Below are 57,671 nucleotides of genomic sequence, written 5' to 3' on the forward strand. Positions count from 1 at the left end.
CAGCAGCGTGAACGCGCCGCCGATCAGGATCATCGCGTACGTGAAGGGCATGAGCTTCAGGTAGTCGACGCGGCCGGGGTCGGCCCGGCCGATCCGGGCGTAGAGCCAGGAGCGGGCCCGCTCGAACCAGGCGATGGCGATGTGGCCGCCGTCCAGCGGCAGCAGCGGCAGCAGGTTGAACACGCCGATGAAGAAGTTCAGCGAGACGAAGAGCATGAAGAACAGCAGCCACGCGTTGTTCTCCACCGCCTCGCCGCCGAGCCGGCTCGCGCCGACCACGCTGATCGGGGTGTCCATGTCCCGCTCGCCGCCGGTGATCGCCGTCCACAGGGCCGGGACCTTCTGCGGGATGCGCTTCATCGCCTCGAAGGTGTTGACCGCCATCTCGCCGGTGAAGTCGGCGGTCGCGCCGAACGCGCCGACCGGCCCGTACGTCACCCGGGTCGGGGTGCTGGGGACGAGCCCGACACCGAGCGCGGCGACCGCGCCGACCTGGCCCTTCGGGTCGTCCAGCGGCGGGCGCTGGGTCTGCGCGAGCACCGCGCTGGTCGAGCCCGGCTGGCCGTCGCGCACGTACGCGATCTGCGCCGTGTCGCCCGGCTTGAGGCCGCGCAGGGTGGTGAGCAACTGGCCGTAGTCCGCGATCGGCGCGCCGTTGATCGCGGTGATCCGGTCGCCGTCGCGCAGCTGCGCCTGCGCGGCGGGGCTGGCCGGGTCGGCGGTGGTGCACTCGCGGAGGGTGTTCTCCGGGACCACGCACTTCGACAGCTGGATGACCGCCGGCTCCTTGCGGATCTCGGCCTCGGTGCTGGGGAAGTCCGGGTTGGGCAGGCCGGCGGTGACCGCGATCACCCAGAGGGTGACCAGGGCGAGCGCGAAGTGGGTGATCGAGCCGGCGGACATCACGATCGTCCGCTTCCACACCGGGTAGCGCCACATCGCGCGCGGCTCGTCGGCCGGGTCGACGTCGTCGTCCTGCGGCGTCATGCCGACGATCTTGCAGAAGCCGCCGAGCGGGATGCCCTTGACGCCGTACTCGGTCTCGCCCCGCTTGAACGACCAGAGCGTGGGACCGAAGCCGACGAAGTAGCGGGTGACCTTCATGCCGAACGCCTTGGCGGTGAGCATGTGCCCCGCCTCGTGCAGGCTGACCGAGATGAGGATCGCGAGGGCGAAGAGCACCACCCCGAGCAGGTACGCCATCAAGCTCCTTCCACCGAACCCGCGATGATGATCTCCTGCGCGTGCGCGCGCGCCCACGACTCCGCCGCGAGCACGTCCTCGACGGTACCTGGTTCGTCGAAGTCGGGAGCGTCCTCCAACACCCGCCGGAGGGTGTCGACGATGCCGAGGAAGGGCAGCCGGCCGGCCACGAACGCGGCCACGCACTCCTCGTTCGCCGCGTTGTAGATCGCCGGCCGGCAGCGCCCGGCCTCGCCGGCGGCCTTGGCCAGCGCCACCGCCGGGAACGCCTCGTCGTCCAGCGGGGCGAACTCCCAGGTGTGCGCCGTCGTCCAGTCGACGGCGGCGGCGGCTTCCGGCACCCGGTCGGGCCAGCCGAGGCCCAGCGCGATCGGCAGCCGCATGTCGGGCGGGCTGGCCTGGGCGAGCGTGGAGCCGTCGGTGAACTCGACCATCGAGTGGATCACCGACTGCGGGTGCACCATCACGGCGATGTCGGCGTACGGCACGTCGAACAGTTCGTGCGCCTCGATCACCTCCAGCGCCTTGTTGACCATCGTGGCGGAGTTGATCGTCACGACCGGCCCCATGTTCCAGGTCGGGTGCGCCAGCGCCTGCTCCGGCGTGACCCGCGTCAGCTCGTCGCGTCGCCGGCCCCGGAACGGGCCGCCGCTGGCGGTGACGACCAGCCGCCGCACCTCGCCCCGGGTGCCGCCGCGCAGGCACTGGGCCAGCGCCGAGTGCTCCGAGTCGACGGGCACGATCTGCTCCGGCCGCGTCACCGCGGTCTTCACCAGCGGGCCGCCGGCCACGAGCGACTCCTTGTTGGCCAGCGCGAGGGTACGTCCGGCGCGCAGCGCGGCCAGGGTCGGCGCGAGCCCGAGCGAGCCGACCACGCCGTTGAGCACGACGTCGCAGGGCCACTGCGCTAGCTCGGTCATGGCGTCCGGGCCCGCGACGATCTTCGGCAGCCTGAAGTCGCCGGTGGCCCAGCCGCGCCGGCTCGCCTCGGCGTAGAAGGCGAGCTGGAGGTCCTGCGCGGCGCTGGCCCGGGCCACCCCGACCGCGTCGACGCCGAGTTCGAGCGCCTGGGCGGCGAGCAGCTCGACGTTGCCGCCGCCGGCGCCGAGCGCGACCACCCGGAACCGGTCCGGGTTGCGACGCACGATGTCGATGGCCTGTGTCCCGATCGAACCGGTGGAGCCGAGCAGGACGAGTTCCCGGGGCGAAGTCACCCGGACATTCTTCCCCAACGCCGCCGGGCGCCCACGGGGAGCCTCAGCCCTCCGCGTCGGCCTGCTCCCCCGGCGCGTCCGCGCCCTCCTCCGGCGCCTCCTCGTCGAGAAGGTCGGCCGGGTCGACGGCGAACGGGAAGCCGGGCTCACCCCCTCGGTGGACATTCTGCTCAGGTCAGCCTAGCCGCCGCAGTCCCGGCCGTCCGGGATCGCACACCCGGTGCACGCCGGTCAGCACGAAGGTCTCCACCGAAACGCCGTCGTACCAGTCGGTGCGGCGGCCCACGTGGGTCATGCCGAGCCGGCGGGCCACCGCCATCGACGCCTCGTTGCCGGGCGCCACGACGGCGTGGACCTCCCGGGCGCCGGCGGCGAGTTCCCGCGCCACCACGGCCCGGGCCGCCTCGGTGGCGTACCCGTGGCCCCACGAGTCGGGGTGCAGGTGCCAGCCCACCTCGATGTCCTCGGTCGGCACGCCCTCGTCGCGCCCCGGCAGCGGCTTGAGCAGCACGGTGCCGGCCACCACGCCCGTCTCGCGGACCTCGATCGCCCAGGTGCCGTACCGGCCGCCGTGCCCCGCGTGCCGCTCCCGCCACATCTGCAACCGGTCGGCGGCCCGTGCGGGGTCGGTCAGGGGCAGCCCCGGCGCGCTCAGCCACCGGGTGACCTCGAGCCGGGAGTAGATGTCGAAGATCCGGGCCAGGTCGGCCGGGTCGGCGGTCCACTCCCGCAGCACCAGGCGCTCCGTGGTGAGAACGGTCATGACGGCGATCCTATTGAACCTCGACCAACCGATGTCGATCTATGTAGCTCTCTTACGATCATCGATGCTTGTTGGTTGAATACCTCCACCCCGCCCTGCCGTCCCCCTCGATCTCGGAGGCACCTCGTGACAATCGCCACCGCCACACGCGCCCTGGTCGCCGGGCTGACCGCCACGGCCATGGTGCTGCTCGGCCCGGCCGGGCCCGCGTCCGCGGCCACCACCACCGTGGACAACACGACCGCCGGCCGCTTCGCCGCCAGCGCCAACTGGGGCACGTCGTCCTGGGCCGGCCAGAGGTACGGCGCCGACTACCGCTTCGCCACGCCCTACACCGGGGGCAGCGACGCCGCCTGGTTCAGCGCGTCGGTCGCGGCCACCGGCGCGCACCTGGTCGAGGTGTGGTACCCGGCGGACGCCGGATACAACAGCGCCACCCCGTTCATCGTGGCGACCGCCGCCGGCAACCAGACGGTGGTCGTGGACCAGCGCGCCAACGGCGGCCGCTGGGTCGCCCTCGGCACCTTCACGCTGGCGGCCGGCGACCGCCCCGTCGTCGGGGTCAGCCGCTGGACCACCGCCGCGGGCTACGTCGTCGCGGACGCCGTCCGGATCACCTCCACCACCGCCGGCAACCCCGGCTTCGCCCTGCCGCTGCCCCAGAGCGCGCTGCCGCGCAGCGAGTACGACGACCCGCACCACGACTATCCCGCCATCGACCTCCCGGTCGGCACCGGCACCAGGGCGTACGCCGTGCGGGCCGGCACCGTGACGATCATCAACGACAGCTCCTGCGGCCAGGGCGTCAACCTCACCGGCACCGACGGGGCCGTCTACACCTACTGCCACTTCTCGGCGTGGTCGGTCGCGAACGGCGCGTCCGTGGCGCCCGGGCAGCAGCTCGGCCTCACCGGCAACACCGGCAACTCCACCGGGCCGCACCTGCACTTCGGCATCCGCACCGGCAGCACCCGGCGCTGCCCGCAGAACTTCCTGCTGGCGCTCTACGACGGGGTGACCCCGCCGGCGGCGACGAGCCTGCCCACCACTGGCTGCTACTACGCCACCCTCCGCGGCGGCGAGACCGCGCCGCTGGGCTGACCACCGCCGCACGCGCACGTCGGAGCCGCCGGACGCGACCCGTCCGGCGGCTCCCGGCGTACGGGCGCGGCGGATTCCCGGGCGGGTCGGGCGTCGAACCGGTCTCGGTCGGCGATGCGGTGCGTGACGCGGGGCGGTACGGGGAATGGAGCCGCGATGGGCGGCGGATGGCAGCGGACGAAGCAGATCACCAATGCGGCGTTCCGTCCGCTGCGCGGCCGGGACCTGTCGCTGCACGCCGCCGCCATCACCTTCTACGGGGCGATCGCCGTGGTGCCGGTGGCCCTGCTGGCCATCTGGCTGACCTCACTGCTGGCGGGGGCCGACCGGGTCCGCCGGCTCACGTCGTACGCCGTGCGGACGCTGCCGGACGAGATCGGCGCGCCGCACGCGGTGGCCGCGCTGGTCGAGGCCGGGGTGGGGTTGACGCCGGTGCTGGCGTTGGCGTCGCTGCTGCCGGCGTCGCTCTACGGCGAGGGGCTTCGTCGGGCCTTCGTCTCCGTGGCGGCCCCGCGCCGAGACGAGTCGCTGGTGGGGTGGCGGGGCCGCCTGCTGCTGCTCCCGCTGCTCGCCCCGGCCCCGGCCCTGCTGCTGTCGGTCCTGCTCGCGCTGCCCACGACGACGGGGCTGGTGCGGCAGGGCGGGTGGAGCGGCGCGCTGGGCGTGGTGCTGTCGTTCCTGGCGGTCTGGCTGGTGCTCACCCCGGTGCTGCTGTGGGTGTTCCGCGTGGTCGGCCCGGCGTCGCCGGACTGGCTCTCCGCGCTGGGCGTCGGGTCGTTCACGGCGGCGAACCTCTCCGGCTTCCTGCACGGCTTCGTGCTGTTCGCCTCGCTCCCGATCGACCTGGGCGTGCCGTTCGGCGGCTTCGACGAGATCGGCGCGGGCGTGGCGGTCCTGCTCTGGCTCTACGTGTTCCACGTGATCGTGCTCGCCGGCTACTCCGCCACCCTCGCCCTCTCCCGCTGGCGCACGGCCCGCGCCCGGTCGCGGGAGCCCCGTCGGCGGTAGGGCCGACGGGGCACCCACGGAAGCCCCTATCCGATGGACGTGGGGTGACGCCCGGCCGGCTCGGGCTCGGCGCCCTCCCGGATGCCGTACCGGCGGTAGAACCGGCCGAGCGGGCCCGGGGCCCACCAGTTCCACCGGCCCAGCAGCCGCATGGTGGCCGGCACCAGCAGCGCCCGCACCAGCGTGGCGTCGACCACGATCGCCACGATCATCCCGATGCCGATGAGCTTGATGTACGCCATCCCGCCCGTGGCGAAGCCGGCCACCACGACGATCAGCAGCAGCGCGGCGGCGGTGATGATCCGACCGGTGTGCTGGAGCCCCGCAGCCACCGAGGCGGTGTTGTCCCCCGTCCGGTCCCACTCCTCGCGCACCCGGGAGAGCAGGAACACCTCGTAGTCGGTCGCCAGCCCGAAGAGCACGGCGAGCATGAGGATCGGGTTGCTGGGTTCGATGAACCCGGTCGGGGTGAAGCCGAGCAGGTCGGCGAGGTGCCCGTCCTGGAAGATCCAGACCACCACGCCGAACGAGGCGCCGATCGACACCAGGTTCATCAGCACCGCCTTGACCGGCAGCACCACCGAGCCGAAGGCGAGGAAGAGCAGCACCAGGGTCGCGGCGGCCATCAGCAGGGCCATCCAGGGCAGGCGGTCGCCGAGGCTGTCCAGCAGGTCCCGGTCGGCGCCGGGACGGCCCCCGACGAGCACCTCCGCGCCGCCCGGCGCGGGCAGGTCGCGCAGCGCCCCGACCACGTCCTGCGCCACGTCGCCGGTCGGCTCGCCCGGGTAGGTCACCGTCAGCAGCGTCGACGTCCCCCGACTGGCCGCCACCGTCACGCCGGTCACGCCGGGCACGGCGGCCACCCGGTCGGCGAACGGCCGTACCTGCTCCGGGGACGCCCCGGACACCAGCACGTCGATCGGCGCGACCGTGCCGCCGGGGAACTCCGCGGCGATCCGCTCGGAGACGACCCGGGGCGCGGCGTCCCCGGGCAGCACCCGCTCGTCGAAGCCGCCGAAGGTGATCCGCAGGAACGGCGCGGCGAGCAGCAGGAGCAGCAGGGTCACCCCGACCAGGTAGCGCACCGGACGGCGCATCACGCTGCGCGCGATCCGGGCCCAGGCGCCGCCCGTCTCCCCCGCCGCCGGCCGCCCGCCCCGCGCCGCACGCCGCCCCGGCAGCGGTACGCGCAGCGCGTTGATCCGGTGGCCGAGCACCGCCAGCAGGGCCGGCAGCACAGTCAGCGTCGCCAGCATGGCGACCAGGACGGCGGCCATCCCGCCGAGCCCCATCGACCGCAGGAACGCCTGCGGGAAGATGAGCAGGCTGGCCATGGCGAGCGCGATGGTGAGCCCGGAGACCAGCACCGTCCGCCCCGCCGTGGCCATGGTGCGGCGGATGGCGGCCGGCGTGTCGTGCCCGGCGGCCAACTCCTCGCGGAACCGGCTGACCACGAAGAGGGCGTAGTCGACCGCCATGCCCAGGCCGATCAGGGTGATGACGTTGATGGCGAAGATCGACACGTCGGTGACCATGTTGACCAGCCGGACGGCGACGAACGCGCCGAGGATGGCCAGCCCGCCGATCAGCAGCGGGGTGGACGCGGCCACCAGCCCGCCGAAGATCAGCACGAGCAGCACCAGCAGCACCGGCATGGAGAGGATCTCCGCCCGGGTGATGTCCTCGGTGGTCTGCCGGTTCGCCTCGTGCAGGAACGCCACCGTGCCGCCCACCTCGGTCCGCAGGCCGGGCGTGGCGAGGGCCGGCCGCAGGTCGTCGTACGCGGCGGTCCTGCCGTCCTCGTCGGCGGCCCGGAGCTGGACCAGCGCGTACGTGGCCCGGCGGTCGGTGGACAGCAGCGCGGGCGCCCGCGTGTCGTACCAGGTGGTGACGCTGGTGACCTCGGGGCGGGCGCGCAGCCCGGTCACGGTGGCCGTGACCGGGTCGCGGAAGGCCGGCTGCTCGACGGTGGCCCCGTCGCTGCTCCAGAGCACGATCAGGTCGGCGCCCTGCGGCCCCAGTTCGGCGGTGATCCGCTGGGCGGCGCGGCTCGACTCGCTCGCGGGGTCGTCGTAGCCGCCCCCGGTCAGCTGCCCGAAGACCCCGGCCCCCCAGGTCGAGCCGACGGCGACCACCACCAGGGCGGCGGCCAGCACCGCCCAGCGCAGCCGCACCAACGCTTGTCCCCACCAGGCGAACATTCGCCTCCCCCTCCGCCGACGGCTAAGCTGTAACCATCGCTCATTCGAGTGAACGCCGTTAACTATTACAACGGCGTTTGCGTTGGTCAAGGGGGTTGGCCACATGACCGCACCGTCCCGGCGCGAACGCCTGCGCTCGGCGACCGTCACCGAGATCAAGGACGGGGCACGACGGCTTCTGGTGACCGGCGGCATCGAGGCGATCTCGCTGCGGGCCATCGCCCGGGACATGGGCATGACGGCACCCGCCATCTACCGCTACTTCCCGAGCCTGGAAGCGCTGGTCGCGGCCCTCGCCGGCGACCTCTACGACGAGCTGCGGGCGCGGCTGGAGTCGGCCCGGGACGACGCCGGAGCGGAGCCGGTCGACCGGCTGCTGGCCATGAGCCGGGCGTTCCGCGCCTGGTCGGTGACCCACCCCGCCGAGTTCGGGCTGATCTTCGGCGCCCGGGTTCCGGGGCTGGACGCCTTCGTCGACGACTGCGCCGACCCCGAGCACCCCGGCGCCCGCTTCGGGGCGGTCTTCGTGCAGCCGATCATCGACCTCTGGCACCGGTCCCCCTTCCCCACCCCGCCCGCCGAGCTGCTCCGGGAGCGCCTGGGCGGACGCCTGGAACCGCTGCGGCTGAGCCACGGCGACGTGCCCATCGAGGTCGCGTACGCCTTCCTCTCCGGCTGGACCCGGCTCTACGGGCTGGTCGCCATGGAGGTCTTCGGCCAGCTCGCCTGGGCCGTCACCGAGGCCGAGCCGCTGTTCGAGCTGGAGCTGGCGACGTTCGCCGCCGCCCTGCGCGGCGAGCGACCCGGCGGGGCGCCCGCCCGGCCAGGACGGCGAACCGGCGCAGCGCCCAGCTGACCGCCGGCGGCAGAGCCGCCTGTCGCGAGGGCTGACCGACGGGGTCGGCGGGGCGGCCTGGCGCGGCGTCCGCCCGGCCTGCCGCGAAGGGCTGACCGACGGCGTCGACGGGCACTAGGCTCCCCCGGCATGAGCGACGAGCTGCCGACCCGGGCCGACGTGGTGATCGTCGGGTCCGGGCACAACGGCCTGGTGTCCGCGATCCTGCTCGCCCGCGCCGGGCTCGACGTGCTGGTCCTGGAGGCCGCCGAGGTGATCGGCGGGGCCACCCGCACCGAGAACCCGTTTCCGAAGGTGCCCGGGCTCCGCCACTCCACCGGCTCCTACCTGCTCGGGCTGATGCCGCCGGAGCTGCTCGCCACGCTCGACGTGCGCATCCCGGTGCTGCGCCGCGACCCGCACTACTTCCTGCCCACGCCCGGCCCCGAGGGCTCGCCGTACCTGCTCTTCGGCAGCGACACGGCGGCCACCCGGGCGCAGCTCGCGAAGTTCTTCTCTCCCGCCGACGTGGCCGCCGACGACGCCCTCCAGGCCGAGCTGGCCGCGCTGCGCGCCGACCTCGCGCCGGCCTGGCTGGCCGAGCCGCTGCCGGTCGAGGAGACCGCCGAGCGGTACGTCCGGCCGGCACTGCGGCAGGTGCTCGTCGACCTGGTCCGCGGCTCGGTCGCCGACCACCTGGCCCGCTTCGACTTCCGCTCCGAGCTGCTGGTCAGCATGTACGCGGTCACCGACGGCCTGTCCGGGCTCAACGCCGGGCCCGACGACCCGGGCACCGGCCACAACTTCCTCGTGCACAACATGTGCCGCCTCCCCGGCTCCGACGGCACGTGGATGATCGCCGAGGGCGGGATGGGCACGGTGGCGCGCACCTTCGCCGAGGCGGCGCGGTCGGCCGGCGCGACGATCCGCACCGGAGCGCCGGTACACGCGATCACCCTGGCCGGCGGCGCGGCCAGCGGCGTGGTCCTCGCCGACGGGCGGGAGGTGGCCGCCAGGGTGGTCCTCGGCGCGTGCGACCCGTACCGGCTGATGGACCTGCTGCCCGACGGGGCGCTCCCGGCGCCGCTGGCCGAGCGGATGGCGGCGGTCCGCCGGCCCGGCACCACCCTCAAGCTCAACCTGGCGCTGACCGGGCTGCCGCGCTTCGCCTGCCTGCCGGCCGACGCGCCGAGCCCGTTCGGGTCGACCATCCACCTGCTGCCCGGCTCGCAGTCGCTGGTCGGCGGCGGCGAGTCGCCGATGGCGGCGCTGCGCGCCATGTGGGCCGACGTCCAGGCGGGGCGGCTGCCCGAGGAGCCGACCATCGAGTGGTACCTGCACACCACCGTCGACCCGTCACTCTCCGACGGTCGGGGCCACCACTCCTCCGCGCTCTTCGTCCAGTCGGTCCCCTACGAGCCGGCCGGCACCACGTGGGACGCGGCGCTGCCCGGCTACGTCGAGCGGCTGGTCGCGATCTGCGAGCGGTACGCCCCGGGCACCGGCGACCTGATCGCCGACGCCGTGCCGCTGCCGCCGCCCGGCATCGAGGCGCACTTCGGCATCACCGGCGGGCACATCCACCACGTCGACAACACCGTCTCGTTCACCGATCGGATGCCGTACGCCACCGGCATCGACGGCGTCTACGCCGGCAGCGCCGGCTGCCACCCCGCCGGCAGTGTCATCGGCGCCGCCGGCCACAACGCCGCCCGCCGCATCCTCACCGACCTGACCCGCTGACCCTCGCGCCCCCTCGCGCCCTCTCGCGCCCTCTCGCGCCCTCTCGCACCCCCTCGCGCCCGCGATCTTGCACTTTCGGCCCGCCGTTCGCGGCCTTTGCGGCTTTTGCGGGGGCAGGAAGTGCAAGATCGCCGGAGGTGGGGGCGAGCGGGCGGGCGGGTCAGCTGGCGGATTCGCCGGCGGGGGCGGGGGGGTCGGCGTCGACGCGGTGGGCGCGGATCTTGTGGCCGACGCTGGTGAGGCAGCGGCCGCTCGCGAGGTCGAACCGCCACCCGTGCAGCTGACAGGTGAGCTGGTCACCGTCGACGATGCCGAAGCGGGTCAGGTCCGCCTTCAGGTGCGGGCAGCGCCGCTGCACCACCCAGTCGCCCAGGGTGATGTCCTCGGCGTCGCTGGTCCGCTCGTGCTCGTCGTACCAGCCCTCGGCGTACTGGAGCCGCTCCTGCGAAAGGCACTTGAAGAAGGCGTAGACGAACTCGTTGTACTGACCGATCCGGGCGGCGGAGAAGCGGCAGGAGAGGAAGAGCGAGTTGACCCAGTCCACCTCGCCGATGTGCAGCAGGTGCTCGATCAGCGCCCGCTCGGTGCGGAACCGGTAGCGCACCTTCTCGTCGGCGTACGGCCGGACCTGCTTGCCCGGGAAGTCCACCACGATGGACTCGACCGATTCACCGTCGTAGCCCACCAGGTCGAAGCGGACCGGACCGCCGACCCCCTTGGCCAGGTAGATCGACTCCTCCAGCAGCGGCTCGATCCGGCGCTGCATCTCCTTGAGCACGTCGACCTCGGGGTGCCGCCAGGACGCCTTCTCGGCCTCGATGACCGGCCGCTTGCGCTCCCGCATCTCCTCCAGGTGCGCGACCTTGTTCGCGAAGAACTCCTCGACCGGCACCGGGTGGCTGGTCTCGCAGCTCTCGGTGGTGATCTCCGCGACGCTGCCCGGCAGCAGCACGACGCCGTTGGTGCCGCCGACCTTGGCGTACTCGCTCAGGAAGACCGACTGGTCGGGGAAGATGTTGCCCTCGTCGCCGTGGATGTCGTTGAACTGCCACAGCTCGTCGTCGAGGAAGCACGGCGGTCCGGCGATCGGGAAGACGTGGTCGGCCTTCAGGTCGTCGATGTAGCGCCACGTCCGGTCGAACTGCCGGTCCCGCTTCTGCTTGCCGAACGCCGTCTTCGCCGCCTGCGGCAGCTCGTAGACCATCGGGTACCAGATCGCGCCGGAGAACTGGAGCATGTGCGCGTGCACGTGGCCCAGCTCGGCGAAGACGCTCAGGTCGGTGGGGCGGGCGTCGTTCTGGTTGAGCAGCCGCACCCCGTCGTACTCCACCCAGAGCGAGGAGTCGCCGATCGGGCCGTCGGTCGGGCTGGTCAGCGCCTGGATCATGACCTTCAGGCCGCCGTCCAGCTCGACGACCTGCTCGTTCGGCGCCTTCAGGAACCTGGTGAAGCCCAGCTCCCGCAGCTCGTCCTCCATCTCGGAGGTGGGGAACGCTGGCAGCAGCACGGTCGCGGACTTCGACACGAAGCGCTTCAGGTGCGCGGCGTCGAAGTGGTCCCGGTGCAGGTGGGAGACGTAGAGGTAGTCGACGTCGCCGAGGGTCTCCCAGTCGAGCAGGGAATTGTCCGGGAACGGAAACCACGACGCGAAATAGGCCGGGTTGACCCACGGGTCGCACAGGATGCTGCCCGCGGCCGTGTCGATCCGCATGCTGGCGTGTCCCGTACCGGTCACTCGCACCGCAGTTCCCCCTCGAAGACAAACAAAAGGTGTACGTCCGAAACGCTACCGGAGGGAGTCTGGCGACCGCCCCGCGACGCCGGTAGTGCCGCCCGGCCCGGCGCGGTCGGGACCTTGGACCCGCGCCCCGCACCACGTACGCCGTGCCGGCGCCCCGCCGAGCCGTCGGCGCGGGACCGTGCGTTCCGCCTCGTCCGGCCGGACCCACCGCCGAGCCTGGCACGGGGCGTGCCAGACTAACCGGAGATCCGATCGCGAGGGAAGGACCGACAGTGGCAGGAAGCGAGCCGGTAACGTCGCCAGACCAGCACAAGCCGGGGCACCGCAAGTCCGGGCGGATCGGCGCGGTGCTCTCCGCGCTGGCGCTGCTGGCGATGCTCTGCGGCAACCACGAGGGCAGGGTCGAGGACATCTGGCTGGTCGGCCTGGCCGTGCTGCTGCTGGTCATCGTCATCGGCGACGCCGTGCTGCGGCGCAACGGCCTGCGGTCCTGACCGCACCCCGCCAGCCGGCGTCGCGCGCGCCGGAGGTGACACGCGCGAGGGCCCGCCCCCGACCGGGGAGCGGGCCCTCGTCGTACGCGGGTCAGCGGCCGAACAGGATGTCCTGCACGTCCTTGAGCGCGGCGTCGACCTCGGCCTCGAAGTAGCCGCCGGGCACCAGCGGGAAGCGCAGCGAGTCGAGTTCCTTGGGGTTCACCGGCATCGGGTTGCGCCCCTGCATGCCCCCGAGGAGGCTGTCGAAGAACCGGTCGACCTGGTCGGGGTCGTAGCCGCTGCCGAACCGGCGCACCTGGAAGCTGCGGCGGATCTGGTCGACGCGGTAGAGGTCGCTGCCGGGCGGGCCGGCCATGGGCGGGCCGGCAGTGGGCGGCGGGCCGGCCAGCGGCGGGCCACCCACCGGCGGGCCACCCACCGGCGGGCCACCCATGGGCGGGCCGGCCATCGGCGGCGGGCCGCCGAAGCCCTGCTGCGGGGGCGGACCGGCCGGGCCCCGGCCGCGCATGTCGCGCAGCTCCCGCTCGGACATCCGGATCTCGGCCGTCATGTCGGCACGGCCGCGCCGGCCAGCCTCGAAGCCGTCGAAGCGCGGCTCGTCGCCGTAGCCACCGGGGCCGTCACCGTAACCGCCCCGAGGATCGCCGGGACCGTCACCGTAGCCGCCGGGGCCGTCGCCGTAACCGCCCCGAGGGTCGCCGTATCCACCGGGTCCGCCGGGCCCGTCGCCGTAACCGCCGGGGCCACCCGGGCCGTCACCGTAGCCACCCCGAGGATCGCCGGGACCGTCACCGTAGCCGCCAGGGCCACCCGGGCCGTCACCGTAGCCACCCCGAGGATCGCCGGGACCGTCACCGTAGCCGCCAGGGCCACCCGGGCCGTCGCCGTAGGCGCCGGGGCCGGCGGGCAGGCCGCGCGGCGGCGGACCGCCGTGGCCCATCGGAGCGCCCGGACCCATCGGGCCGGGACCGCCCGGACCGCGCGCCGGCTCGTAGCCGCCACGGGGGCCGTCGTAACCACCGGCGAAGGCGCCGGTGGGCTCCTCGTAGCGGCCGTAACGGTCGGCGGGCGGAGGGCCGGCCTGCGCGGGCATCGGCCGGGGCGGCATCGGCTGCGGGACCGGAGACATGCCGCGGTCGTCGCGCGCCGGCGGGCCCATCCGGTCCGGCGGGCCGAGCCGGTCGCCCATCCGGGGATCACCGCCGCGACCACCGGCGCCACCGCGCTCCTCCAGCTCGGCCAGCTGCCGCTCGACCCGGTCGAGGTGCAGGTCGACCTGCCACTCGTCGTAGCCGTTGAAGCGGACCCGGAAGACGACGTCGTGGACCTCCTGGGAGGCGACGGGGGCACCCACCGGCCGGCCGTCGAGCGTCGCCTCGACCCGGTCCAGGAAGGCGTCGACCTCGTCGACCTTGTATCCCCGGCGGAGCGCCTTACGCCGGAAACGCTGACCCTGACTCGCCACTATGTCTCCTGGTCTCGTTCGCCACGCCCGGTCACGCGGTCTCCCCGGTCCGATCGGTGTCCCTGTTGTCGACGGCGGCGGCGAGCTGCCCACACGCTCCGTCGATCTCGCGACCCCGGGTGTCCCGCACCGTCGTCGACACCCCGGCCTCGCGCAACCGCCGGACGAACTCCCGCTCCACCGGCTTCGGGCTGGCGTCCCAGCGGCTGCCCGGAGTCGGATTGAGCGGGATGAGGTTCACGTGGGCCAGCTTCCCGGCCAGCAGCCGTCCGAGCAGATCGGCTCGCCACGGCTGGTCGTTCACGTCCTTGATCATCGCGTACTCGATCGACACGCGCCGCCCCGTCCGTGCCGCGTAGTCCCACGCCGCGTCCAGCACCTCGGACACCTTCCAGCGCTGGTTGACGGGCACCAGTTCGTCGCGCAGCCCATCATCGGGCGCGTGCAACGACAACGCAAGGGTCACCGAGAGGTCTTCGCTGGCCAGTCGGCGGATGGCCGGCACCAGGCCGACCGTGGAGACGGTGATGTGGCGCTGCGACAACCCGAGGCCCTCGGGCGCCGGGGCGACCAGCCGGCGGATCGCGGCGATCACCCGGGAGTAGTTGGCCAGCGGCTCGCCCATGCCCATGAAGACCACGTGCGACAGGCGCGGCGGCGAGCCCGCCACGGCGCCGGAGGCGGCCACGCCGGCCAGGTAGACCGCCTGGTCGACGATCTCGGCGGTGGACAGGTTGCGGGTCAGCCCGGCCTGGCCGGTGGCGCAGAACGGGCAGGCCATGCCGCAGCCGGCCTGGCTGGAGATGCAGACGGTGACCCGGTCCGGGTAGCCCATCAGCACGCTCTCCACCAGCGAGCCGTCGTGCAGCCGCCAGAGCGCCTTGCGGGTCGCGCCGTCGTCGCAGGCCAGCTCGCGGACCGGGGTGAGCAGCCGCGGCAGGAGCTGGTCGGCGAGCCTGTCCCGGGTGGCGGCCGGCAGGTCGGTCATCTCCGCCGGATCCCGCACCAGCCGACCGAAGTAGTGGGTGGAGACCTGCTTGGCGCGGAACGCCGGCTCCCCCAGCTCGGTGACCAGCGCACGGCGGCCGGCGAGGTCGAGGTCGGCGAGGTGACGGGGAGGCATCGCGGGTCGTCGCCCGGGGGCGTCGGGGTCTGCGGGGATCAGGGGCAGGCTCGTCATGGCGGGTCCAGTCTGTCACGCCGGACGGCCGACGCACCTGTCCGGAGGTGCCGAATCGACCCCCACCGCCCGGACGGGCCCACCGACGCCGGGTGATTCACGCCTCACTCCAACACCGGGACGAAGACCGCCAGCAGCAGGTACGCGGTCGGCAGCGCAAAGAGGATCGAGTCGAGCCGGTCCATCAGGCCGCCGTGCCCCGGGAGCAGGTTGCTCATGTCCTTCACGCCGAGATCCCGCTTGATCATCGACTCGGCGAGGTCGCCCAGTACGGCCGCGCCGGAGACCGCCAGCCCGAAGACCGCGCCCCACCACGGGGCCACGTCGAAGAGCAGCCAGAGCAGCAGGGCGCTGCCCAGGGCCGCGGCCGTGACCGAGCCGGCGAAGCCCTCCCAGGACTTCTTCGGGCTCACGGAGGGGGCCATCGGGTGCTTGCCGAAGGAGACGCCGGCGGCGTACCCGCCGGTGTCGGAGAGGACCACCGCGACCAGCGTCGCCAGCACCCGCAGGTGGCCGTCCTCCGGCACCGCAGCCAGCAGCGCGGCGAAGCCGCCGAGGAACGGCACGTACACGGCGATCAGGGTGGCGGCGGTCAGGTCGCGCTGGAAGCCGCGCGGCCCGTCGCCGAGCCGCCAGACCATCGTGCCCAGCACGGTGACCAGCAGGCCGAGGCTGAGCGCGTCGGGGCCGGCGAACCAGGCCAGCCCGACGGTGAGCACCCCGCCGGCGATCAGCGGCACCAGCGGCGGGTGGGCGCCGCTGCGGCGTACCGCCCGGGCCATCTCCCAGCTGCCGACGGCCACGGCGCCGGCCACCACGAGCAGGAACCCGAGCCGGAAGAAGAAGAGCGGAACCACGACCAGGGCGCCGAGGCTCACCCCGACCGCGACGGCGGCGGGCAGGTTGCGCCCGGCCCGGCCCGGCGCGGGCTGCTGGGTCGGGGGCCGGTCGACGCTGGCCCGCCGTCGGCCGCGCTGCCGCCGGCCCGGGGGGCGCGCGGGCTCGGGCTCCGGCTCGACGTCCCGCACCGGTTCCAGCTGGGTCGTCGGATACTCGGAGGCGTCCGGGTGGTGGCCGTTCGTCCCGGCCGGGCGGTCGTACGGGGCGCGGTCCGTCCCGGTCGGCTCCGGGTGGGCGTCGACCTGGGGGCGGGGGCGGGTGTGCGGCTCGGCGTACACGTCAGGCGCGCCGCCGGGCCGGCGGTGCCACGGGCCGGGCTCGATCTCCGGCTCGGGCCAGGGCAGGGCGGGGGCGGGGGCGGGGGCGTCGGGGCGGTCCCAGCCGCGGGGCTCGGCGCTGCCGTAGGGGTCGAGGTGGGACATCACGCACCGATGGGGCCCGGCACGAGATCCACCACATGACGCACAACCACAACCATTCCCCTACCCGCGCGACTGTTCCGTCCGGTTGACCCGCCAGACGGCCGGCCCGATCCCCTCCGTTCACCGCAGGGTGGCCGGGAATCGTGCCGAGCCTACTGCACCCGCCGCTCCCCCACGTCGGACCGTGGTCGCCGGGGTCGCGCCCGCCGGGGCAGGCCGACAGGCGGCGCCCCGTACCCGGCCTCGCCGGTCACGCCCGCCGGGCAGGCCGACAGGCGACGCCCCGCCCCTGGCCTCGCCGGTCACGCCCGCCGGGCGGGCCGACAGGCGACGCCCCGCCCTTGGCCTCGCCGGTCACGCCCGCCGGACGGGCCGGCAGGCGACGCCCCGCCCCCGGCCTCGCCGGTCACGCCCGCCGGGCAGGCCGACAGGCGACGCCCCGCCCCCGGCCTCGCCGGTCACGCCCGCCGGGCAGGCCGACAGGCGACGCCCCGCCCCCGGCCTCGCCGGTCACGCCCGCCGGGCAGGCCGACAGGCGACGCCGGGTACCCGGCCTCGCCGAGGAGCCGGAGCCACCGCGCATGCGGGCCGGAGCGTCGCCGGGCGCCGGGCGCGGACGACGACGGCACCAGGACTGGGCCGGATGCCGGGCGTGAACGACGATGGCACCGGACCTCCGCCCGCGTGCGGGCGGCGCCGGTGCCACGTGTCGTCGTCGCCGGTGCGGCCGACGTACGGCATCAGACCTCGAGGAGCTCGTTCTCCTTGTGCTTGACCAGCTCGTCGACGGCGGCGACGTAGCGCTGGGTCAGGTCGTCGAGCTCCTTCTCCGCGCGCCGGCCGTCGTCCTCGCCGACCTCGCCGTCCTTGACGAGGCGGTCGAGCTCCTCCTTGCCCTTGCGGCGGATGTTGCGGATGGCGACCTTGGCCTCCTCACCCTTGTGCCGGGCGACCTTGATCATGTCGCGGCGGCGCTCCTCGGTCATCTGCGGGAGCAGAATGCGCAGCTGGTTGCCCTCGTTGTTCGGGTTCGCGCCGAGGTCGGAATCGCGGATCGCCTTCTCCATGGCGTTGATCTGCGAGTTGTCGTACGGCTTGATGATCACCATGCGCGGCTCGGGCACGCCGATGGACGCCATCTGGGGCAGCGGGGTGGGGCTGCCGTAGTAGTCGATGATGATCTTGGAGAACATGGCGGCGTTGGCGCGACCGGTGCGGATCGCGCCGAACTCCTCCTTGGCGTGCTCGATGGCACGCTCCATCTTCTCCTCGGCCTCGAGGAGGGTGTCGTCGATCACCGGTCTCCTCGCCTCCTTCTGTGCTCGTCGTGGGCTTGTCGTGTCGGAGGAACCGCTGAGGGCGGGTCAGTTCGACCGCTCAGGCGGTGATCAGGGTGCCGATCTTGTCGCCACCCACGGCCCGGATGATGGTGTCGTCGCCCTGCGCGCCGAAGACCAGCATCGGCAGGCCGTTCTCCATGCACAGGCTGAACGCGGCGGCGTCCGCGACCCGCAGGTTGCGGCGCAGCACCTCGGAGAAGGTGATCGAGTCGAACTTGCTGGCGGTCGGGTCGACCCGCGGGTCCGCGGTGTAGACGCCGTCCACGCCGTTCTTGCTCATCAGCACCACGTCGGCGCGGATCTCCAGCGCGCGCTGGGCGGCCACCGTGTCGGTGGAGAAGTACGGCATGCCCGCGCCCGCGCCGAAGATCACCACGCGGCCCTTCTCCAGGTGCCGGATCGCGCGCAGCGGGATGTAGGGCTCGGCGACCTGGGCCATCGTGATCGCGCTCTGCACGCGCGTCTCGATGCCCTCCTTCTCCAGGAAGTCCTGCAGCGCGAGGCAGTTCATCACGGTGCCGAGCATGCCCATGTAGTCGGCCCGGGCCCGGTCCATGCCGCGCTTCTGCAGCTCGGCGCCCCGGAAGAAGTTGCCGCCGCCGACCACCACCGAGACCTGCACCCCGCGGCGCACCACGGTCGCGATCTGCCGGGCGATGGCCTGCACGACGTCGGGGTCGACGCCGATGGCGCCCCCGCCGAACACCTCGCCGGAGAGCTTCAGCACCACCCGTCGGGCCCGGCCGGGGGGCGGCGCCGTCGGATCGTCCGCCGCCAGACTCCGGTCACTCACAACCTGCGTCATCCGCCCCGCCCTTCCCCATGCGCACGTCCCGTACGCCGCGTACCGCGAAACTGCCGTAGCCGACCCTATGTGACAAGGAGGCCGCGGTGCCTGTCACGTACACCGGCGGCCTCCTCGTCGACGTTCCCTGCCCGCGGGCGCCCAACGCGCCCCGGGGCGGCTCAGGCCTGGCCGACCTCGAACCGCACGAAGCGGGTGACCTCGATGCCGGCCTCGGCCAGCAGCTGCTTCACCGTCTTCTTGTTGTCGGCGACCGACGCCTGCTCGATGAGGACGTAGTCCTTGAAGAAGGCGTTCACCCGGCCCTCGACGATCTTCGGCAGCGCCGCCTCGGGCTTGTTCTCCTCGCGGGCGGTCTGCTCGGCGATGCGCCGCTCGGACTCGACGACGTCGGCCGGCACCTCGTCACGGGTGAGGTACTTCGGCCGCATCGCGGCGATCTGCATCGCGACGGCGCGCGCGTCGGCGTCGCCGGCCTCGTCGGTCCGGCCGGAGTACTGCACCAGCACGCCGACCGCCGGGGGCAGGTCCTGGCTCTTGCGGTGCAGGTAGACGGCGGTGGTGCCGTCGAGCTTGGCGAACCGGTTGAGGACCAGCTTCTCGCCGATCTTGGCGGACTGCTCCTGGACCAGGTCGGCGACCGTCTTGCCGTCGATCTCGGTGGCGAGCAGCTCCTCGGCGGTGCTGACGCCGCTGCGCTCGCCGTGCTCGACCAGCCGCTGGGCGAGCTCGATGAAGGCGTCGGTCTTGGCGACGAAGTCGGTCTCGCAGTTGAGCTCGAGCAGCGCCTGGCCCGAGTGGGCGATCAGACCGTTGGCGGCCGTGCGGCCGGCCCGCTTGCCGACGTCCTTGGCGCCCTTGACGCGCAGGATCTCGACGGCCTTGTCGAAGTCGCCCTCGGCCTCGGTCAGCGCCTTCTTGCAGTCCATCATGCCGGCGCCGGTGAGGTCGCGGAGCTTCTTGACGTCCGCGGCGGTGAAGTTGGACATGGCTCTCTCTTCGGTGTTGAGACTGCGGGTGGGTTGGTCCTGGTGCCGGTTACCCGGATCCGGGCGCGACGTGCCCGGCGTACCTGCCGCTCCCCGCCGTCCGAAAAAACGGACGACGGGGAAGCGGCGGCGCGGTCACTCCGCGGCGGCGGTCGCCGGCTGCTCGGCCGGCTGCCCCTGCTCGTCGGCCTTCTTCGGCTCCTCGAGCAGCTCGCGCTCCCACTCGGCCAGCGGCTCGTCCGAGGCCACACCCGGCTCGGGCTTCTCGTCGGTGCCCCGACGACGGCCGGAGCGGGCGATCAGGCCGTCGGCGACGGCGGCGGCCACGACCTTGGTCAGCAGCTCCGCCGAACGGATCGCGTCGTCGTTGCCCGGGATCGGGAAGTCGACCTCGTCCGGGTCGCAGTTGGTGTCGAGCACCGCGATCACCGGGATGCCCAGCTTGCGGGCCTCGTCGACGGCGATGTGCTCCTTCTTGGTGTCGACCACCCAGATCGCGGCCGGGAGCTTCTGCATGTCGCGCAGGCCACCGAGGGTGCGGGTCAGCTTGACCTTCTCGCGGGAGAGCTGCAGGGTCTCCTTCTTGGTGTACCCGGCGGCCGTGCCGCTCAGGTCACCCAGGGCCTCCAGCTCCTTCATCCGCTGCAGCCGCTTGTACACCGTCTGGAAGTTGGTCAGCATGCCGCCGAGCCAGCGGTGGTTGACGTACGGCTGGCCGACCCGGGTCGCCTGCTCGGCGATGGCCTCCTGAGCCTGCTTCTTGGTGCCGACGAAGAGGATGCTGCCACCCTCGGCGACGGTCCCGCGCACGAACTCGTAGGCCTTCTCGATGTAGTCGAGGGTCTGGCGCAGGTCGATGATGTAGATACCGTTGCGCTCGGTGAAGATGAAACGCTTCATCTTCGGGTTCCAGCGCCGGGTCTGGTGCCCGAAGTGGACACCGCTCTCCAGCAGCTGACGCATGGTCACGACGGCCATGGTGGGTTACTCCTTGCGGTCCCTGGTTGTCCCGCCCGGCCGGCGGCCGGGCGTCCTGGCGCCCGGTCGCCGGCCATGGCGGGCCCGATCATGATCGGGACCAGGGAGGCCGTCGCCCCACGACGACTCGTGGAGAGGGCGCGCGAGGTCGACCGCACGATGCGGTCGCCAGTCGACCAGTGTACGCCCCCTTCCCACCGCCGACGCCTCGGGTGGCGGGAAGGGGTCGGAACGCCCATTTCCGGCACCCGGCGAGCCCGTGCGCCGCCGGACCCGGCGACGTGCCGCGGGCCCGTCCGCCGGAGCCACGGCGGGCGCGAACCCGTGCGCCCGGACCCCGCAGCACGCGGACCCCGTCCGTCGGACCTCGCGGCGCACTCGGGCCCAGCGCGCGGACCGGTGTGGCGGACCCCGCAACGCGCGCGTACCTGTGTGCCGGACCCCGCAACGCGCGCATACCTGTGTGCCGGACCCCGCAGCGCGCGCGGACCTGTGTGCCGGACCCCGCAGCGTGCCGGCCGCCAACCGGCCGCCGTCGGCTGGGGGCCGTCAGCCGACGGCGAGGGCGGCGGCGAGGAAGAGCACCAGGCCCACGGTCAGGTAGGCCGTCGGCGGGCGCAGCCAGCCCCGGCTCCCGTCCGTCAGCGACAACCCGCCGGTGCGCAGCCCGTAGAGGCCGACGGCGAAGATCGGCAGCCCGCAGACCAGGAAGGTGCCCACCACGACGTTGGCGGCCGACAGCGGGTCGCCGGTCACGCCGCTGAGCAGCACCCGCAGCGCGGGGATCTCGAACACCACGACCAGCGCGGCGAGCAGCACGGCCAGCGCCGGCCGGCGCGTCCGGTAGACCCCGTCGCCCGCCGGTGGGCCCGGCAGCGGAGCCACCACCGGCGGGAAGGCCGGCGCCTCCCCCGGCGGGAGGTCGCCGCGAGGCGCGATCGGCGGCATCGGCCCGGTCGGCATCTCCAGCGGGTTCGGCGCCTCGGCCGCACGTCGCGGCTCGACGACCGGCATCTCCAGCGGCTTCGCGGCCTCGACGGCCCGCTGGGGTTCGACGATCGGGTAGCCGGCGAGCGGCGCCGGGCGGGTCGGCTCGACGGGGCCCGCCCCGACCAGCGCGTCGGCGGCCGACGTCGAGACCGCTTCCCGGGACTCCCTCGCCTCCCGCGCCGCGCGCCGCCCCGGCCGGTCGGCGGGCAGCTCGCCCGAGGCCTCCGGGTCCGCATCCGGGCGTCGCAGGCGGCTTGCCCGGTATCCCTCGTTCTCCGACCGGTCGTCCCCGAGCGGCGGCACCGCGCCGAACCGCCCGGAGTCGCTCTCCCCGCCGCCGAACCGCCCGGACGCCGGCTCCACCGCGGCGAAGCGACCGGAGTCCGGCTCGGTGACCGCGAACCGACCAGAATCCGGCTCCGCCACCGCGAACCGGCCGGAGTCCGGCTCGGTGACCGCGAACCGACCCGAATCCGGCTCCGCCACCGCGAACCGGCCGGAGTCCTCCGGGCCGCCGAAGCGGCCGCGGTCGGCGTCGAGCGCGCCGAAGCGCCCGGAGTCGGGCTCCGGCGTCGCGCCGAAGCGCCCGGACTCGCCGCGCCGGGTGCCGGCGGGGTCGCCGTAGCGGTCGTCCTCCGAGGCGCGGCGCTGCTCGGGGGCGGTCACGTCGTCGTCCCGGTACCGGGTGTCGGCCGCACCGCGCCAGTCCCGCTCCCCGTAGCCACGGTCGCGGTCAGCCGGATACCAACCCGACTCCTGATCCTCGGCAAAGCTCCGTCGTCCGTCCACGTCCGGCACCGTATGCGACGATCTCCACGGACGCCATTCGCCCCTCGGACGCCCCGGCCGACCGACGGGCCGGGGCAGCGCGATGGGGCCGCCCGGGGCGCCGGGCGGGGATGGCGGCGCAGGTCAGGGGCAGGTCGGGGCAGGTCCGCGAGCCGGCCCAGCGCCGCGGCCACCTTGCCCGTAACGATCTTAAGTTCGACCAGCCCACTCCGGTCCGCATAGCACAACGCGGGCATGATCGTCCGCTCGTCCACAGTCCGGCCGTCGTCCACAGGCACGACGACGCGGGGCGGCGGAGCCAGGCTCACCCGGGGCACGGTGCCGGCATGACGAAGCGGAACCAGGCGGTCGGCGCGTACGGCGAGCGATGCGCCGTCCGGCACCTGATCGAGGCGGGCCTGCGCCCCGTCGCCCGGAACTGGCGCTGCCCGGCCGGGGAGATCGACATCATCGCCTGGGACGGGCCGGTGCTCGCCTTCTGCGAGGTGAAGACACGAAGCACGGACGGATTCGGCACACCGGCCGAGGCGGTCGTCCCGGCCAAGGCCCGCCGGCTACGCGGGCTCGCCGCCCGATGGCTGGCCGACACCGGCACCAGCGCCGACCAGGTGCGCTTCGACGTCGTCTCGGTACGCCTCACCGGCGCCGGCCCCGCCCGCGTCGATCACCTCAAGGGCGTGTTCTGAGGTGGGCGGGCGGAACGGGCCGGCCTTCCGGTGCGACGGGCGGCGGCCGTACGCCCTGGTCGGCCGGCGGCAGACCGGCAGTGGGCGGGCCGTCCGAGCCGGCGCGGCAGGGTCGCCCACCGCCGACGTCGAACGGCGAGCCGGCGCGGCGGGATCTCCCACCGCCGGCGCCGAACGGCGAGCCCGGACGGCCGGGCCCGTCGGCACAGGCCCTCGGCGGGTGGCGGCGTGAGCTACGCGAAGGTGCTCTGCGTGGGCCTGGTCGGCGTGACCGGGCACCTGGTGGAGGTCGAGGCCGACCTGGCGGCCGGTCTGCCCGCCGTGGTCATCTCGGGGCTGCCGGACACCGCCCTGCACGAGGCCCGGGACCGGGTCCGCGCGGCGGTGGTCAACTCGGGCCAACGATGGCCCAACCGCCGGATCACACTCAACCTGCTGCCGGCCGATCTGCCGAAGTTCGGCTCGGCGTTCGACCTGGCGATCGCGGCGGCCCTGCTGGGCGGCTCGGGTGAGCTGCCGCTGCTGCCGCTGGACCGCGTGGTGGTCCTGGGCGAGCTGGGCCTCGACGGCACGGTCCGGCCGGTGCGCGGCGTGCTGCCGATGGTCGCCGCGGCGGCCAGGGCCGGCGTCGAGCGGGTGATCGTCCCCGCCGCCAACGCCGCCGAGGCGGCGGTCGTCCCGGGGATCCGGGTCCGGGCGGTCGACACGCTGCACCGGCTGGTCAGCTTCGTCCGGGATGGCACCCCGCTGATCGAGCCGGAGGCGGTCTGCGCGGCGCCGGGCGGCGCCGGGCCGGACCTGGCGGAGGTCGCCGGGCAGGGGCTGGGCCGGCGGGCGCTGGAGGTGGCCGCGGCGGGTGGGCACCACCTGGCGCTGCTCGGGCCGCCGGGCGCCGGCAAGACCATGCTCGCCGAGCGCCTTCCGTCGATCCTGCCCGAGCTCGACGACGAGGCCGCGCTGGAGGTGACCGCCCTGCACTCGATCGCCGGGCTGCTCCCGCCGGGCGGTCGGCTGCTTCGCCGACCACCGTTCCAGGCCCCGCACCACACGGCGACCGTGCCGTCGCTGGTCGGCGGCGGCTCCGGGCTGGCCCGTCCCGGCGCCATCTCGCTCGCCCACCGCGGGGTGCTCTTCCTCGACGAGGCACCCGAATTCAGCCGGGGCGCCCTGGAGGCGCTGCGCCAACCGCTGGAGCACGGCCGGGTCCGGCTGGCCCGCAGCCGTGGGGGCGCCGAATATCCCGCCCGCACCCAACTGGTGCTGGCGGCCAATCCGTGCCCGTGCGCCAAGCCGGCCGGGGACGCCTACTGCGAGTGCCCGCCGCAGGCCCGCCGGCGCTACCTGAGCCGCCTCTCCGGCCCCTTGCTGGACCGGATCGACGTGCAGGTGACGCTGCCACCCGTCCGAGCCGCCGAGTTGATGGCGGCGGCCGTGGACAGCGAGTCGTCGGCCACCGTCGCCCGAAGGGTGGCGGCCGCCCGGGAGGCCGCCGCCGCGCGCTGGGCCGTCCTCGGCCGCCGGCTCAATGCCGAGATACCCGGCCCGTACCTGCGTCGACCGCCCTGGCGACTGCCCGGGCCCGACACGGCGGAGCTGCGGGCCCGACTGGACTCCGGGTCGCTCTCCGCCCGGGGCTTCGACCGCGTCGTCCGCCTGGCCTGGACGATCGCGGACCTCGACGGCCGGGACCGGCCCGACCGGGACGACGTCGGGGAGGCCATTCAACTGAGAACGGGGGACGGCACGTGAGCACGAAGGAGACGCTGGCCAGGGTCGCGCTGACCTGGCTCGCCGAGCCGGGCACCCGGTCGGTGCACCGGCTGGTCGACCGCCTCGGTCCGGTGGGGACGCTCGACCTGCTGCTCGACGGCGGCGCGCCGGACGACACGTTGCGGGCCACGGTCGCGGCGCGTACCGCCGCCGGAGACCCACGGGCCGTCGCGGCCGAGGCGCTGGCCCGCGCCGACCGGCTCGGCGCCCGCGTCGTCGTGCCCGGCGACGACGAGTGGCCCACCCGGGTCGAGCAGTTGCGGGAGCTGCGACTGCCCGAGGCCCATCGCCGGGTGGACACCGAGACCGCACCGCCGCTTTGTTTCTGGGTGCGCGGGTCGTGGCCGCTCGCCGAGGCGTTCGACCGCTCGGTCGCGGTCGTCGGTGCCCGGGCCGCCAGCGGCTACGGCACACACGTCGCCACCGAGCTCGGCTACGGCCTCGCCGACCGGGACTGGACCGTCGTCTCCGGCGGCGCGTTCGGCATCGACGCGGCTGCCCATCGGGGCGCGCTCAACGCCGGCGGCGTCACCGTCGCCGTGCTCGCCTGTGGCGTGGACCGCCCCTACCCGATGGGCAACGCGGCGCTGTTCGACCGGATCGCCGACACCGGGTTGCTGGTCAGCGAGTGGATGCCGGGGGCGGACCCGCTCCGGCCCCGGTTCCTCATCCGCAACCGGGTGATCGCGGCGGGGACCCTCGGCACCGTGCTGGTGGAGGCGGCGGCGCGCAGCGGCGCGACCCAGACCACGCACCGGGCCCTCGCCCTGCGCAGGCCCGCCATGGTGGTGCCGGGCCCGGTCACGTCCGCGATGTCGGTGGGCGCGCACGAGCTGCTACGCGAGCACCCGAAGTCCCGGCTGGTCACCGGGGTGGCGCAGGTGCTGGAGGAGGTCGGGCGGATCGGCGAGCTGGCCCCGGTTCCGCGCGGTCCGCAGCGGCCGGCCGACCAGCTCGACGACGACGCGAGGTCGATCGTCGAGGTGCTGCCGCGTCGGGGCGCGGTGGGGGTGGAGGTCCTCGCGGCCCGCGCCGGCGTCGCCGTCCGCACCGTGCTGCGGAAGCTGTCCATGCTGGAGGAGCTGGCCCTGGTGGTGCGCCGCGAGGACGGCTACGCCCTCGCGCCGCCACCGGCCGACGCCGGCCGGGCCGGTCAGGGCCGACGTGCCGACGGCCGGCCGACCCCGGCCGGCGAACGGCCCGGGTGAACCGGCCCGGTGCGGCGGACGCGGGTGGCGGCCCGCCACAGCGGAGTCGGGACGCGCCCCGGGCTGTCGGAGGCGGGGCCCGGATCGCCCGGGAGATACGCAGGGTCAGGTCTGACCCCGGGTGGGGGTCAGGTCTGACCCGGGTGGGGGTCAGGTCTGACCCCGGGTGGCGGCGGGCGAAGCGGGCCGACGCGGGGAGGCACTGCCAGGTCAGTCCCCCTCGAAGCGGATCTCCATCTCGCGGTCCTGCCGGCAGCGCCGCGCCAGGAGGTCCAGCCGGCGTACGTGCGTCGTCTCGGGCGACGTCCGGGCCACCTCGGCGAGGCTCCGCAGCTCGGTGAGGAGCTGCGGAGCCCGGTCGGCGGGGACCACCAGCTCGCCGACCGGGTCCACCTGGTCCAGCAGCGGGGTCCGCCCGCCGCCGCGTACGCGCTGGACGAGGTCCAGCAGCACGTCGTCGGGATCGGGCAGCACCTCGGCCGGCACGAGGCGACGCCGGCCGGAACCCGTCGCTACCACCCGGTAGAGGACGACGTCGACCCCCATGTCCGGTCCCCCTTCGTCGAGCCCGGCCCGTCGGATGCCGCCCACGATCCGGGGCACACACCCGTTGGTACGACAAGTCTGCGCGCACCGGCCGCGGTAATCCATCACCCGGACCGGGGGCGGCGGGACGGTGTCCCGGCGTCCTGCCCGAACAGTCCGTCGGCCGTAGGCTGGTTCTGTGCCAGCCGAGCATCCGCCACCGCCGGGCCCCACGAGGAGGCCGCCCGGACGACCGCGCCGTGCGTCGTCCCGCCGGCCGGTCCCGGGGCGGTCGTCGTGAGCCGGGAGTCGACCGGCAGACGGGCGATGCACGAGGCGCTCCCGGCGGCGATGCGCGAGGCGGTGGACGACTTCGCCGGGCACCTGGCCGGGGTGCGCAACCGGTCCGCGCACACCGTCCGGGCGTACGTCGGCGACGTGGTGGCGCTGCTGGACCACGCGCGTCGGATGGGCTGCGCGGAGCTGGCGGAGCTGGATCTCACCGTGCTGCGCAGTTGGTTGGCGAAGCAGCGGACGACGGGCGCCGCGCGGACGTCGCTCGCCCGCCGGGCGGCCTCGGCGCGGGCGTTCAGCGCCTGGGCGCACCGCTGCGGGCTGCTCCCCACCGATGTGGCGGGCGCGCTGGCCAGCCCTCGCGCGCACCGGGACCTGCCCAGCGTGCTCCGTGCCGATCAGGCGGCCGCGCTGGTCGAGGCCCCCGGCCGCGCCAACCGGGCCGCGCCGACGGTGTCGCACGCCGCGCGCCCCGCGCCAATCGACGGCCGGGCGGACGCCCTCGGCCCGGCGGCCATCGACACTGCCGCCGGCGACACGACGGCCACCGCCACTGCCGCCGGCGACACGACGGCCACCGCCACTACCGCCGGCGACACGACGGCCACCGCCACTACCGCCGGCGACACGACGGCCGGCACGGCGGGCACCTTCGTTCCGACCACCTGCACGGCAGCCGGCACGGCGGAACGCACGACGAACTCCGACACGGCGGACGGTGCCGCCGAGGCCGTGCTGCTGCGCGACCGGGCGCTGCTGGAGCTGCTCTACGGCACGGGCGTACGGATCAGTGAGGCGTGCGGCCTGGACGTCGCCGACATCGACCACGGGCGACGGGTCGTGCGGGTGTTCGGCAAGGGCGGCCGGGAGCGCGCGGTCCCGTACGGGGTGCCGGCCCAGCGGGCGCTCGACGAGTGGCTGCGCCACGGCCGGCCCGCGCTGGCCGGACCGCACTCCCGGGACGCGCTGCTGCTCGGCGCGCGCGGCGGGCGACTCAACCCGACGACGGCCAGGCGGATCGTGAGCGGCTACGCCGAAGCCGCCGGCCTGCCCCCGGTCAGCCCGCACGGGCTGCGGCACTCGGCGGCCACCCACCTGCTCGAAGGCGGCGCCGACCTGCGTGCGGTGCAGGAACTGCTGGGGCACTCGTCCCTCGCGAGCACGCAGATCTACACGCACGTGTCGGTGGAGCGGCTCCGCGCCGCCTACCGCCAGGCCCACCCCCGCGCCTGATTGGCGCGATTCGCCGACCGGGCCGCCACCGACCAGACGCCCACGACCAGTACGGCGCCGAATCCGCAGGCTGCCACGACCGGCACAGCGCTCAGGGGCAGCCCGACCCTCAGGGGCGGCGCGGCGACGAGCCCGGGCCGTCCGGGGCGGAGCCGCGGAGCACGACGTGCGGCGGCCGGCCCAGGTCCAGGCACATCCGGACGTCGTCGTAGCGTTCGTCGCCCACCTCGATGACGTTCGGCAGCCGCCCCCACTCGCGGAAGCCGAGCCGCTCGTATAGCGCGATCGCGCCGTGGTTGTTGCCCCGTACGCCGAGCGCGAGGGTCTCGATGCCGGCCCTGCGGGCGTCGTCGACCAGGGCGCCGGTGACGAGCCGGCCGATCCCCCGGCCACGGGCGGCCGGGTGGGCCGTGATCTTTTCCAGGTCGGCGTAGTGGGCGAAGATCGGCTTCGGACCGCGCCGCCACAACCCGGTACCCACGACCCGGGAGTCCAGCACGGCGAGAGCCAGCGCAGCGTCGCCGGCCCGGACAAGGCTGAGCACGGAGTCCAGCCATGCGTCGGTCTCGGCGCGACCGGGTGGGACGGCGTACCCGATCGCGCCGCCGCGCTCGGCCACCGCGTGCAGCACCCGGTGCACGTCGGCGCGGAGCTGCCGGTCGGCGACGGTCGGCCAGCGCAGTCCGACGGGGGCGTCCATGACAGGCGATCCTGCAGTATCGAGGGGCGTCGACCGGCACGGGCACCGCCGGAACGCCGGCCGGAGATCCACCGGCCGCTACGATCATCGGGTGAGCGTCCCGCAGCCGCCCGAGCCGATCGCGGCAGCCCGCCTGCTCTTCTCGCTCGACCCCACCGTGAGCCACCTCAACCACGGCTCGTTCGGCGCGGTGCCGATCGCTGTGCAGCGGGCCCAGCAGCGGCTGCGTGACGAGATGGAAGCCAACCCGCTGCGCTTCTTCACACGAGGTCTGGTCGACCGGATCACCCATGCCCGCCGCCACGTGGCCGGCTTCCTGGGCGCCGACCCGGAAGGCACCGCCCTGGTGCCGAACGCCACCACCGGCGTGGCCATGGTGCTCCAGTCGCTCGGCCTGCGCCCCGGCGACGAGGTGCTCACGACCGACCACGGCTATGGCGCGGTGGCCCTGTCCGTCGCCCGGGAGTGCCGCCGCACGGGGGCGGTCACCCGCGCGCTGCACGTGCCGCTGGCCGCCACCGACGAGGAGGTCGTCGAGGTCGTCCGCGCGGGCCTGCGCCCTGGCCGGACCCGGCTGCTCGTGGTGGACCAGCTCACCTCGGCCACCGCCCGGCTCCTCCCGGTCGCCGCCATCGTCCGGGTGGCCGGGGAGCACGGGATACCGGTCCTGGTCGACGCCGCGCACGCCCCGGGCATGCTGGCGACTCCGGTCGGGAGCATCGGCGCCGACTTCTGGGTGGGCAACCTGCACAAGTGGGCGTACGCGCCACGCGGCAGCGCCGTGCTGGTGGTCGCACCGTCGTGGCGGGAACGCATCGAGCCGCTGGCCGTCTCGTGGGAGCAGGAGTCGGGGTTCCCCCGCCGGGTCGAGTGGGCGGCGACCCAGGACTACACCGGCTGGCTGGCCGCACCGGTGGGCCTGTTCACCCTGCGCAGCCTCGGCGCCGACCGGGTACGCGGGCACAACGCCGCGCTGGCGGCGTACGGCCAGCGGGTGGTGGGGGACGCGCTCGGGGTGGCCCCCAGCGACCTGCCGGACCCCGGCGGGCGCGGGGTGGCCATGCGGATCGTTCCGTTGCCGGCGGGCCTGGGCACCACCTTCGACGCGGCGCGGGCGCTGCGGGAACGGATCGCCGATCGGCTCGCCACGGAGGTGGCGGTCATGTCCTGGAACGGCCGGGGCTGGCTGCGGCTGTGCGCGCAGGTCTACAACACCGCGGACGAGTACGAGCGGCTGTCGGTGCGGCTCCCCCCGCTGCTCGCCCAGCGCTGAGCGGGTCGCCGTTCACCGGCACCACCCGGACTGGCCCAGACACCGAGGCCAGGCCAGACACCCAGGCCGGGCCAGACACCCAGGCCGGGCCAGACGCCGGGGCCGGGTCGGGCTCGACGCCCTCCAACGGCAGCAGCCGCACCGCGCCGAGGCCGAGCAGGGTCAGCGGGTCGAGGTAGTCGGCGCCACGGCGCAGCCCCCAGTGCAGGCAGGCCGGCGCGGGACAGCCGGCATGGCCGGCGAGCAGCGTGCCCAGCGGTGCGCCGGCGGCGAGCCCGTCGCCGGTTCGGACCGCCGGCGCCACGGGCTCGTAGGTGGTCCGCAGTCCTCCGGCATGCCCGACGGTGACGACCGGTCGCCCGGCGACCATGCCGGCGAAGAGGACCGTGCCGGGACCGGCGGACCGTACGGTGGCACCCGGCGCGGCGGCCAGGTCGACGCCCCGGTGGCCGGGGAGCCACGGGCGCGGCGGCGGATCGAACCGGCGCACCGGCCGCGGCACGCCGTCGAGCGGCCACCGGAACCGCGCCGCCCCGGACGCCGGGCCTTGAAACGGGCGGGCCCCGGACGCCGAGGGGCCGGCACCGCCGGCCGCACGCCCGAACTCGGCGCGCGCAGGCGCGGAGACGGCACGCGCAGGCGCAGACTCGGCGCCCACAGGCGCAGCCGCGACACGCGCAGACGCGGAGACGACGCGCGCAGGCGTGGTCGTCGCCGCCCGGACCGGTGTCGACACCGGCTGCGGGGCGACGGGCGCGGCGGGCGGTACGAGGGACAGCAGCGCGGCGCAGAGCACGGCGGAGGCGGTACGGGTCGGTGGTCGCATGGGGCGCAGCCTGCGTGGTGCCCGCCGCGATTCGCCACCCCGGCACCCGGCGCCTGTGGACAGTCGGTGTCCTGTGGACGGTCACCCGCGACGGGACCTGATCTGCTATGCGCCGCGACCCGACACGCCCGAGCCGACCGGCACTGCGGGAGCGGTCCGCCGACCGGTAGCGGGCCACCGGCCGGGCGGCGGACGCCTAGGCTGGGTCGGTGACGCGGGACTGGTACGCCTGGCACGAGGACTACGAGGACCCGGGCTCGGCGCTCTCCCGCCGGCTCGCCGAGGTGCGGATGCGGATCCGGGCGGCGCTCGACGCGGCCGCGCCCGGCCCGCTGCGGGCGGTCAGCGTCTGCGCCGGGCAGGGGCGCGACCTGATTCCCGTACTGGCGGTCCACCCCCGGCGGGACGACGTGACCGCCCGGCTCGTGGAGTTGGATCCCCGCAACGCGGAGGTGGCCCGGTCGGCCGCCCGCGCGGCGGGGCTGTCCTCGGTGGAGGTGGTGGTCGGGGACGCGGCGCGCACGGACGCGTACGTCGATCTCGTTCCGGCCGACCTGGTGCTGGTCTGCGGGGTGTTCGGCAATGTCGGCGAGGCGGACGTGCGGGCCATCGTGCGGCACTGCGCGGCGCTCTGCGCCACCGGCGGCTCGGTGTTCTGGACCCGGCACCGGCGTAGCCCCGACCTGGTGCCGACCATCTGCGACTGGTTCGCCGAGGAGGGCTTCAGGCCGGTGGCGGTAAGCAGTCCGGCCGACGGCGTGGGCGTGGGCGTCCACCGGTTCGAGGGCCGACCGCGGCCCCTGCCGGCCGGGGTGACGATGTTCGAGTTCCTCGGCTGAGACCGGCCCGCCGGGAGCGACCAGGACCGGCGTCGAAAGTGACCAGGATCGGTGCCGAGAGCACCAGGATCGGTGCCGAGAGCACCAGGACCGGTGCCGAGAGCACCAGGACCGGTGCCGAGAGCGACCAGGGCGAGCGTCGAAGGCGACCAGGGCAGGCACCGGGATCGGCCAAGACCGGCGCGGGGAACGGGCGGGGCGGGCGCGGGGAACGGGCGGTGGGGCGGCGAGACCCCTAGGCTGGGGCGGGTGCGGCGGAGCGGCCGCCGTTCGGCCCGGGGAGGCCAGGATGACCACTGTGGACGACGTGAGCCGGCCGTCCCGGCTGGCCGAGCCGGACGAGGGGATCACCGTCGAGGAGTTGCGGCTGGCCGCCCGCAACCACGGCATCCCGCTGGAGGCGCTGCGCTACGACGTCACCCCGGCAGGCCTGCACTACCTGCTCATCCACTACGACATCCCGGACCTCGACCCGGCGACCCACGCGGTGACCGTGGGCGGCGCGGTGGACCGGCCGCTGGCCCTGGACCTCGCCGCGCTGCGCGCCCGCCCACGGGTGACCCGGCGGGTGACGCTGGAGTGCGCCGGCAACGGGCGGGCCCTGCTGCACCCCAGGCCGGTGAGTCAGCCGTGGCTGGTGGAGGCGGTCGGCAACGCCGAGTGGACCGGCACCCCGCTGGCTCCGCTGCTCCGGGAGGCGGGGATCGCCGCCGACGCCGTGGACGTGGTCTTCACCGGCGCCGACCACGGCGTGGAGCGCGGCGTCGAGCAGGACTACCAGCGCGCGCTGCCGGTCGCCGACGCGCTGCGGGAGGAGGTGCTGCTGGCGTACGAGATGAACGGCGCTCCCCTGCTGCCGCAGCACGGCGCCCCGCTGCGGCTGATCGTGCCCGGCTGGTACGGCATGGCGCACGTCAAGTGGCTCCGCGCGATCGACGTGCGCACCGAGGCGTTCGACGGCTACCAGAACGCGGTCGCCTACCGGCTGCGGCGGGACGCCGACGACCCGGGCGTGCCGGTGACCCGGATCGAGCCACGGGCGCTGGTCAGGCCGCCGGGCTTCCCCGACTTCATGTCCCGCACCCGGGTGCTGCGCCCGGGGCCCTGCACGCTGGACGGTCGCGCCTGGTCGGGCCACGCCCCGGTCGTCTCGGTCGAGGTGACCACCGACGGCGGGGCCACCTGGGCACCGGCCAGGCTGGACGATCAGTCGGGTGGCGAGTTCGCCTGGCGCGGGTGGCGTCACGAGTGGACGGCGGAGCCGGGGCGGCACGTGCTCGGCGCCCGCGCCACCGACGCGTCGGGCCGGACCCAGCCGGTCGAGCAGCCGTGGAACCGGGGCGGCTTCGCCAACAACCTCGTCCAACGGGTCGAGGTCGTGGTGCTGCCGGGATGACGCCGACCGCCGGGGAGGCGGGGGGACGACGACGGCCGCGCGGCGGTGGGGGTGCCGACGGGGCCACGGGCCCGGTGGTCGCGCCACCGGGCGACAGCTGGGCGGTGGGTCAGCCGCCGAAGCCGGAGTCGGCGGGGAGGGAGATGTCCGGCTTCTCCAGCTCCTCGACGTTGACGTCCTTGAAGGTCATCACCCGGACGTTCTTGACGAAGCGGGCGGGACGATACATGTCCCACACCCAGGCGTCGTGCATCTCGACCTCGAAGTAGACCTCGCCGTCGGAGTTGCGCACGTGCAGGTCCACCTGGTTGGCCAGGTAGAACCGGCGCTCGGTCTCCACCACGTAGGAGAACTGGCGGACAATGTCGCGGTACTCCCGGTAGAGCTGCAGCTCCATCTCGGTCTCGTACTTCTCGAGATCTTCCGCGCTCATCGCACTCCGCCTTCCATGACCACATCTTCCCCCACCGACGCCGGAGGCCGAGGCTGCTCGCCCAACGCCACGCCGACGGTACCCCCTGGCGCGCAAGAGCGCCCCATCGGCTCGTCCAGGCTTGCGCCCACCGGTCGGCGGGCCCGGGGTGGGGCGCCGTCCCGGCCGGACACCGCCGCCACGTTGACGTACGAGAACCGGTGCTCCCGGCACGGCCCGCGCTCGCGCAGCGCCGCACTGTGCTCCGGCGTGATGTAACCCTTGTGCTCGGCGAAGCCGTAGCCGGGGAACGCCCCGTCCAGCTCGACCATGATGCGGTCCCGGGTGACCTTGGCGAGCACGCTCGCCGCCGCCACGCAGGCGGCCACCCGGTCGCCCTTCCACACCGCCAGCCCCGGCACGTCGAGGCCGTCGACCCCGAAGCCGTCGGTCAGCACGTAGTCGGGGCGGGTGGCCAGGGACGCCAGGGCGCGGCGCATCGCGGCCAGGTTGCACACGTGCAGGCCCCGCTCGTCGACCTCCTCGGCGGGGACGACCACCACCGAGTACGCCAGGGCACGGGCGACGACCTCGTCGTGGACCCGCTCCCGGCTGGCCGGGGTGAGCAGCTTCGAGTCGGCCAGGCCGTCGATCTCGCCCCGGCGCCCCTCGGGCAGGATCGCGGCGGCGGCGACCAGCGGCCCGGCGCACGCCCCGCGACCCGCCTCGTCGGCGCCGGCGACGTGCCGGAAGCCGCGCCGCTGCAACGCGCGCTCCAGCGCGTAGAGCCCACCCTCGCGGCGCACCACCGTGCGCGGCGGCGTCAGCACGGCACACCTCCGTCGGTCGTCGGCGCCCCCGCCAGCGCCCTGGTCAGCACCGCCGGCAGATCCGGCGGATAGTAGCGCTCGTCGGTGGCGGCCAGCTCGTCCATCCGCCACCAGCGGTGGGCGGCGACGCTGGCCCGCTCGACCTCGCTGAAGCCGGTGGTGTCCACCTCGTGCCCGCTCACCCGCACCAGGAAGAACTCCTGCTCCTGCCGGTACCAGACGCCGTCGAACGGATACTCGGTCACGTCGCGGTGCACCGGCGCGCCGAACGCCGGGACCGGCAGCCGCAGCCCGGTCTCCTCGGCCAGTTCCCGCGCCGCGCACTCGGCATACGTCTCGCCCGGGTCCAGCCCTCCGCCCGGGGTGAACCACCAGCGACCGTCCTCGGGACGGGCCGGGTCGAAGCCGCTGAACAGCAGCACCCGACCCGCCGCGTCGACGAGCAGGACGCGCGCCGCGCGCCGAGGGGTGTAGTCGGTCACCGCACCAGCCTGCCAGACGCCGCCGACAACGCCCACGCCCGGCGGCCCCTACGGCTCGGGGATCCCCTCGAACTCCTTGGGCACGCTCAGCCAGGTGGCGCGGTTGACCGGCCAGAACACGGTGAACGCCCGCCCGACGACCTCGTCCTCGGGGATGGTGGCCGCGTTGATGTCCTGCCCGGACTGCTGCCAGTGCTCCAGCGAGTCGCCCGACGCCTCCCGGTGGTCGCCCATCACCCAGAGCCGGCCCTTCGGGACGGTGATGTCGAACTCCTCGGCCGTCTTGTCGCCGGGGAAGATGTACGGCTCGTCCAGCGGCTTGCCGTTGATCACCAGCCGCTCCTGCGGGTCGCAGCAGACCACGTGGTCGCCGCCGACGCCGATGACCCGCTTGATGAAGTCCTCTCCGTCGGGGTTGCTGCTCCACTCCAGGGGCGCCTTGAAGACGATGACCTCGCCCCGGTGCGGCGACCGGAAGTCGTATACCAGCTTGTTGACCAGCACCCGATCGTCGATCTGGAGAGTGTTCTCCATGGACGGGGAGGGGATGAAGAAGGTCTGCAGCACGAAGGCGCGCACCAGCACCGCGACCAGGATCGCCACGCCCAGGAGGATGGGCAGCTCCTTCCAGAAGGAACTGCGCGGCTTGTCGGTCTGCTCGTCAATCACGGAAGGAGCCTACGTTGCCGGGCCGGACGCCACCGTCCGGAACGCGCGAGAACGCCCAGCGCGGCCGCGACCGGCAGGAGGAGCACCACGCCGCCGCCGGGTGTGGCACGGACGGGGGGCGGGGCCCCCGTGGAGGCGGCCGGCGGATCGGCGACGTCGTCGAAGGTGGCCGGCACCGACAGCGCGCTCCACCGCGACGACGGCCAGACCACCGTGAAGGCGCGCCCCACCACGTTGTCGATGGGCACCGCCCCCTGGCAGCGCGCGTCCTGCGAGACCAGCCGGTGGTCGCCCATCACGAAGATCTGGCCGGGCGGGACGATGACCTCCGCGAAGCGCCGGGACCGGCACTCGTCGGGGTTGGGCGGGACGTCGAGCGGCGAGTCCCGGATCACGTACGACGACTCGTCGAGCGGCGTGCCGTTGACCAGCACCCGCCCCTGGGCGTCGCAGCACCTCACCCGGTCGCCGGGCAGCGCGATGACCCGCTTGATGAAGTCCTTCTCGCCGGGGCGGCTGACCCCGACCAGGTCGCCGACCGTCCGGCTGAGCTTGCCCACGAACCCGGCTTCCGGCTCCTCGTCGACCTGCGGAGCCCACCGGTCGGTGCCCCGGAAGACGACCACCTCGCCCCGCACCGGGTCACGAACGTCGTAGACGACCTTGTTGACCAGGACCCGGTCGCCGACGAGGAGGGTGTCCTCCATCGAGCCGGAGGGGATGAAGAACGCCTGGAGCAGGAAGGTGCGGATCAGCACCGCGAGGCAGAACGCGACGACCAGCAGCAGCGGCAGCTCCTGCCAGAGCGGCATCTGCCGGCGGGGCCGCCGCGCGCGTCGGCGCCACGGGTCGACGGCGCCGTCCTCGTCCAGCGTCTGCACCACGCACTCTCCGGTCAGCAGATGAGACAACTACCGCCCGGGAGCCTCGTCGAGGCCCCCCGGGCGGTAGTGGACGTCTCCCGGCCCCGAGGGGCGGGACGCCGGCCGGCTGCGCCCGTACGACCAGGGTAGTGCGGTCCGGCCGGTACGACACACGCGCAGCTCAGGCGGCGTGGCGAGCGAGAGGTCAGCTCGGCTGCTTCTCGCGCTTCTCCTTGATCTTGGCCTTCTTGCCCCGCAGCTCACGCAGGTAGTAGAGCTTGGCGCGGCGGACGTCACCGCGGGTCACGACCTCGATCCGGTCGATGGCCGGGCTGTTGATCGGGTAGGTGCGCTCGACACCGACGCCGAAGCTGATCTTGCGGACCGAGAAGGTCTCGCGCAGACCGTCACCCTGGCGGCGGATGACGACGCCCTGGAAGATCTGGACACGGGACCGGTTGCCCTCGACGACCCGGGCGTGCACCTTGACGGTGTCACCGGCACGGAAGTCGGGGAGGTCGGTGCGCTTCGACTGGGCGTCAAGGGCGTCCAGGATGTTCATCGCTGCGTCCTCGTGAGGCTCACGGCGCACCGTCAGTCGGTGCGCGGGTGGGTGATTCTGATCCCCGGGTGGCGGTCGGCGACCCGACCCCGGTCGAGGATCCTCGCAGCCGACCGCGGCGCGGCCGGTTGCGGCAACCCCCCTACTTTGCCACATCCCCCGGCCGCACCTGAAATCCGGCCCGGTCCAGCGCCGCGACGTCCCGTTCGTCCAGGCGCTGCGGGTCGAGCGCGGCGAGCATGTCCGGACGGCGCAGGGCGGTGCGGGTCAGCGCCTCGTCCCGCCGCCAGCGGGCGATCCGGCCGTGGTCGCCGGAGCGGAGCACCTCCGGCACGTCCAGCCCGCGCCAGCTGGCCGGCTTCGTGTACATCGGCGCCTCCAGCAGCCCGTGGGCGTGCGACTCCTCGTCCAGGGAGCCCGCGTTGCCGAGCACCCCGGGCAGCAGCCGGGTGACCGCCTCCAGGATCACCAGGACGGCGACCTCGCCACCGAAGAGGACGTAGTCGCCGAGGGAGACCTCGGTCACCGGCATCCGGGTGGCGGCGTGGTCGAGCACCCGCTGGTCGATGCCCTCGTAGCGGCCGCAGGCGAAGAGCAGGTGCGGCTCGGCGGCCAGCTCGTGCGCCATCGCCTGGGTGAAGGGGGCACCGGTCGGCGCGGGCACCACCAGCCGGGGCGGGGCCGCCTCCGCCGGGGCGAGCGCGTCGAGCGCCTCGCCCCACGGCTCGGGCCGCATCACCATGCCGGGCCCGCCGCCGTAGGGCGTGTCGTCGACCGTGCGGTGCACGTCGTGGGTCCAGGCTCGCAGATCGTGTACGGCCAGCCGCAGCGTGCCGTTCGACCGCGCCTTGCCGATCAACGACAGGTCCAGCGGGGCGAAGTACTCCGGGAAGATCGACACGATGTCGACGCGCATGCGGGGGTGCTCCAGCGGCTCTACAGGTCGAGCAGACCGGCCGGCGGGTCGACGACGACGCGACCGCCGGCGAGGTCAACCTCGGGGACGATCGCCTTGACGAACGGGATGAGTGCGGTGCGGCCCTCGGGCCGGCGCAGCACCAGCAGGTCGGAGGCGGGGGCGTGGTCGATCCGGGCCACCTCGCCCAGCCGCTCGCCGGCCGGGGTGACCACGGCCAGCCCGACGAGCTGGTGGTCGTGGAACTCCTCCGGGTCCTCCGGCGGGGCGACGTCGGCGCTGTCGACCGCCAGCAGCGTGCCGCGCAGCGCCTCGGCGACGTCCCGGTCCGCGACGCCCTCGAACGCGACCAGCAGCCGCCCCTGGTGCCAGCGGGCAGCCTCCACGGTCAGCTCGGCGGGCACCCGGAAGGGCTCGCCGTGCCCGGGCTGCGGCGACGCTCCCGGCTCGACGCGCGGCCCGCGACCGCCGGGCGCGGCCGGGGGCACCGCCCCCGGCATGGTGCGCAGCACGCCACCGCTGGGCGCGGCCGGGGGCACCGCCCCCGGCATGGTGCACAGCACCATGCCGGGGGCGAAGCGCGCCTCGGGCTCGTCGGTCCGCACCTCCACGGTGACCTCACCGCGGATGCCGTGCGGCTTGCCGATCCTGCCGACGATGAGCTGCATCAGTACGAGTCGACGATGTCGACGCGCACGCCGCGCCCGCCGATGGAGCCGATCACCTGGCGCAGCGCCTTGGCGGTCCGGCCGGACCGCCCGATCACCGTGCCGAGGTCCTCCGGGTGCACGCGGACTTCCAGCCGCTTGCCCCGACGGTTGTCGACCAGCCGGACGCGCACGTCATCGGGGTGGTCGACGATGCCCTTGACCAGGTGCTCCAGCGCCGGACGCAGTGCCATGTCAGGCCTGCTCGCCGGAGTCCGCACCGGCCTGCTCCTCGGTCTTCGGCGCCTCCTCGGCGGCCGGAGCCTCGGTCTTGGCGGCCTTCTTGGCCGGCTTGGCCGGGGTCTCGGCCAGGCCGGCGGCGGCCTTCGCCTCGGCCTCGTAGGCCGCGGTGCGGTCGACCCGCTCCGGGGCGACCTTCAGCGGCGGCGGGGCCGGCAGGCCCTTGAACTTCTGCCAGTCACCGGTCAGCTCCAGCAGCCGCTGCACCGCCTCGCTCGGCTGGGCGCCGACGGACAGCCAGTACTGGACCCGGTCCGACTTGACCTCGATCACCGAAGGGTCTTCCTTCGGCTGGTAGATCCCGACGAACTCGATCGCCCGGCCGTCGCGCTTGGTGCGCGAGTCGGCGACGACGATGCGGTACTGCGGGTTGCGGATCTTGCCCATCCGCAGGAGCCGGATCTTTACGGCCACAGTTGTTTCGCTCCTGTTGCGATCTCACCAGCCCGACGAGGGCGGTGCACGGGTGAGCGCCGACCGGCACAGTGGGGTTGGGCCGGAGACTGCTCGGTGGACTGGCGACGTGCCCGGGTTAGAGGGCGCCGGGCACACGCCGGATACCAGCCAGCCATTCTGCCAGATCCGGCCCGGATCTCTCACACCGGACCGCCCGGGGTCACCCACCCGTCGGCGGAAGTGACCGGAAACACACCCGCCGGGTCAGCGCGCCGGAGGGCGGTCCCAGCCCGGCGGAAGCTCCTCGGGGACGGTCCACTCCGCCGGCGGGACGAAGTCGCACCAGGTGCCGTCGAAGGGAAACTCGCCCGCCTCGGCCAGTGCGATCACCCGCTTGCCCTCGGCCCGGACCGCGTCCGGGTCGGGGACCCAGTAGTGCTCGGGGAAGGCGAGCCGCTCGGCGAACTCGTCCTCGTCCTTCCACTCCCAGCCACGATCGGGCCGGACGACCACGTCGAGGTCCTGGTCGGTCATGTCGACCCCGGCGAGCCGGCCGTCGTCCCAGCGCACGCCGGGCTCCTCCAGGTTGACGTACCAGGTGGCGAAGCGGTCGTGCGCGTCGCGGAACCACCAGACCGAGTGGGCCGCCCCGGCGGGCAGGAACTTCAGCACCGACGGGCCGTGCCACCGGCCCGGGGCGAGACGGTAGGACGAGCAGACCCACTCGGCGAACGGGACCGACCGCATGCCCGCCCCGGCCTCGGTGACCTCGGCCGCGACCGGCGCGTCGCGGGGCACCCAGAGCAGCAGGCCCCGCTCGTCGTCGCTGACCACCCGGGCGGTGCGGACCCAGCCGATCCGGCCCCGACGCACGTTGCGGTGGACGATCAACCGCCCCGGTTCGAACCTCACGTGCCGACCCTACCGCTGCCCGCCCCGCGGGCCCGTCCGCCCGGACCGGGTGCGGGAAAGGGGCCCTTCACGGGTGTGGCGGTGCCCCTCCCCGCGCACCGCACTCAGTAGGCGCGGGCCAGGATGGCGACGAGGTCCGGCTCGTCCTCGGAGTCGGGCACCGAGCCGTCGGCGCGCAGCAGGCAGCGCACGGTGACGCCCTGGCCGTTCGCCTCCGCCTCGCCCTGGGCGCCGACCGCCGACCACGGCACCATGGCCCAGCCGGTGGCCGCCGCCTCGATCGCCTCGGCCAGGGTCGACACCTCGACGGTGCGGGAGCGGCGGTGGGCCAGGGCCTGGTCGTGCAGCGCGCGCTGGTCGGCGTCGAGGGCGGCCAGCACGGCGGCGACCACGTCGGTTACCGGCGTCGGGGACTTCGAGCCGTCCGTGCGCCGGACCACGACCGCGTTGCCGGCGGCCAGGTCGCGGGGGCCGACCTCGACGCGTACGGGATAGCCGCGCAGCTCGGCGTCGACGGCCCGGCGGCCGAACGGGGTGTCGGTGCGGTCGTCGAGCGCGACCCGGACGCCGGCGTCGCGCAGGCCGTCGCGCAGCTTGGCCGCCGCCTCGCCGACGCCCTCGCCGTCCTTGACCACCATGACGTACGCCTGCACCGGCGCCAGCTTCGGCGGCACCCGCAGGCCGTTGTCGTCGCCGTGGCACATGATCAGGCCGCCGAGCATGCGGGTGGAGGTGCCCCAGGAGGTCGTCCAGGCGTGCTCCCGGCCGCCCTCGGCCGACGAGTAGCTGATGTCGAACGCCTTGGCGAAGTTCTGCCCCAGCTCGTGGCTGGTGCCGAGCTGGAGGGCCTTGCCGTCGCCCATCATGCCTTCGCAGGTGTAGGTGGCGGTGGCGCCGGCGAAGCGCTCCCGGGCCGTCTTCAGGCCGACGACCACCGGGATGCCCAGCACGTTGACCATCAGGTCCTCGTACGCCTCGTGCAGGATCCGCCGGGCGTAGGCCCGCGCGTCGGAGCGGGTCGCGTGCGCGGTGTGCCCCTCCTGCCAGAGGAACTCGCTGGTGCGCAGGAAGACCCGGGGGCGCAGCTCCCAGCGGACCACGTTGGCCCACTGGTTGAGCAGCAGCGGCAGGTCCCGGTAGGAGTCGATCCACTTGGCCATGAACTCGCCGATGACGGTCTCGCTGGTGGGGCGCACCACCACCGGCTCGGCGAGCTGCTTGCCGCCGCCGTGGGTGACCACCGCGAGTTCCGGCGAGAAGCCCTCGACGTGCTCCGCCTCGCGCTTGAGGTAGCTCTCGGGGATGAAGAGCGGGAAGTACGCGTTCTCCGCGCCCGCCGCCTTGATCCGGGCGTCCATCTCGGCCTGCATCCGCTCCCAGATGGCGTAGCCGGCCGGTCGGATGACCATGGTCCCCCGGACCGGGCCGTTGTCGGCCAGCTTCGCCTTGGCGATCAGGTCCTGGTACCAGCGGGGAAAGTCCTCCGCACGGGGAGTGAGCACGCGTGCCATGACCGCACATCCTATGCGTCGGCCGGCGGGACGGCGCCATCGGGCGCGGCGTCACCGGTGTCCGCCCGTGACGGCCGGCACGACGGGCCGTAGGATTCGGCCACCATGGCTGAGGTGAGGGACGGCACCCGCTCGCGGGAGGCGATCGTCGAGGCCGCCCGGGCGTTGACCATCGCGAGCGGCTGGGACGGCGTCCGGATGGGTGCCGTCGCGCGCGCGGCCGGAGTGAGCCGGCAGACGGTCTACAACGAGTTCGGCACCAAGGCGGGGCTGGCCGAGGCGCTCGCCCGGCGGGAGATCGACCGCTTCGTCGGCGACGTGCGCTCCCTCCTGCACGCGCACGGCGACGACGTCCGGGCCGCCGCGCACGCGACCATCTCGCACACCCTCCGGCAGGCGGCCGGCGATCCGCTGATCAAGGCGGTCCTGACCAGCACCCGGGGCGGCTCGGACGAGCTGCTGCCCTATCTGACCACCCGCCAGGAGCTGGTGCTGACGGAGGCCACGGACGCCCTGCTGGAGTGGGCCGGCCGCGTGCTGCCGGGCGCCGACCGGGCCGCCGTCGCCTTCGCCACGGACTCCGTCGTCCGCCTGGTGATCAGCCACATCGTCCTGCCCGGCGCCCCGGTCGAGCAGACCGCCACGGCCCTGGCCGACCTCGCCGTCCACCTCCTCGTGCACGCGGTCACCCAGGGCACCGGCAGCTACTGACGGCGCGGGCGGGTCGCGGAGCGGTCGCCACGCGGGGCCACCGGCCGGCGGCGGCGTCCCCGGCGCGACGCCCCGAGGGCGGTCGGCGGGTCTGGCCGCCGGGCACTCCCACACCCGGCGCCTCCGACAGGACGACCCCGCCGGGGCGGGCCCGGCCGGTCAGCGGACGACGCGACCGCGCAGCACGATCCGGGCGGGGCGGCGCACGGCGCGCAGGTCGGCGCGCGGGTCCTCGGCGTAGACGACCAGGTCGGCGAGGCCGCCCTCGACCAGGCCGGGGAAGCCGAGCCACTCCCGGGCCCGCCAGGAGGCGGCGGCGAGCACGTCGACCGTGGACATCCCCGCCTGCTCGTGCAGCAGCAGCATCTCCTCCGCCGCGAGGCCGTGGTCGATGCCGCCGCCCGCGTCGGTGCCCACGTAGATCGGCACCCCCGCCTCGTACGCGGCCCGCACCACCTCGGGGAAGCGGTCGCGCAGGGTGAGCATGTGGTCGGCGTAGCCGGGGAACTTGGCGCGCGCCTGGTCGGCGATCCCGCCGAAGGTCCGGATGTTGATCATCGTGGGGACCAGGGCGGTGCCCCGCCGGGCCATCTCGTCGATCAGGTCGAGGCTCAGCCCGGTGCCGTGCTCGACCGAGTCCACCCCGGCCCGCACCATGATCTCGACGGCCGACTCGGAGAAGGTGTGCACGGCGGCCCGTACGCCGGCGGCGTGCGCGGCCTCGACGGCGGCGGCCATCGTGTCGGCGTCCCAGGCCGGGGCGAGGTCGCCGACGCCCCGGTCGATCCAGTCGCCGACCAGCTTGACCCAGCCGTTGCCGGCCCGCGCCTGCGCGGCCACGGTCGCCGCCACCTCCGCCGCGCCGACCTCCACGCCGATGTCGCGCAGGTAGCGCTTCGGCGGCGCGATGTGCCGGCCGGCGCGGGCCAGCCGCGGCAGGTCTTCGGCGTCGTCCAGTTCGGGGTACGGGTACGGCGACCCGGCGTCGCGGATCGCGAGGACGCCGGCGTCCCGGTCGGTGCGGGCGAGTTCCCGGGCCTGGTCGAGCGAGGTGATCGGGGCGCCGCCCCGGGCGATGCCGATGTGGCAGTGCGCGTCGATCAGGCCGGGCAGCACGAAGCCGCCGTCGGCGATGGTCTGCGCGCCCGGAACCGGGGTGAAGGTCACCCGGTCCCCGACCAGCCACAGGTCACGGACCTCGTCGTCGGGCAGCACCACGCCGCGTACGTGCCAGGCCATGCGTCCTCCGTCCTGCGAGCGAAAGGGCGGTCCGCGGCCATTCTCCCCGGCCGGCGCCGGCCCGGTCCCGCCGGGCCGGCGCCGGCCGGCCGGCGCCCGGCCGCGCCACCGCCACGGCGGGTCGCCGCCGCGCGGGTGGCCCCGACGCCGGCGAACTCTCGCTACGTGGCCATCCGACCACGGAGCGGTACGAACGGTTGATTGACAGATTCCTTTATTTACACATGTCTTGATGAAGGGATCTTCCATCGCCAGGATGCACCGAAAGTGCCCGCACCAGGGGGCACACACGGTTTCGCCTCACAAAAGGAGCGTCGGGACAGTGAAACCACGACGATGGCGAATGGCAGCGGTCGGCCTGGCGGTCGGCCTCACCCTCCCGATCGGCGCCGGCGGACCAGCCGCCGCCGGACCCGATCCCACCCGGGCCGAGGCCCGTGCCGTGGCCGAGAAGGTCGACAGGAAACTCACCGCCCGGCTCGCCGGGCAGACCAAGGCCAGCTTCTGGGTCTTCCTCGACAGCAAGGCCGACCTGTCCGGCGCGGCCAAGCTGCGGCGCAAGGCGGACAAGGCCGCGTACGTCCACCGCACCAAGACCGCGCACGCCGCGCGCAGCCAAGCCGGCCTGCGGGCCGCGCTGACCGCCAAGGGCGCCGAGTTCACCCCGTTCTGGCTGGTCAACGCGATCAGGGTGACCGGCGACGCCGAACTGCTCGGCGACCTCGCCGTCCGCTCCGACGTCGCCGAGATCCTCGCCGACGACCCCGTCGACATCCCCGAGCCACTGCCCGGCGACACCGTCCCCGCCACGGACGCGGCGGAGTGGAACATCGACCGGGTCGGGGCTCCCCGGGTCTGGAACGAGCTGGGCGTACGCGGCGAGGGCATCGTGGTCGCCAACATCGACAGCGGGGTCGACGTCACCCACCCCGCGGTGGCCGCCAGCTACCGGGGCCGCAACGGCGACGGCACGCTCGACCACAACTACAACTGGTTCGACCCGGCCGACGTCTGCCCCACCGCCGCCCCGTGCGACAACAACGACCACGGCACGCACACCATGGGCACGATGGTCGGCGCGGACGGCGCCAACGTCATCGGCGTGGCCCCCGGCGCGCGGTGGATCGCCGCCAAGGGCTGCGAGACCAGCGGCTGCTCGCGGGCGTCGCTGCTCGCCTCCGGCCAGTGGATCGTCGCGCCGACCGACCTCAACGGCGCGAACCCGCGCCCGGACCTCGCCCCCGACATCGTGAACAACTCCTGGGGCTCCAGCGCCTACGACCCGTGGTACACCGAGACCGTCTCGTCGTGGGTGGCCGCCGGCATCTTCCCGGCCTTCTCCAACGGCAACAGCGGCCCGAGCTGCAACACCTCCGGCAGCCCCGGGTCGTACACGATCAGCTACAGCTCCGGGGCGTTCGACGTGAACAACGCGATCGCCAGCTTCTCCAGCCGGGGCACCGGCGAGAACAGCGACATCAAGCCGAACATCGCCGCGCCGGGCGCCAACGTCCGCTCCTCGGTGCCGGGCGGCTACGCGTCCTTCAGCGGCACCTCGATGGCCTCGCCGCACACGGCGGCGACCGTGGCGCTGATGTGGTCGGCCTCGCCGGCCATCCAGGGCGACATCGCCGAGACCAGGCGCATCCTGGACGACACCGCGATCGACGTCGACGCGCTCACCTGCGGCGGCACCATCGACGACAACAACGTCTTCGGCGAGGGGCGGCTCGACGCGTACGCGGCGGTCAACGCCACCCCCCGGGGCGCCCTCGGCGCGCTGGGCGGCCAGGTCACCTCGGGCGGCGCGCCGCTGGCCGGGGCGAGCGTGACGGTCACCGGCCCGATGAGCCGCGCCGCCACCACCGCCGCCGACGGCTCCTACGCGTTCGACCGGCTGATGGTCGGCGCGTACACCGTCTCGGTGAGCAAGTTCGGCTACCTGACGGCGACCACCTCGGTGACGGTCACCGAGAACCAGACGGTCGACGCGGACGTCACCGTCGAGCAGGCCCCGTCGGCCACGCTCAGCGGCACCGTGCGCACGTCGGCCGGCCCGGCCGCCGGTGCCAGCGTCACCGTCGTCGGCACCCCGCTCGCGGCCACCGCCGACGCCCAGGGCCACTACCGGGTGACCGTGCCGCAGGGCACGTACGACGTCCGCTTCGCGCACACGTACCGCTGCTCGGACGTGGTGACCCGGCCCGCGCAGGTCGCCGCGGACACCGTCCTGGACGTCACGCTGCCCGACCGGGTCGACGCCTTCGGGTACGCCTGCGGCGCGGCCGAGGGCTCCTTCGTCAGCGGCACGGAGCTGATGCCGCTGACCGGGGACGACCGGACCGCGCCCGTCACGCTGCCCTTCCGGGTGCCGCTGTACGGCAGGTCCTACCGGCAGGCGTGGGTCAGCACCAACGGCGTGCTCGGCTTCGACACCGCGTCGACCAGCCGCGCCAACACCGCCCTGCCGAACACCACCAACCCCGACCTCGCGCTCTTCCCGTTCTGGGACGACCTCTACGTGGAGGCCGACTCGGGGATCTACACCGCCGTCACCGGAGCCCGGCCGCACCGCACCTTCGTGGTGGAGTGGCGCAACGTGTCGATCTTCGCCGACCGGTCCATGCGGCTGACCTTCAGCGCCGCCATCAGCGAGGACGGCTCGATCACCTACCGGTACGCCGACGTCGACGGCAGCGGGGCGGAGACCGGCACCGGCGCCACGATCGGCCTGGAGAACGCCGACGGCACGGTGGGCTTCGAGTACTCGTACAACGCCCGGGCGGTCGCCGACGGCACGGCGATCGCGTTCCGCACGACCCGCTCCGGGGTGCTCTCCGGCGTGGTCACCGACGCCAACGACGGCCGGCCGGTCGCCGGTGCCACGGTGACCGCCCGGACGAGCGGGGCGACCGCCACGGAGACGACCGAGGCCGACGGCTCGTACCTGATCCAGGCCCCGACCGGCGCGGTCGAGTTCGACGTCGAGAAGGAGCACTACGAGCCGGCCGCCGGCACGGTGACGGTGTCGGCCGGCGCGGCCCAGGTCCGCTCGGCGGCGCTGCGCACCGCCCGGGTGACCACCCCGACGACCGAACTGACCGTCGTCGCGGCGGCCGACCAGACGCGGGCCCGCCAGATCGCCCTCAGCAACACGGGCGCGCTGGGCACCGACGTCACGGTCACCGAACTGAACGCCGACGGCGCGCCGCAGGACATCGGCTGGCTGGCGCTCTCCGGCGCGACCGGCACGCTGGCCAGCGGCGGCCGGCACACCGTCGGCGTGGCCGTCGACACCGCGGGCCTGCCCCCTGGCACCCACCACCGGGCGAAGCTGCGGATCTCCTCGGCCAGCGGTCGCCAACCGGTCCTGGTCGTCCCGGTCACCCTGGTGGTACCGAGCCAGGTCCTGGCGATCGACGCCGGGGCGGGCGCGGCGCGGGCCGACGTGGAGGGCCAGACCTGGTCGCCGGACCGGGCCTGGGCGGCCGGCGGCGCGGGCTATCTCGGCAACTCCAGCCGGCAGTCGACGGGCACCCCGATCACCGGCACCAACGACCCGGCCCGCTTCGCCGACCTGCGGGAGGGGATGTACGAGTACCGCGTCGACGGGCTCGCCGACGGCTGGTACACGGTGGAGCTGGACTTCGCCGAGGTCCGCCGGCAGTCCCCGGACAAGCGGATCTTCGACGTGCTGGTCGAGGGCCAGGAGGTGCTGCCGTCGCTGGACGTGGCCGGTGAGGTGGGCAGCTTCGCCGCGCTGAGCCGGACCTACACGGTCCGGGTGACCGACGGCCAGCTCAACGTGCGGTTCGTCACGCACAAGGGCTTCGGCCAGCCGATCGTCAACGCGCTGCGGGTGACCGACCGGCCGGACCTGGTCGCCTGACCGGACGCACGAAACGGCGGGGCCCGGCCGTGACCGGCCGGGCCCCGCCCGTGTGCGGGTGGCGGGGTCAGTCCCCGTCGCGCGCGAGCAGCCCGGCCCGCCGCGCCGTCAGCGCGGGCAGGTCGACGGAGACCTTCCACGGCCGCTCGGTGACGAAGAGGTCCTCGGTGTGGGTCACCGCCTCGTACTCGCCGGCGGGGCCGAGCGCGTATTCCGTGAGGGTCATCCGCTCGTGCAGCGGGTCGACCACCCAGTACGTCCGCACCCCGGCGTGCGCGTAGACCTTCGCCTTGTCGTAGAGGTCGCGGAACGTGGAGGTCGGCGAGAGGACCTCGACGGCCAGCAGCGCGTCCTCGACGGGTACGGGCGAGCGGTCGGCGTGCTCGCGGCGGATGGCGACCACGTCGGGGCGCGGCTCGTTGCGGCGGTCGATGCGCATCGACAGGTCGATGCTGACCAGGTAGTCGGCGGGACAGTTGACCCGGAGCGCGAGCAGCAGCTCGACGCACAGGTCCTGATGCACGGCGGTGGGGGACGGCACGATCAACCTTCCGTTGACCAACTCGTACGGAAGGTCCTTCGGCAGGTCACCGAGGTCGTCGACCGTCCACTCCGACCGCTCGGGCAGGATGGGCGCCACGGTCATGGCTCCTCCTTCCAGGGGCGACATCACCCTACGTAGGGATCACGTCACCCGCCGCCACCGACACGCTCAGCGGGGCCGGCCGTCGCCGCCCTTGCCGAGCTTGTTGAAGTCGATCTTCGGCAGCTTGAAGCCCGGCGGGAGGCCCTGGCCGGCGGCCAGGTCGTTCGGGTCCATGCCCGGCGGGAGCTGCGGCATGCCGCCCGGGAAGCCGCCCGGCATCCCGGCGCCCGCCCCGGCGCGCGGCCGGTTGCCGCCCTTGGTGCCCTTGCGCTTGTTCTTCGGCGACTTGGTCGCCTTGCGCCGGCCGCCGCCCGGCAGGCCCATCATGCCGCCCATCTGCTTCATCATCTTCTGCGCGTCGGCGAAGCGGTTGAGCAGCTGGTTTACGTCCATCACCGTGACGCCGGAGCCGTTGGCGATGCGGGCCCGGCGCGAGCCGTTGATGATCTTCGGGTTGCTCCGCTCGCCCGGCGTCATCGACCGGATGATCGCGGTGACCCGGTCGAAGTGCTTGTCGTCCAGCTCGGCGAGCTGGTCCTTCATCTGCCCCATGCCCGGCATCATGGCCAGCACGTTGGCGATCGGGCCCATCCGGCGGACCGCGATGAGCTGGTCGAGGAAGTCCTCCAGGGTGAACTGCTCGCCGCCCATCAGCTTGGCGGTCATCTTCTCCTTCTGATCGGCGTCGAAGGCCTGCTCGGCCTGCTCGATCAGAGTGAGGACGTCGCCCATGCCGAGGATCCGGCTCGCCATCCGGTCGGGGTGGAAGACGTCGAAGTCCTCCAGCTTCTCGCCGGTGGAGGCGAACAGGATCGGCTGCCCGGTGACCTCCCGGACCGACAGCGCCGCGCCGCCGCGGGCGTCGCCGTCGAGCTTGGAGAGGACCACGCCGGTGATGCCGACGCCGTCACGGAACGCCTCGGCGGTGCGTACGGCGTCCTGACCGACCATCGCGTCGATGACGAAGATGACCTCGTCGGGGTCGACGGCGTCGCGGATGTCGGCGGCCTGCCGCATCATCTCGGCGTCGATGCCGAGCCGGCCGGCGGTGTCGACGATGACGATGTCCCGGGCCGCCCGCCTGGCGTGCTCGATCGAGGCGCGGGCCACCTGCACCGGGTCGCCGGTGCCGTTGCCGGGCTCCGGGGCGTACACCTCGACGCCGGCGCGGCCACCGAGCACCTGGAGCTGCCCGACGGCGTTGGGGCGCTGGAGGTCGGCGGCGACCAGCAGCGGCTGGTGCCCCTGGGCCTTGAGCCAGCGGGCCAGCTTGCCGGCGAGGGTGGTCTTGCCGGAACCCTGGAGGCCCGCCAGCATGATCACGGTCGGTGGCTGCTTGGCGAACTGGAGCCGCCGCCCCTCGCCGCCGAGCACGTTGATCAGCTCTTCGTTGACGATCTTGACGATCTGCTGGGCGGGGTTGAGCGCCTGGGAGACCTCGGCGCCGCGCGCCCGCTCCTTGACGGCCGCGATGAAGCCCTTCACCACCGGCAGCGCGACGTCCGCCTCCAGCAGCGCGAGGCGGATCTCGCGCGCGGTGGCGTCGATGTCGGCGTCGGTGAGCCGACCCTTGCCGCGGAGCTTGGTGAAGATCCCGGACAGGCGGTCACTCAAGGTGTCAAACACGCGAACATCCCGTTTGTCAGTGTTCCGGCGGGCAGATCGGCGACCGGGCGAGGTGTCCGGCCACCGCTAGGGTATCCGGCCGCCCGCACGGCCGCTCCGGGCCGGGCGCAGCCGGGCCTGGCGCTCACACGGCGGCCAGCACCGCGGCCTCCAGCCGGGCGCGGGCGACGTCGTCCGGCCAGCCGCCGACGAGGTAGAACGCGTCCACCACGTCCCCGCCGAGGGTGGAGATCCGCGCCGCCCGCACCTGGGCGCCGGCCTCGTCGAGGGCGCAGGTGACCCGGTAGAGCAGCCCGGCCGCGTCGGCGGCGCGCAACTCCAGCAGCACGGCGTCGGTGGCCGCCTCCCGGTGCCAGACCACCCGCGGCGCGGCCCCCTCCGCCCGCGCCGCGAGGGCCCGGCCGCGCAGCCGCTGGGTGACCGAGACGTCGCCGTTCACCGCGCGGCGCAGGTCGGCACCGAGCGCGACCGGGTCGGGCGCCAGCCCGTGGCGGGGCTGCACCCGGCACTCGACCAGGGCCCGGCCGTCGACCGTGGCGGCGTCGGCGGAGATCACCTCCAGCCGGTGCAGGGCCAGGCAGCCGGCCACCGTCGCGAGCAGGCCGCGCCGGTCCGCCGCGGCCACCGCCACCCGGTCCCCCGTCAGGTGTACGACCGGCAGGGGCCCCGCCAGCAGCGCCGGGTCCGGAGCGGGCGGGGCGGGCGGCGAGCCGGTGTCCAGCGCGGTGCGCACCCGGGCGACCAGTTCGGCGACCAGCCGGCCCTTCCACTGCGACCAGGCCGCCGGCCCGGTGGCGGCGGCGTCCGCCCGGACCAGGGCGTGCAGCAGGTCGAGGGTGGTGGCGTCGCCGACCCGCTCGGCCACCCCGGCGATGGTGACCGGATCGGCGAGGTCACGCCGGGTGGCCACGTCGGGCAGCAGCAGGTGCAGCCGGACCAGCGTGCCGATCAGTGCCGCCTCGGGGGCGGGCAGGCCGATCCGGGCGGCCACCGCCTCGGCGAGCGGTGCCCCGGCCGCGCTGTGGTCGGCGGGCGTGTGCCCCCCGTCGCCCCCGGCCGGCAGCCCCTTGCCGATGTCGTGCAGCAGGGCGCCGAGCAGCAGCAGGTCGGGGCGGTCCACCTCGCGGGTGTGCCGGGCGGCCTCGGCCGCGGTCTGCACGAGGTGCCGGTCGAGGGTGAACCGGTGCACCGGGTTGTGCTGCGGGAGGCTGCGCAGCCGGGTCCACTCGGGCAGCCAGCGCTCGACCAGCCCGTACCGGTCGCAGGTCTCCCAGGCCGGCACCAGGCCGGGACCGGCGCCGAGCAGGGTGACCAGCGCGGCCCGGGCCTCGGCCGGCCACGGCGCCGGCAGCGGCGGGCAGTACGCGGCGAGCCACTCGCAGGTGGCGCGGGCGATCGGCAGCCGGGTGGTGGCCGCGGCGGCGGCGACCCGCAGCGACAGGCTCGGGTCGGGCCGGGCGCCGATCGCGGTACGGGCCAGCACCAGCTCGCCGTCGTGCGCCACGACGTCCCGGGCGACCGGCCGGCGCAGCGGTCGCCCGTCGGCCCCCCGGCGGCGGCCGGAGCGGAGCCGGTCGGCGGCGCGGAAGGCGTCGTCGAGGGCGTGGCTGACGGTCCGGGCGTCGCCGGCGATCCGGCGCAGCAGCGCGTCCCCGTCACCGACGGCGCGCGGCGCGCCGGGCGGGGAATGCGGCGGTGGCACGGCCCCGGGCGGTGGCGACGGCGTGGCGCCGGGCGGTGGCGACGGCGCGGCGCCGGGCGCCCCGGGCAGGGGGCGTGGCGGCGGCGCGGCCTCGGCCGGGCCGGGCGCGGGCTGGCGCAGCCCGAGCAGCGCGGCGACGCCGTCGCGTTCCTGGGCGACCAGCCGGTCGACCCGGCGGCCGACCTGCGTGTGCAGCGCGTCCCTGGTGTCCAGCAGCCGCCGGTGCGCGGCGTGGACGGCGGGGCGCAGGGCGTCGGTGATCCCGGCGGTGGCGATGGCCCGCAGCAGGCCGACGTCGCGCAGCCCGCCGGCGGCCTCCTTCAGGTCGCCTTCGAGCAGGAAGGCCAGCTCGCCGTGGGCCTCCCAGCGGGCGGCGGTGAGCTCGCGCAGCCCCGCGAGCCGCCGCACGGCGGTCCGTCGCCAGTGGTCGAGAGCGGCCCGGACGAGGGTGTCGGCGAGCGCGGCGTCCCCGGCCACCAGCCGCGCGTCCAGCAGCCCGAGCGCCACCTTCACGTCGTCGCGGGCGACCGCCAGCGCCTCGTCGACGGTCCGCACGGAGTGGTCCAGCCGCAGCCCGGCGTCCCAGATCGGATACCAGAGGGAGGCGGCCAGCTCGTCCACGCCGGCCACCCCGGCGTGCAGCAGCACGAGGTCCAGGTCGCCGTGCGGGGCGCACTGCCGCCGTCCCAGCCCGCCGACGGCGACCAGCGCCACCCCCGGCCGGGCCGGCAGCAGCCCGCCCAGCCACCGGTCGTGGGCGTCGGCTCGGGCGGCCCGGGCCGCCTCCCCGACGCCCCCGGCCGCCCCGCCGCCCGGGAGGCCCGCGCCGCCGTCCCCGGCGTGCCCCGGCGCGGCCCTCCCGATCGGCGAGGTCATCCCGGTCGTGGCCCGCTCAGAGCGCGTCGAGGCCGCGTTCGCCGGTGCGGACCCGGACGACCTCGTCGACGGTGGTCACCCAGACCTTGCCGTCGCCGATCCTGCCCGTCCGGGCGGCGGCCACGACGGCGTCGACGATTTTCTCGACGTCGATCTCGTCGGTGAGCACCTCCACCCGGATCTTGGGCAGGAACTCGACCGTGTACTCGGCACCCCGGTAGACCTCGGTGTGCCCCTTCTGTCGGCCGTAGCCCTGGACCTCGCTGACGGTCAGGCCGGCCACGCCGAGGGCGTGCAGGGCCTCCTTCACCGCGTCCAGCTGGTACGGCTTGATGACCGCGGTCACCAGCTTCATGTCCAACCCCTCCCTCACCGGAACGTTAACCGGCGACCTTCTCGTCGACCGGCCCGGCGGCCGGCTCGTCAGCACTCCCGCCAGCCTTGTCGTCGGCAGGCGCGGCGGGGGACGCGGCGGGCGCGGCCGCCGCCTGCTTCCCTCCGCCCAGCCCGGCCAGGGCGAAGGCGCTGCCGCCGCCGCTGCCCGCCGCCGGTGACAGGTCGTAGCCGCTCTCGGCGTGCTCGGCGATGTCGATGCCGCCGACCTCGTCCTCGGCCCGGACCCGGAAGCCGATCGTCTTCTCGATCACGAAGGCGAGCACCCAGGCCACCGCGAAGGACCAGGCGGTGACGATCAGGCCGGCCAGGGCCTGCCGGCCGAGCTGGGTAGCCCCACCACCGTAGAACAGGCCGTCGGAGGCGCCGACCACGTCGGTGATCGCGCCGTTGACCGAGTTGGTGGCGAACAGGCCGAGCCAGAGCGACCCGATCCAGCCGCCGACGAAGTGCACGCCGACCACGTCGAGCGAGTCGTCGTAGCCGAGCCTGTACTTCAGGCTGATCGCCAGCGCGCAGACCGCCCCCGCGACGACGCCGAGCAGCGTCGCCGCCCAGGGCGCGACGAAGCCGCAGGCCGGGGTGATGGCGACCAGACCGGCGACGGCGCCGGACGAGGCGCCGACCAGGGTCGGCTTCCGGTCCTTGATCCACTCGACGGCGATCCAGCCGAGCACGGCGGCGGCGGTGGCGAGCTGGGTGTTGACGAAGGCCAGGCCGGCGACCGAGTCGACGGTGAGCTCGGAGCCGGCGTTGAAGCCGAACCAGCCGAACCAGAGCAGCCCGGCGCCGAGCGCGACGAGCGGGATGTTGTGTGGCTTCATGCCCTCCCGGGGCCAGCCGAGCCGCTTGCCGAGCACCAGCACCAGGGCCAGGGCCGCCGCGCCGGCGTTGATGTGCACGGCGGTGCCGCCGGCGAAGTCGAGCGCGTGGATGTCGCCGCCGATGATGCCGCCGCCCCACACCCAGTGCGCGACCGGAAAGTAGACGAGGGTCGCCCAGCCGATCGCGAAGAGCAGCCAGCCGGCGAACTTCGCCCGGTCGGAGATCGCACCGCTGATCAGCGCGACGGTGATCACGGCGAACATCATCTGGAAGGCCATGAACACGTAGAGCGGGACGCCGATGCCGCTCGGGTTCTCCGCCGTCGCGCCCCACAGGTCGGTCTCGGCGAGGAAGGTCTTGGTGCCGAGGTAGGCGCCCGGGTCGCCCCAGAAGCCGTTGACATCGCTGCCGAACGCGATGCTGAATCCGTAGAACCACCACAAGACGGAGATGAGCCCGATGGCGGAGAAGCTCATCATCATCATGTTCAGCACACCCTTGGCCCGGTTCAGGCCGCCGTAGAACAGCGCCAGCCCGGGCGTCATGAGCAGCACGAGCGCCGTCGACACCAGCAACCAGACGGTGTTGCCGGAATCGATCGTGGGTGCTTCAGGCACACCGGCCTCCTAAATGTGAAGTTCCCTCCTTCCCGGCTTCCGGGGCAGCGTCGCCCGTACGCCGGATGCGCGGAAGCCTGCTCGCTCCCTGTTTCCCCCAGCGTCACCCGTCGATTTCCGGACGGTGACGGCTTGTTTCGGACGTGTGAAGAGAACCTCACCGCGGCGCGCGGCGGCACCCACCGCTCAGCGCAGCGCGTACTCCAGCGCGTGGCGCTCGTAGTCGAGCAGCCGCAGGTCCCGCATCGGCCGGCGCAGGTGCCCCTTGTGCACGATCCGGACGAACGCCGGCTCACCGGCGGCGGCCATCCGGCGGATGCCCTCGACGTGGTCCACGATCCGCTTGCGGATGGTCCGGATCAGCCGGTGCCGGTCGCGCGGGATCAGCCCGTACGCGTCGGCGAAGAGGCGCAGCCGGCGCGGCCGGTCCGGGTGCTTCCAGCCGAGCGTGATGGAGTCCCGGTCGGAGAAGATCGGCACCCAGGTCCAGGCCGCGTACGCCACGTCGTAGATCCGCGCGCCGGGCGAGGCGAGGTCGAAGTCGATCAGCCCGAGGGTGCCGTCGGGCCGCCAGATCACGTTGTGCGGGGCGGCGTCGTGGTGACAGATCACCTCGGTGTCCGGCGGCGGCGGGCCGAACGAGCGCCAGACCGCGCCGGGCGGCGGCACGAAGCCGTACTGGGCGTCGTGGAACATCCGCAGCATGGTGGCCACGGTCACCAGCGCCTCGTCGGTGACCCAGTGCGGGGCCAGCGGGTATTCCCCGCACTCCCCCTCCAGGTATGACAGGACCTCACGGTTGCGCTCGTCCATGCCGAGCGCGCGGGGGGCGCCGGTGAAGCCCACGTACTCCAGGTGGCGCAGCAGGGCGTGCACCGAGGGCGTCCACGGCCCGGCGTTGCGCCGGACCGTGTCGCCGACCCGGACCACGGTGCTGACGTTCCCGCCGTGCAGCGGGATCTCCTGCGAAGTCACGTACGGTCTCCCGAGGCGCTGCGACGGGTGGCTGGGGTCGCGCCACCCGGCGTAGGCGCGATCGTCGGTCGTCACTGCGAGGTTACGCGTCCCGGGCGAGCGGCTCGGTACCGAGCAGCGCGTCGACGAACTGCGCGGGGTCGAACGGCGCCAGGTCGTCCTTGCCCTCGCCCAGCCCCACCAGCTTGACCGGGATGCCCAGCTTGCGCTGCACGGCGATCACGATGCCGCCCTTGGCGGTGCCGTCGAGCTTGGTGAGCACCACGCCGGTCACGTTGACGACCTCGGTGAAGACGCGGGCCTGCTCCAGCCCGTTCTGGCCGGTCGTGGCGTCCAGGACCAGCAGCGTCTCGTCGATCGGGCCGTGCTTCTCCACCACCCGCTTGACCTTGCCCAGCTCGTCCATCAGGCCGACCTTGTTCTGCAGGCGGCCGGCGGTGTCGATCAGCACGGTGTCCACGCCCGTGTCGATGCCCCGCTTGACGGCGTCGAAGGCCACGCTGGCCGGGTCGGCCGCCTCCGGGCCCCGGACGGTCTCCGCGCCGACCCGCCCGCCCCAGGTCTCCAGCTGGTCCGCGGCGGCGGCCCGGAAGGTGTCGGCGGCGCCGAGCAGCACGCTGCGGCCGTCGGCGACGAGCACCCGGGCGATCTTGCCGCAGGTCGTGGTCTTGCCCGCGCCGTTGACGCCGACCACCAGCAGCACCGCCGGCACGCCGTCCTTGCCGGCGGTGCGCAGCGACCGGTCCAGCGTCGGGTCGAGCGCGTTGACCAGCTCGGCGGCGAGCAGCGCGCGCAGCTCGGCGGCCGACCGGGTGCCGAGGACCCGGGTGCGCTCGCGCAGCCGGTCGACGATGTCCCGGGTGGCGTCGATGCCGACGTCGGCGGTGATCAGGCTGTCCTCGATCTCCTCCCAGGCGTCCTCGTCGAGGTGGTCGCGGCTGAGCAGGCCGAGCAGGCTCTTGCCGAAGACGTTCTGCGAGCGGGAGAGCCGGGACCGCAGCCGGACCAACCGCCCGGCGGTCGGCTCGGGGACCTCCAGCACCGGGGCCGGGGCCTCCACGACCGGCGGCTCCACCAGGATCCCGGTGGAGATCTCGGCCTCCGGCGCCTCCACCGGCGGGCCGGCCAGGTCCTCCTCGGCCCTGGTCTCGACCTCCGTCTCGGGCAGCGGCGGCTCCGGACGCCGGCGCAGCCGCGGCACGACCAGCCCGATGCCGCCAAGGATCAGCACGCCGAGCAGGGCGAGTGCGATGAGGAGGTATTCGGTCATGCCGGAATCCTTCCAGATGCCGGCGAAGCTGTCCCAGCCACCGCTCCCGGCGGCCCCTCCGGGAACCCGGCGTAGGCTCGGTCACAGCCAGCAGTGGTGCGACCGCCGGCCGGGTAGTAAAGATGAAGTCCGCTCACCTGGAGGTCGACCATGCCCGCGGCACACCTGCTCATCGGCCCGTTGCTGCGGCGGGTGGTCGGGACGCGGGCCACCGTCTGGGTCGAGACCAGCGCGCCCGCCGTGGTCACCGTCCGCACCGCCGGCGGCGCCGTCGGCACCGCGCCCACCTTCTCCGCGTACGACCACCACTACGCGCTCGTCGTGGTGGAGGGGCTCGCCCCGGACAGCGCGACCACCTACGAGGTGCTGATCGACGACGAGGTCGCCTGGCCGGTGGCGAAGAGCGGCTTCCCGCCCAGCGTGATCCGCACCCGGCCGGCCGACGACCTCGACCGGCCCGTCCGGCTCGTCTTCGGCTCCTGCCGGGAGACCACCCAGCACGCCACGACCCGGCGGCTGCCCCCGGACGCGCTCGACGCGTACGCCCGGCGGCTCATGGCCGCCCCCGACCCGGCCGACCTGCCCGACCTGCTGGTCCTCCTCGGCGACCAGGTCTACGCCGACGTGACCTCCCCCACAGTGCGGCGGCTGCTGAAGCGGCGCCGGCGGCGGCCGAAGGGCGCCCCGGCCGACCAGGTGGTCAGCTTCGACGAGTACACGAAGCTCTACCTGGAGTCCTGGCGCGACCCGGAGATCCGCTGGCTGTTCTCCACCGTGCCGAGCGTGATGATCTTCGACGACCACGAGGTCATCGACGACTGGAACACCTCGGCCTCCTGGCGGGCCGACATGCGCGAGCAGCCGTGGTGGGCGGAGCGGATCACCAGCGGCCTCGCGTCCTACTGGGTCTACCAGCACCTGGGCAACCTCTCCCCCGACGAGATCGCCGCCGACCCGGTCTACGCCAAAGTCGTCGCGGCGGAGGACGCCACCGGCGTGCTGCGCGAGTTCGGGCAGCGGGTCGACACCGAGGCCGACCTCGCCCACGACACCGAGCGGTGGCGCGCCGTGCAGTACCAGTGGAGCTACGCGCTGGACCTGGGCCGGACCCGGCTGGTCATGCTCGACAACCGGTGCAGCCGGGTGCTGGAGCCCGGCCAGCGGGCCATGCTGCCCCCGGGCGAGTGGTCGTGGTTCCTCGACCGGGCCCACGGCGTCTACGACCACCTCGTGGTCGGCTCCTCGCTGCCGTGGCTGCTGCCGCCGGGCATCCACCACGTCGAGGCGTGGAACGAGAAGCTCGCCGACTCCCGGCGGCGCTGGATCGGGCGCCTGTCCGAGAAGCTGCGCCGAGGGCTGGACCTGGAACACTGGGCCGCCTTCCGCCGCTCGTTCGACGCGCTGGGCGCGCTCTTCGCCCGCATCGGCAGCGGCACACCGGGCGGACCGGGCGAGCGGGTCGGGGCCGGGCCCGCGTACGCGCCGCCG

The 57,671-nt window shown here is 74.3% G+C and carries 48 protein-coding genes and 3 pseudogenes (2 of these 51 running past the window's edge); 15 read left to right on the top strand and 36 right to left on the bottom strand.

Annotated features, from left to right (window positions below):
• The 3 genes from GA0070606_RS08940 to GA0070606_RS08955 all read right to left on the bottom strand — a co-directional run.
• On the bottom strand, window positions 1–1,203 hold the 5' portion of the coding sequence (locus tag GA0070606_RS08940) for a M50 family metallopeptidase (protein ID WP_091096714.1). 48 nt of this gene lie to the left of the window's left edge; only the first 1,203 of its 1,251 coding nucleotides appear in the window; its start codon is at window positions 1,201–1,203; its stop codon lies beyond the left edge, outside the window.
• On the bottom strand, window positions 1,203–2,417 hold the full coding sequence (gene dxr, locus GA0070606_RS08945) for a 1-deoxy-D-xylulose-5-phosphate reductoisomerase (RefSeq protein WP_091096716.1): 1,215 nt from the start codon (window positions 2,415–2,417) through the stop codon (window positions 1,203–1,205). Before dxr ends, GA0070606_RS08940 begins: the two co-directional genes overlap by 1 nt.
• Before the next feature lie 175 nt (window positions 2,418–2,592).
• On the bottom strand, window positions 2,593–3,180 hold the full coding sequence (locus tag GA0070606_RS08955; RefSeq protein ID WP_091096720.1) for a GNAT family N-acetyltransferase: 588 nt from the start codon (window positions 3,178–3,180) through the stop codon (window positions 2,593–2,595).
• Window positions 3,181–3,306: 126 nt separating this feature from the next.
• On the opposite strand from GA0070606_RS08955, the gene GA0070606_RS33210 reads away from it, so the two are divergent.
• Together GA0070606_RS33210 and GA0070606_RS08965 are read left to right on the top strand one after the other, a co-directional pair.
• Complete coding sequence (locus tag GA0070606_RS33210; RefSeq protein ID WP_281190620.1) at window positions 3,307–4,281, top strand: golvesin C-terminal-like domain-containing protein; 975 nt, start codon at window positions 3,307–3,309, stop codon at window positions 4,279–4,281.
• A 156-nt stretch (window positions 4,282–4,437) separates the two neighbouring features.
• Window positions 4,438–5,289, top strand: a complete 852-nt coding sequence (locus GA0070606_RS08965) for a YhjD/YihY/BrkB family envelope integrity protein (protein WP_091096722.1) — start codon at window positions 4,438–4,440, stop codon at window positions 5,287–5,289.
• 26 nt (window positions 5,290–5,315) lie between these two features.
• Here the strand turns inward: GA0070606_RS08965 and GA0070606_RS08970 are convergent, their stop codons facing one another.
• Window positions 5,316–7,490, bottom strand: coding sequence for an MMPL family transporter (locus tag GA0070606_RS08970; RefSeq protein WP_091096724.1), 2,175 nt, complete (start codon window positions 7,488–7,490; stop codon window positions 5,316–5,318).
• A 103-nt stretch (window positions 7,491–7,593) separates the two neighbouring features.
• Here GA0070606_RS08970 and GA0070606_RS08975 point away from each other — a divergent pair, with 103 nt between their 5' ends.
• Both GA0070606_RS08975 and GA0070606_RS08980 read left to right on the top strand, forming a co-directional pair.
• Complete coding sequence (locus GA0070606_RS08975; RefSeq protein ID WP_091096726.1) at window positions 7,594–8,346, top strand: TetR/AcrR family transcriptional regulator; 753 nt, start codon at window positions 7,594–7,596, stop codon at window positions 8,344–8,346.
• A gap of 129 nt (window positions 8,347–8,475) precedes the next feature.
• Window positions 8,476–10,068: a phytoene desaturase family protein gene (locus GA0070606_RS08980; RefSeq protein WP_091096728.1), complete on the top strand. Its 1,593-nt coding sequence runs from the start codon at window positions 8,476–8,478 to the stop codon at window positions 10,066–10,068.
• A gap of 160 nt (window positions 10,069–10,228) precedes the next feature.
• Here the strand turns inward: GA0070606_RS08980 and GA0070606_RS08985 are convergent, their stop codons facing one another.
• On the bottom strand, window positions 10,229–11,809 hold the full coding sequence (locus tag GA0070606_RS08985) for a Rieske 2Fe-2S domain-containing protein (RefSeq protein WP_091096730.1): 1,581 nt from the start codon (window positions 11,807–11,809) through the stop codon (window positions 10,229–10,231).
• A gap of 272 nt (window positions 11,810–12,081) precedes the next feature.
• Between GA0070606_RS08985 and GA0070606_RS08990 the strand changes: the two genes are divergently transcribed.
• The gene (locus tag GA0070606_RS08990) at window positions 12,082–12,303 is read left to right on the top strand and encodes a DUF2631 domain-containing protein (RefSeq protein WP_091096732.1); all 222 of its coding nucleotides are present in this window, start codon (window positions 12,082–12,084) and stop codon (window positions 12,301–12,303) included.
• A 91-nt stretch (window positions 12,304–12,394) separates the two neighbouring features.
• Here GA0070606_RS08990 and GA0070606_RS08995 read toward each other — a convergent pair whose 3' ends face one another.
• The 8 genes from GA0070606_RS08995 to GA0070606_RS09030 all read right to left on the bottom strand — a co-directional run bounded on the left by GA0070606_RS08995 (window position 12,395) and on the right by GA0070606_RS09030 (window position 22,173).
• Window positions 12,395–13,771, bottom strand: a complete 1,377-nt coding sequence (locus GA0070606_RS08995) for a DivIVA domain-containing protein (protein ID WP_091096734.1) — start codon at window positions 13,769–13,771, stop codon at window positions 12,395–12,397.
• Between the two features lie 31 nt (window positions 13,772–13,802).
• Entirely contained in the window at window positions 13,803–14,951 is a 1,149-nt protein-coding gene (gene rlmN / locus GA0070606_RS09000; RefSeq protein ID WP_091096736.1) for a dual-specificity RNA methyltransferase RlmN, read from the bottom strand.
• Between the two features lie 104 nt (window positions 14,952–15,055).
• Entirely contained in the window at window positions 15,056–16,273 is a 1,218-nt protein-coding gene (locus GA0070606_RS09005) for a phosphatidate cytidylyltransferase (RefSeq protein ID WP_091096738.1), read from the bottom strand.
• A 740-nt stretch (window positions 16,274–17,013) separates the two neighbouring features.
• Window positions 17,014–17,571: a ribosome recycling factor gene (gene frr, locus GA0070606_RS09010; protein WP_091096739.1), complete on the bottom strand. Its 558-nt coding sequence runs from the start codon at window positions 17,569–17,571 to the stop codon at window positions 17,014–17,016.
• Window positions 17,572–17,650: 79 nt separating this feature from the next.
• Window positions 17,651–18,418, bottom strand: a complete 768-nt coding sequence (pyrH, locus tag GA0070606_RS09015; protein WP_091096741.1) for a UMP kinase — start codon at window positions 18,416–18,418, stop codon at window positions 17,651–17,653.
• 161 nt (window positions 18,419–18,579) lie between these two features.
• Window positions 18,580–19,407, bottom strand: coding sequence for a translation elongation factor Ts (tsf, locus tag GA0070606_RS09020; protein ID WP_091096743.1), 828 nt, complete (start codon window positions 19,405–19,407; stop codon window positions 18,580–18,582).
• A 135-nt stretch (window positions 19,408–19,542) separates the two neighbouring features.
• Window positions 19,543–20,385 carry a 30S ribosomal protein S2 gene (gene rpsB, locus GA0070606_RS09025; RefSeq protein ID WP_091096744.1) on the bottom strand — a complete coding sequence of 281 codons (843 nt, stop codon included), beginning with the start codon at window positions 20,383–20,385 and terminating at the stop codon, window positions 19,543–19,545.
• A 549-nt stretch (window positions 20,386–20,934) separates the two neighbouring features.
• Window positions 20,935–22,173, bottom strand: a complete 1,239-nt coding sequence (locus GA0070606_RS09030) for a hypothetical protein (RefSeq protein WP_425413035.1) — start codon at window positions 22,171–22,173, stop codon at window positions 20,935–20,937.
• A 317-nt stretch (window positions 22,174–22,490) separates the two neighbouring features.
• Between GA0070606_RS09030 and GA0070606_RS09035 the strand changes: the two genes are divergently transcribed.
• The 3 genes from GA0070606_RS09035 to GA0070606_RS09050 all read left to right on the top strand — a co-directional run bounded on the left by GA0070606_RS09035 (window position 22,491) and on the right by GA0070606_RS09050 (window position 25,828).
• A complete protein-coding gene (locus tag GA0070606_RS09035) occupies window positions 22,491–22,850 on the top strand; it encodes a YraN family protein (protein ID WP_091096746.1) in 360 nt (119 codons plus the stop codon).
• Between the two features lie 228 nt (window positions 22,851–23,078).
• A complete protein-coding gene (locus GA0070606_RS09045; protein WP_091096750.1) occupies window positions 23,079–24,599 on the top strand; it encodes a YifB family Mg chelatase-like AAA ATPase in 1,521 nt (506 codons plus the stop codon).
• Window positions 24,596–25,828, top strand: coding sequence for a DNA-processing protein DprA (locus tag GA0070606_RS09050; RefSeq protein ID WP_245724622.1), 1,233 nt, complete (start codon window positions 24,596–24,598; stop codon window positions 25,826–25,828). The genes GA0070606_RS09045 and GA0070606_RS09050 overlap by 4 nt, the downstream gene beginning before the upstream one ends.
• A 210-nt stretch (window positions 25,829–26,038) precedes the next feature.
• On the opposite strand, the gene GA0070606_RS09055 is transcribed toward GA0070606_RS09050, so the two are convergent.
• Complete coding sequence (locus GA0070606_RS09055) at window positions 26,039–26,431, bottom strand: hypothetical protein (protein ID WP_245724623.1); 393 nt, start codon at window positions 26,429–26,431, stop codon at window positions 26,039–26,041.
• 249 nt (window positions 26,432–26,680) lie between these two features.
• Here GA0070606_RS09055 and GA0070606_RS09060 point away from each other — a divergent pair, with 249 nt between their 5' ends.
• A complete protein-coding gene (locus tag GA0070606_RS09060) occupies window positions 26,681–27,880 on the top strand; it encodes a tyrosine recombinase XerC (protein ID WP_091096754.1) in 1,200 nt (399 codons plus the stop codon).
• A gap of 109 nt (window positions 27,881–27,989) precedes the next feature.
• Here the strand turns inward: GA0070606_RS09060 and GA0070606_RS09065 are convergent, their stop codons facing one another.
• Window positions 27,990–28,580 carry a GNAT family N-acetyltransferase gene (locus GA0070606_RS09065; RefSeq protein ID WP_091096756.1) on the bottom strand — a complete coding sequence of 197 codons (591 nt, stop codon included), beginning with the start codon at window positions 28,578–28,580 and terminating at the stop codon, window positions 27,990–27,992.
• A gap of 91 nt (window positions 28,581–28,671) precedes the next feature.
• Here GA0070606_RS09065 and GA0070606_RS09070 point away from each other — a divergent pair, with 91 nt between their 5' ends.
• Window positions 28,672–29,853, top strand: coding sequence for an aminotransferase class V-fold PLP-dependent enzyme (locus tag GA0070606_RS09070; protein ID WP_091096758.1), 1,182 nt, complete (start codon window positions 28,672–28,674; stop codon window positions 29,851–29,853).
• A 118-nt stretch (window positions 29,854–29,971) separates the two neighbouring features.
• On the opposite strand, the pseudogene GA0070606_RS33215 reads toward GA0070606_RS09070, so the two are convergent.
• A pseudogene (locus GA0070606_RS33215) lies at window positions 29,972–30,679 on the bottom strand (murein hydrolase activator EnvC family protein); the annotation flags it as partial.
• Between the two features lie 209 nt (window positions 30,680–30,888).
• Here GA0070606_RS33215 and GA0070606_RS09080 point away from each other — a divergent pair.
• The gene (locus GA0070606_RS09080; RefSeq protein ID WP_091096762.1) at window positions 30,889–31,518 is read left to right on the top strand and encodes a class I SAM-dependent methyltransferase; all 630 of its coding nucleotides are present in this window, start codon (window positions 30,889–30,891) and stop codon (window positions 31,516–31,518) included.
• A gap of 289 nt (window positions 31,519–31,807) precedes the next feature.
• A complete protein-coding gene (locus tag GA0070606_RS09085) occupies window positions 31,808–32,914 on the top strand; it encodes a sulfite oxidase (protein ID WP_091096764.1) in 1,107 nt (368 codons plus the stop codon).
• Window positions 32,915–33,023: 109 nt separating this feature from the next.
• Here GA0070606_RS09085 and GA0070606_RS09090 read toward each other — a convergent pair whose 3' ends face one another.
• From GA0070606_RS09090 to proS, 12 genes and pseudogenes are all read right to left on the bottom strand, one after another.
• Window positions 33,024–33,347 (bottom strand): DUF2469 domain-containing protein, encoded by a 324-nt coding sequence (locus GA0070606_RS09090; protein WP_007075222.1) that lies wholly within the window; start codon window positions 33,345–33,347, stop codon window positions 33,024–33,026.
• The gene (locus GA0070606_RS09095) at window positions 33,344–34,156 is read right to left on the bottom strand and encodes a ribonuclease HII (RefSeq protein WP_091096766.1); all 813 of its coding nucleotides are present in this window, start codon (window positions 34,154–34,156) and stop codon (window positions 33,344–33,346) included. Before GA0070606_RS09095 ends, GA0070606_RS09090 begins: the two co-directional genes overlap by 4 nt.
• Window positions 34,150–34,638 (bottom strand): NUDIX hydrolase, encoded by a 489-nt coding sequence (locus tag GA0070606_RS09100; RefSeq protein WP_091096768.1) that lies wholly within the window; start codon window positions 34,636–34,638, stop codon window positions 34,150–34,152. Before GA0070606_RS09100 ends, GA0070606_RS09095 begins: the two co-directional genes overlap by 7 nt.
• A gap of 48 nt (window positions 34,639–34,686) precedes the next feature.
• Window positions 34,687–35,307, bottom strand: a complete 621-nt coding sequence (gene lepB, locus GA0070606_RS09105) for a signal peptidase I (protein WP_091096770.1) — start codon at window positions 35,305–35,307, stop codon at window positions 34,687–34,689.
• Window positions 35,308–35,316: 9 nt separating this feature from the next.
• Window positions 35,317–36,191, bottom strand: a pseudogene (gene lepB / locus GA0070606_RS09110) (signal peptidase I).
• A 184-nt stretch (window positions 36,192–36,375) separates the two neighbouring features.
• On the bottom strand, window positions 36,376–36,732 hold the full coding sequence (gene rplS / locus GA0070606_RS09115; RefSeq protein ID WP_089001547.1) for a 50S ribosomal protein L19: 357 nt from the start codon (window positions 36,730–36,732) through the stop codon (window positions 36,376–36,378).
• Between the two features lie 142 nt (window positions 36,733–36,874).
• Window positions 36,875–37,648 carry a tRNA (guanosine(37)-N1)-methyltransferase TrmD gene (trmD, locus tag GA0070606_RS09120; RefSeq protein WP_091096772.1) on the bottom strand — a complete coding sequence of 258 codons (774 nt, stop codon included), beginning with the start codon at window positions 37,646–37,648 and terminating at the stop codon, window positions 36,875–36,877.
• A gap of 20 nt (window positions 37,649–37,668) precedes the next feature.
• A complete protein-coding gene (gene rimM, locus GA0070606_RS09125) occupies window positions 37,669–38,316 on the bottom strand; it encodes a ribosome maturation factor RimM (protein ID WP_091096774.1) in 648 nt (215 codons plus the stop codon).
• Window positions 38,316–38,576 (bottom strand): RNA-binding protein, encoded by a 261-nt coding sequence (locus tag GA0070606_RS09130; RefSeq protein ID WP_176737275.1) that lies wholly within the window; start codon window positions 38,574–38,576, stop codon window positions 38,316–38,318. Before GA0070606_RS09130 ends, rimM begins: the two co-directional genes overlap by 1 nt.
• On the bottom strand, window positions 38,551–39,009 hold the full coding sequence (rpsP, locus tag GA0070606_RS09135) for a 30S ribosomal protein S16 (protein ID WP_091096776.1): 459 nt from the start codon (window positions 39,007–39,009) through the stop codon (window positions 38,551–38,553). The genes GA0070606_RS09130 and rpsP overlap by 26 nt, the downstream gene beginning before the upstream one ends.
• 246 nt (window positions 39,010–39,255) lie before the next feature.
• Window positions 39,256–39,903 (bottom strand): ribonuclease FAU-1 family protein, encoded by a 648-nt coding sequence (locus GA0070606_RS09140; RefSeq protein WP_091096778.1) that lies wholly within the window; start codon window positions 39,901–39,903, stop codon window positions 39,256–39,258.
• Between the two features lie 104 nt (window positions 39,904–40,007).
• Entirely contained in the window at window positions 40,008–41,414 is a 1,407-nt protein-coding gene (proS, locus tag GA0070606_RS09145) for a proline--tRNA ligase (RefSeq protein ID WP_091096780.1), read from the bottom strand.
• A 105-nt stretch (window positions 41,415–41,519) separates the two neighbouring features.
• On the opposite strand from proS, the gene GA0070606_RS09150 reads away from it, so the two are divergent.
• Window positions 41,520–42,125 (top strand): TetR/AcrR family transcriptional regulator, encoded by a 606-nt coding sequence (locus GA0070606_RS09150; RefSeq protein WP_091096783.1) that lies wholly within the window; start codon window positions 41,520–41,522, stop codon window positions 42,123–42,125.
• Window positions 42,126–42,284: 159 nt separating this feature from the next.
• Here the strand turns inward: GA0070606_RS09150 and GA0070606_RS09155 are convergent, their stop codons facing one another.
• Complete coding sequence (locus GA0070606_RS09155; protein ID WP_091096785.1) at window positions 42,285–43,364, bottom strand: amidohydrolase family protein; 1,080 nt, start codon at window positions 43,362–43,364, stop codon at window positions 42,285–42,287.
• A gap of 343 nt (window positions 43,365–43,707) precedes the next feature.
• Between GA0070606_RS09155 and GA0070606_RS09160 the strand changes: the two genes are divergently transcribed.
• The gene (locus GA0070606_RS09160) at window positions 43,708–47,253 is read left to right on the top strand and encodes a S8 family serine peptidase (protein WP_091096787.1); all 3,546 of its coding nucleotides are present in this window, start codon (window positions 43,708–43,710) and stop codon (window positions 47,251–47,253) included.
• A gap of 67 nt (window positions 47,254–47,320) precedes the next feature.
• Here GA0070606_RS09160 and GA0070606_RS09165 read toward each other — a convergent pair whose 3' ends face one another.
• The 7 genes and pseudogenes from GA0070606_RS09165 to ftsY form a co-directional block, all read right to left on the bottom strand.
• On the bottom strand, window positions 47,321–47,899 hold the full coding sequence (locus GA0070606_RS09165) for a Uma2 family endonuclease (protein WP_091096789.1): 579 nt from the start codon (window positions 47,897–47,899) through the stop codon (window positions 47,321–47,323).
• Between the two features lie 66 nt (window positions 47,900–47,965).
• The gene (ffh, locus tag GA0070606_RS09170) at window positions 47,966–49,525 is read right to left on the bottom strand and encodes a signal recognition particle protein (protein WP_091096791.1); all 1,560 of its coding nucleotides are present in this window, start codon (window positions 49,523–49,525) and stop codon (window positions 47,966–47,968) included.
• Window positions 49,526–49,649: 124 nt separating this feature from the next.
• Window positions 49,650–52,016 (bottom strand): annotated as a pseudogene (locus tag GA0070606_RS33990) (HD domain-containing protein); the annotation flags it as partial.
• Window positions 52,017–52,119: 103 nt separating this feature from the next.
• Window positions 52,120–52,458, bottom strand: coding sequence for a P-II family nitrogen regulator (locus GA0070606_RS09185; protein ID WP_091096793.1), 339 nt, complete (start codon window positions 52,456–52,458; stop codon window positions 52,120–52,122).
• Between the two features lie 25 nt (window positions 52,459–52,483).
• Window positions 52,484–53,938 (bottom strand): ammonium transporter, encoded by a 1,455-nt coding sequence (locus GA0070606_RS09190; protein ID WP_245724624.1) that lies wholly within the window; start codon window positions 53,936–53,938, stop codon window positions 52,484–52,486.
• 186 nt (window positions 53,939–54,124) lie between these two features.
• Window positions 54,125–54,988 (bottom strand): phosphotransferase, encoded by an 864-nt coding sequence (locus tag GA0070606_RS09195; protein WP_176737276.1) that lies wholly within the window; start codon window positions 54,986–54,988, stop codon window positions 54,125–54,127.
• Window positions 54,989–54,995: 7 nt separating this feature from the next.
• Window positions 54,996–56,183, bottom strand: a complete 1,188-nt coding sequence (gene ftsY / locus GA0070606_RS09200; RefSeq protein WP_091096795.1) for a signal recognition particle-docking protein FtsY — start codon at window positions 56,181–56,183, stop codon at window positions 54,996–54,998.
• A 150-nt stretch (window positions 56,184–56,333) separates the two neighbouring features.
• Here ftsY and GA0070606_RS09205 point away from each other — a divergent pair, with 150 nt between their 5' ends.
• Window positions 56,334–57,671, top strand: the 5' portion of a protein-coding gene (locus GA0070606_RS09205) for an alkaline phosphatase D family protein (RefSeq protein ID WP_091096798.1). It continues 375 nt past the right edge of the window; the window shows 1,338 of its 1,713 coding nt (coding positions 1–1,338); it begins with the start codon at window positions 56,334–56,336; its stop codon lies off the right edge, out of view.

The organism is Micromonospora citrea, from assembly GCF_900090315.1.
Taxonomy (GTDB): Bacteria; Actinomycetota; Actinomycetes; order Mycobacteriales; family Micromonosporaceae; genus Micromonospora; species Micromonospora citrea.

Coding starts and splice junctions, on each gene's coding strand:
- GA0070606_RS08955 (WP_091096720.1), bottom strand. CDS start 3,180: ATGACCGTTCTCACCACGGAGCGCCTGGTGCTGCGGGAGTGGACCGCC.
- GA0070606_RS08965 (WP_091096722.1), top strand. CDS start 4,438: ATGGGCGGCGGATGGCAGCGGACGAAGCAGATCACCAATGCGGCGTTC.
- GA0070606_RS08970 (WP_091096724.1), bottom strand. CDS start 7,490: ATGTTCGCCTGGTGGGGACAAGCGTTGGTGCGGCTGCGCTGGGCGGTG.
- GA0070606_RS08975 (WP_091096726.1), top strand. CDS start 7,594: ATGACCGCACCGTCCCGGCGCGAACGCCTGCGCTCGGCGACCGTCACC.
- GA0070606_RS08980 (WP_091096728.1), top strand. CDS start 8,476: ATGAGCGACGAGCTGCCGACCCGGGCCGACGTGGTGATCGTCGGGTCC.
- rlmN (WP_091096736.1), bottom strand. CDS start 14,951: ATGACGAGCCTGCCCCTGATCCCCGCAGACCCCGACGCCCCCGGGCGA.
- GA0070606_RS09005 (WP_091096738.1), bottom strand. CDS start 16,273: ATGTCCCACCTCGACCCCTACGGCAGCGCCGAGCCCCGCGGCTGGGAC.
- pyrH (WP_091096741.1), bottom strand. CDS start 18,418: ATGACGCAGGTTGTGAGTGACCGGAGTCTGGCGGCGGACGATCCGACG.
- tsf (WP_091096743.1), bottom strand. CDS start 19,407: ATGTCCAACTTCACCGCCGCGGACGTCAAGAAGCTCCGCGACCTCACC.
- rpsB (WP_091096744.1), bottom strand. CDS start 20,385: ATGGCCGTCGTGACCATGCGTCAGCTGCTGGAGAGCGGTGTCCACTTC.
- GA0070606_RS09035 (WP_091096746.1), top strand. CDS start 22,491: ATGACGAAGCGGAACCAGGCGGTCGGCGCGTACGGCGAGCGATGCGCC.
- GA0070606_RS09060 (WP_091096754.1), top strand. CDS start 26,681: ATGCACGAGGCGCTCCCGGCGGCGATGCGCGAGGCGGTGGACGACTTC.
- GA0070606_RS09065 (WP_091096756.1), bottom strand. CDS start 28,580: ATGGACGCCCCCGTCGGACTGCGCTGGCCGACCGTCGCCGACCGGCAG.
- GA0070606_RS09085 (WP_091096764.1), top strand. CDS start 31,808: ATGACCACTGTGGACGACGTGAGCCGGCCGTCCCGGCTGGCCGAGCCG.
- GA0070606_RS09090 (WP_007075222.1), bottom strand. CDS start 33,347: ATGAGCGCGGAAGATCTCGAGAAGTACGAGACCGAGATGGAGCTGCAG.
- rplS (WP_089001547.1), bottom strand. CDS start 36,732: ATGAACATCCTGGACGCCCTTGACGCCCAGTCGAAGCGCACCGACCTC.
- trmD (WP_091096772.1), bottom strand. CDS start 37,648: ATGCGCGTCGACATCGTGTCGATCTTCCCGGAGTACTTCGCCCCGCTG.
- rimM (WP_091096774.1), bottom strand. CDS start 38,316: ATGCAGCTCATCGTCGGCAGGATCGGCAAGCCGCACGGCATCCGCGGT.
- proS (WP_091096780.1), bottom strand. CDS start 41,414: ATGGCACGCGTGCTCACTCCCCGTGCGGAGGACTTTCCCCGCTGGTAC.
- GA0070606_RS09150 (WP_091096783.1), top strand. CDS start 41,520: ATGGCTGAGGTGAGGGACGGCACCCGCTCGCGGGAGGCGATCGTCGAG.
- GA0070606_RS09155 (WP_091096785.1), bottom strand. CDS start 43,364: ATGGCCTGGCACGTACGCGGCGTGGTGCTGCCCGACGACGAGGTCCGT.
- GA0070606_RS09160 (WP_091096787.1), top strand. CDS start 43,708: ATGGCAGCGGTCGGCCTGGCGGTCGGCCTCACCCTCCCGATCGGCGCC.
- GA0070606_RS09165 (WP_091096789.1), bottom strand. CDS start 47,899: ATGACCGTGGCGCCCATCCTGCCCGAGCGGTCGGAGTGGACGGTCGAC.
- GA0070606_RS09185 (WP_091096793.1), bottom strand. CDS start 52,458: ATGAAGCTGGTGACCGCGGTCATCAAGCCGTACCAGCTGGACGCGGTG.
- ftsY (WP_091096795.1), bottom strand. CDS start 56,183: ATGACCGAATACCTCCTCATCGCACTCGCCCTGCTCGGCGTGCTGATC.